Origin of the sequence: Flavobacterium ajazii (assembly GCF_010614725.1) — a bacterium.
Taxonomy (GTDB): domain Bacteria; phylum Bacteroidota; class Bacteroidia; order Flavobacteriales; family Flavobacteriaceae; genus Flavobacterium; species Flavobacterium ajazii.
In genome coordinates, this window is record NZ_JAAEHL010000004.1 from 115,343 (window position 1) to 173,013 (window position 57,671).

At 33.1% G+C, this 57,671-nt stretch carries 55 protein-coding genes and 1 tRNA gene (2 of these 56 running past the window's edge); 22 read left to right on the top strand and 34 right to left on the bottom strand.

Annotation, left to right across the window (positions count from 1 at the left end):
• Both groL and GWR14_RS08400 read left to right on the top strand, forming a co-directional pair.
• On the top strand, positions 1-735 hold the final stretch of the coding sequence (groL, locus tag GWR14_RS08395; protein ID WP_111365082.1) for a chaperonin GroEL. The gene continues 897 nt to the left of window position 1, outside the view; only the last 735 of its 1,632 coding nucleotides appear in the window; its start codon lies beyond the left edge, outside the window; the stop codon is at positions 733-735.
• 201 nt (positions 736-936) lie between these two features.
• Positions 937-3,309, top strand: coding sequence for a hypothetical protein (locus GWR14_RS08400; RefSeq protein WP_163408588.1), 2,373 nt, complete (start codon positions 937-939; stop codon positions 3,307-3,309).
• 29 nt (positions 3,310-3,338) lie between these two features.
• On the opposite strand, the gene GWR14_RS08405 is transcribed toward GWR14_RS08400, so the two are convergent.
• From GWR14_RS08405 to GWR14_RS08415, 3 genes are all read right to left on the bottom strand, one after another.
• Complete coding sequence (locus GWR14_RS08405) at positions 3,339-4,868, bottom strand: SulP family inorganic anion transporter (protein WP_163408589.1); 1,530 nt, start codon at positions 4,866-4,868, stop codon at positions 3,339-3,341.
• Positions 4,869-4,997: 129 nt separating this feature from the next.
• Complete coding sequence (locus GWR14_RS08410) at positions 4,998-5,210, bottom strand: hypothetical protein (protein WP_163408590.1); 213 nt, start codon at positions 5,208-5,210, stop codon at positions 4,998-5,000.
• A gap of 30 nt (positions 5,211-5,240) precedes the next feature.
• Complete coding sequence (locus tag GWR14_RS08415; RefSeq protein ID WP_163408591.1) at positions 5,241-6,233, bottom strand: hypothetical protein; 993 nt, start codon at positions 6,231-6,233, stop codon at positions 5,241-5,243.
• A 171-nt stretch (positions 6,234-6,404) separates the two neighbouring features.
• On the opposite strand from GWR14_RS08415, the gene GWR14_RS08420 reads away from it, so the two are divergent.
• The 6 genes from GWR14_RS08420 (at position 6,405) to GWR14_RS08445 (ending at position 12,167) form a co-directional block, all read left to right on the top strand.
• On the top strand, positions 6,405-7,403 hold the full coding sequence (locus GWR14_RS08420) for a sensor histidine kinase (protein ID WP_163408592.1): 999 nt from the start codon (positions 6,405-6,407) through the stop codon (positions 7,401-7,403).
• Entirely contained in the window at positions 7,376-8,086 is a 711-nt protein-coding gene (locus tag GWR14_RS08425) for a LytR/AlgR family response regulator transcription factor (protein WP_163408593.1), read from the top strand. The genes GWR14_RS08420 and GWR14_RS08425 overlap by 28 nt, the downstream gene beginning before the upstream one ends.
• Before the next feature lie 208 nt (positions 8,087-8,294).
• The gene (locus GWR14_RS08430) at positions 8,295-8,675 is read left to right on the top strand and encodes a hypothetical protein (RefSeq protein WP_163408594.1); all 381 of its coding nucleotides are present in this window, start codon (positions 8,295-8,297) and stop codon (positions 8,673-8,675) included.
• A gap of 2 nt (positions 8,676-8,677) precedes the next feature.
• Positions 8,678-9,940 carry a hypothetical protein gene (locus tag GWR14_RS08435; RefSeq protein WP_163408595.1) on the top strand — a complete coding sequence of 421 codons (1,263 nt, stop codon included), beginning with the start codon at positions 8,678-8,680 and terminating at the stop codon, positions 9,938-9,940.
• 215 nt (positions 9,941-10,155) lie between these two features.
• Entirely contained in the window at positions 10,156-10,791 is a 636-nt protein-coding gene (locus GWR14_RS08440) for a hypothetical protein (RefSeq protein ID WP_163408596.1), read from the top strand.
• A gap of 146 nt (positions 10,792-10,937) precedes the next feature.
• Positions 10,938-12,167 carry a TMEM143 family protein gene (locus GWR14_RS08445; protein ID WP_163408597.1) on the top strand — a complete coding sequence of 410 codons (1,230 nt, stop codon included), beginning with the start codon at positions 10,938-10,940 and terminating at the stop codon, positions 12,165-12,167.
• Between the two features lie 660 nt (positions 12,168-12,827).
• Here the strand turns inward: GWR14_RS08445 and GWR14_RS08450 are convergent.
• Positions 12,828-13,373, bottom strand: coding sequence for a DUF4494 domain-containing protein (locus GWR14_RS08450; RefSeq protein ID WP_163408598.1), 546 nt, complete (start codon positions 13,371-13,373; stop codon positions 12,828-12,830).
• Positions 13,374-13,541: 168 nt separating this feature from the next.
• Here GWR14_RS08450 and GWR14_RS08455 point away from each other — a divergent pair, with 168 nt between their 5' ends.
• A complete protein-coding gene (locus tag GWR14_RS08455; protein ID WP_163408599.1) occupies positions 13,542-14,006 on the top strand; it encodes an Mpo1 family 2-hydroxy fatty acid dioxygenase in 465 nt (154 codons plus the stop codon).
• 48 nt (positions 14,007-14,054) lie between these two features.
• Here the strand turns inward: GWR14_RS08455 and GWR14_RS08460 are convergent, their stop codons facing one another.
• Together GWR14_RS08460 and GWR14_RS08465 are read right to left on the bottom strand one after the other, a co-directional pair.
• Positions 14,055-14,894 (bottom strand): alpha/beta fold hydrolase, encoded by an 840-nt coding sequence (locus GWR14_RS08460; protein WP_163408600.1) that lies wholly within the window; start codon positions 14,892-14,894, stop codon positions 14,055-14,057.
• 280 nt (positions 14,895-15,174) lie between these two features.
• Positions 15,175-17,337, bottom strand: a complete 2,163-nt coding sequence (locus GWR14_RS08465; RefSeq protein WP_163408601.1) for a carboxypeptidase-like regulatory domain-containing protein — start codon at positions 17,335-17,337, stop codon at positions 15,175-15,177.
• Between the two features lie 496 nt (positions 17,338-17,833).
• Between GWR14_RS08465 and GWR14_RS08470 the strand changes: the two genes are divergently transcribed.
• Positions 17,834-18,385 carry a GNAT family N-acetyltransferase gene (locus GWR14_RS08470; RefSeq protein WP_163408602.1) on the top strand — a complete coding sequence of 184 codons (552 nt, stop codon included), beginning with the start codon at positions 17,834-17,836 and terminating at the stop codon, positions 18,383-18,385.
• Between the two features lie 255 nt (positions 18,386-18,640).
• Here GWR14_RS08470 and GWR14_RS08475 read toward each other — a convergent pair.
• The 15 genes from GWR14_RS08475 to mraZ all read right to left on the bottom strand — a co-directional run bounded on the left by GWR14_RS08475 (position 18,641) and on the right by mraZ (position 35,550).
• A tRNA-Arg gene (locus GWR14_RS08475) sits at positions 18,641-18,714 on the bottom strand.
• A 72-nt stretch (positions 18,715-18,786) separates the two neighbouring features.
• On the bottom strand, positions 18,787-19,236 hold the full coding sequence (locus tag GWR14_RS08480; RefSeq protein WP_163408603.1) for a GatB/YqeY domain-containing protein: 450 nt from the start codon (positions 19,234-19,236) through the stop codon (positions 18,787-18,789).
• Positions 19,237-19,434: 198 nt separating this feature from the next.
• Positions 19,435-21,411, bottom strand: coding sequence for a cell division protein FtsZ (gene ftsZ / locus GWR14_RS08485; RefSeq protein ID WP_163408604.1), 1,977 nt, complete (start codon positions 21,409-21,411; stop codon positions 19,435-19,437).
• A gap of 96 nt (positions 21,412-21,507) precedes the next feature.
• Positions 21,508-22,917 (bottom strand): cell division protein FtsA, encoded by a 1,410-nt coding sequence (gene ftsA / locus GWR14_RS08490; protein ID WP_163408605.1) that lies wholly within the window; start codon positions 22,915-22,917, stop codon positions 21,508-21,510.
• 6 nt (positions 22,918-22,923) lie between these two features.
• A complete protein-coding gene (locus GWR14_RS08495) occupies positions 22,924-23,646 on the bottom strand; it encodes a cell division protein FtsQ/DivIB (RefSeq protein WP_163408606.1) in 723 nt (240 codons plus the stop codon).
• On the bottom strand, positions 23,633-24,982 hold the full coding sequence (gene murC / locus GWR14_RS08500; RefSeq protein WP_163408607.1) for a UDP-N-acetylmuramate--L-alanine ligase: 1,350 nt from the start codon (positions 24,980-24,982) through the stop codon (positions 23,633-23,635). Before murC ends, GWR14_RS08495 begins: the two co-directional genes overlap by 14 nt.
• A 207-nt stretch (positions 24,983-25,189) precedes the next feature.
• Positions 25,190-26,275 (bottom strand): undecaprenyldiphospho-muramoylpentapeptide beta-N-acetylglucosaminyltransferase, encoded by a 1,086-nt coding sequence (gene murG / locus GWR14_RS08505; RefSeq protein ID WP_163408608.1) that lies wholly within the window; start codon positions 26,273-26,275, stop codon positions 25,190-25,192.
• 42 nt (positions 26,276-26,317) lie between these two features.
• Complete coding sequence (locus GWR14_RS08510) at positions 26,318-27,628, bottom strand: FtsW/RodA/SpoVE family cell cycle protein (RefSeq protein ID WP_163408609.1); 1,311 nt, start codon at positions 27,626-27,628, stop codon at positions 26,318-26,320.
• Between the two features lie 81 nt (positions 27,629-27,709).
• The gene (murD, locus tag GWR14_RS08515) at positions 27,710-29,041 is read right to left on the bottom strand and encodes a UDP-N-acetylmuramoyl-L-alanine--D-glutamate ligase (RefSeq protein ID WP_163408610.1); all 1,332 of its coding nucleotides are present in this window, start codon (positions 29,039-29,041) and stop codon (positions 27,710-27,712) included.
• A complete protein-coding gene (gene mraY / locus GWR14_RS08520) occupies positions 29,042-30,274 on the bottom strand; it encodes a phospho-N-acetylmuramoyl-pentapeptide-transferase (RefSeq protein ID WP_163408611.1) in 1,233 nt (410 codons plus the stop codon).
• Between the two features lie 99 nt (positions 30,275-30,373).
• Complete coding sequence (locus GWR14_RS08525; protein WP_163408612.1) at positions 30,374-31,837, bottom strand: UDP-N-acetylmuramoyl-L-alanyl-D-glutamate--2,6-diaminopimelate ligase; 1,464 nt, start codon at positions 31,835-31,837, stop codon at positions 30,374-30,376.
• Positions 31,834-33,843 carry a penicillin-binding protein gene (locus GWR14_RS08530; protein ID WP_163408613.1) on the bottom strand — a complete coding sequence of 670 codons (2,010 nt, stop codon included), beginning with the start codon at positions 33,841-33,843 and terminating at the stop codon, positions 31,834-31,836. The genes GWR14_RS08525 and GWR14_RS08530 overlap by 4 nt, the downstream gene beginning before the upstream one ends.
• A complete protein-coding gene (locus GWR14_RS08535; protein WP_163408614.1) occupies positions 33,834-34,181 on the bottom strand; it encodes an FtsL-like putative cell division protein in 348 nt (115 codons plus the stop codon). The genes GWR14_RS08530 and GWR14_RS08535 overlap by 10 nt, the downstream gene beginning before the upstream one ends.
• A 12-nt stretch (positions 34,182-34,193) precedes the next feature.
• Positions 34,194-35,102 (bottom strand): 16S rRNA (cytosine(1402)-N(4))-methyltransferase RsmH, encoded by a 909-nt coding sequence (gene rsmH / locus GWR14_RS08540; RefSeq protein WP_187356526.1) that lies wholly within the window; start codon positions 35,100-35,102, stop codon positions 34,194-34,196.
• Entirely contained in the window at positions 35,077-35,550 is a 474-nt protein-coding gene (mraZ, locus tag GWR14_RS08545) for a division/cell wall cluster transcriptional repressor MraZ (RefSeq protein ID WP_163408616.1), read from the bottom strand. Before mraZ ends, rsmH begins: the two co-directional genes overlap by 26 nt.
• 377 nt (positions 35,551-35,927) lie before the next feature.
• On the opposite strand from mraZ, the gene GWR14_RS08550 reads away from it, so the two are divergent.
• The 3 genes from GWR14_RS08550 to GWR14_RS08560 all read left to right on the top strand — a co-directional run bounded on the left by GWR14_RS08550 (position 35,928) and on the right by GWR14_RS08560 (position 38,184).
• The gene (locus GWR14_RS08550) at positions 35,928-36,692 is read left to right on the top strand and encodes an alpha/beta fold hydrolase (protein ID WP_163408617.1); all 765 of its coding nucleotides are present in this window, start codon (positions 35,928-35,930) and stop codon (positions 36,690-36,692) included.
• 41 nt (positions 36,693-36,733) lie between these two features.
• On the top strand, positions 36,734-37,354 hold the full coding sequence (yihA, locus tag GWR14_RS08555) for a ribosome biogenesis GTP-binding protein YihA/YsxC (protein ID WP_163408618.1): 621 nt from the start codon (positions 36,734-36,736) through the stop codon (positions 37,352-37,354).
• A gap of 197 nt (positions 37,355-37,551) precedes the next feature.
• The gene (locus tag GWR14_RS08560) at positions 37,552-38,184 is read left to right on the top strand and encodes a hypothetical protein (protein WP_163408619.1); all 633 of its coding nucleotides are present in this window, start codon (positions 37,552-37,554) and stop codon (positions 38,182-38,184) included.
• 41 nt (positions 38,185-38,225) lie between these two features.
• Here GWR14_RS08560 and gldC read toward each other — a convergent pair whose 3' ends face one another.
• Both gldC and gldB read right to left on the bottom strand, forming a co-directional pair.
• A complete protein-coding gene (gene gldC, locus GWR14_RS08565) occupies positions 38,226-38,561 on the bottom strand; it encodes a gliding motility protein GldC (protein ID WP_163408620.1) in 336 nt (111 codons plus the stop codon).
• Positions 38,561-39,517 carry a gliding motility lipoprotein GldB gene (gldB, locus tag GWR14_RS08570; RefSeq protein WP_163408621.1) on the bottom strand — a complete coding sequence of 319 codons (957 nt, stop codon included), beginning with the start codon at positions 39,515-39,517 and terminating at the stop codon, positions 38,561-38,563. Before gldB ends, gldC begins: the two co-directional genes overlap by 1 nt.
• Positions 39,518-39,617: 100 nt before the next feature.
• Here gldB and nadE point away from each other — a divergent pair, with 100 nt between their 5' ends.
• Together nadE and GWR14_RS08580 are read left to right on the top strand one after the other, a co-directional pair.
• Entirely contained in the window at positions 39,618-40,424 is an 807-nt protein-coding gene (gene nadE, locus GWR14_RS08575) for an NAD(+) synthase (RefSeq protein WP_163408622.1), read from the top strand.
• Between the two features lie 91 nt (positions 40,425-40,515).
• Positions 40,516-41,145, top strand: a complete 630-nt coding sequence (locus tag GWR14_RS08580) for a response regulator transcription factor (protein WP_163408623.1) — start codon at positions 40,516-40,518, stop codon at positions 41,143-41,145.
• A gap of 79 nt (positions 41,146-41,224) precedes the next feature.
• Here the strand turns inward: GWR14_RS08580 and dnaG are convergent, their stop codons facing one another.
• The 4 genes from dnaG to GWR14_RS08600 all read right to left on the bottom strand — a co-directional run bounded on the left by dnaG (position 41,225) and on the right by GWR14_RS08600 (position 45,834).
• Entirely contained in the window at positions 41,225-43,294 is a 2,070-nt protein-coding gene (gene dnaG / locus GWR14_RS08585) for a DNA primase (RefSeq protein WP_163408624.1), read from the bottom strand.
• A gap of 128 nt (positions 43,295-43,422) precedes the next feature.
• Entirely contained in the window at positions 43,423-44,472 is a 1,050-nt protein-coding gene (locus GWR14_RS08590) for a hypothetical protein (protein WP_163408625.1), read from the bottom strand.
• 98 nt (positions 44,473-44,570) lie between these two features.
• Complete coding sequence (locus tag GWR14_RS08595) at positions 44,571-45,287, bottom strand: hypothetical protein (RefSeq protein WP_163408626.1); 717 nt, start codon at positions 45,285-45,287, stop codon at positions 44,571-44,573.
• Positions 45,274-45,834 (bottom strand): RNA polymerase sigma factor, encoded by a 561-nt coding sequence (locus tag GWR14_RS08600; protein WP_163408627.1) that lies wholly within the window; start codon positions 45,832-45,834, stop codon positions 45,274-45,276. The genes GWR14_RS08595 and GWR14_RS08600 overlap by 14 nt, the downstream gene beginning before the upstream one ends.
• A gap of 174 nt (positions 45,835-46,008) precedes the next feature.
• Between GWR14_RS08600 and GWR14_RS08605 the strand changes: the two genes are divergently transcribed.
• Positions 46,009-46,683: a hypothetical protein gene (locus GWR14_RS08605; RefSeq protein ID WP_163408628.1), complete on the top strand. Its 675-nt coding sequence runs from the start codon at positions 46,009-46,011 to the stop codon at positions 46,681-46,683.
• A 2-nt stretch (positions 46,684-46,685) separates the two neighbouring features.
• On the opposite strand, the gene GWR14_RS08610 is transcribed toward GWR14_RS08605, so the two are convergent.
• The gene (locus tag GWR14_RS08610) at positions 46,686-47,663 is read right to left on the bottom strand and encodes a polyprenyl synthetase family protein (protein ID WP_163408629.1); all 978 of its coding nucleotides are present in this window, start codon (positions 47,661-47,663) and stop codon (positions 46,686-46,688) included.
• A 154-nt stretch (positions 47,664-47,817) separates the two neighbouring features.
• Between GWR14_RS08610 and GWR14_RS08615 the strand changes: the two genes are divergently transcribed.
• Positions 47,818-48,678 (top strand): hypothetical protein, encoded by an 861-nt coding sequence (locus tag GWR14_RS08615; RefSeq protein ID WP_163408630.1) that lies wholly within the window; start codon positions 47,818-47,820, stop codon positions 48,676-48,678.
• 81 nt (positions 48,679-48,759) lie between these two features.
• Here the strand turns inward: GWR14_RS08615 and rlmN are convergent, their stop codons facing one another.
• Positions 48,760-49,803: a 23S rRNA (adenine(2503)-C(2))-methyltransferase RlmN gene (rlmN, locus tag GWR14_RS08620; RefSeq protein WP_163408631.1), complete on the bottom strand. Its 1,044-nt coding sequence runs from the start codon at positions 49,801-49,803 to the stop codon at positions 48,760-48,762.
• 400 nt (positions 49,804-50,203) lie between these two features.
• Here rlmN and GWR14_RS08625 point away from each other — a divergent pair, with 400 nt between their 5' ends.
• The 5 genes from GWR14_RS08625 (at position 50,204) to GWR14_RS08645 (ending at position 53,461) form a co-directional block, all read left to right on the top strand.
• Complete coding sequence (locus GWR14_RS08625; protein ID WP_163408632.1) at positions 50,204-50,800, top strand: YceI family protein; 597 nt, start codon at positions 50,204-50,206, stop codon at positions 50,798-50,800.
• A gap of 300 nt (positions 50,801-51,100) precedes the next feature.
• Complete coding sequence (locus GWR14_RS08630; RefSeq protein ID WP_163408633.1) at positions 51,101-51,433, top strand: hypothetical protein; 333 nt, start codon at positions 51,101-51,103, stop codon at positions 51,431-51,433.
• A 106-nt stretch (positions 51,434-51,539) separates the two neighbouring features.
• The gene (locus tag GWR14_RS08635; protein WP_163408634.1) at positions 51,540-52,181 is read left to right on the top strand and encodes an O-methyltransferase; all 642 of its coding nucleotides are present in this window, start codon (positions 51,540-51,542) and stop codon (positions 52,179-52,181) included.
• A 78-nt stretch (positions 52,182-52,259) separates the two neighbouring features.
• Positions 52,260-52,982, top strand: a complete 723-nt coding sequence (locus tag GWR14_RS08640; protein ID WP_163408635.1) for a phytanoyl-CoA dioxygenase family protein — start codon at positions 52,260-52,262, stop codon at positions 52,980-52,982.
• A gap of 14 nt (positions 52,983-52,996) precedes the next feature.
• Entirely contained in the window at positions 52,997-53,461 is a 465-nt protein-coding gene (locus GWR14_RS08645) for a hypothetical protein (RefSeq protein ID WP_163408636.1), read from the top strand.
• A gap of 118 nt (positions 53,462-53,579) precedes the next feature.
• Here the strand turns inward: GWR14_RS08645 and GWR14_RS08650 are convergent, their stop codons facing one another.
• The 5 genes from GWR14_RS08650 to GWR14_RS08670 form a co-directional block, all read right to left on the bottom strand.
• Positions 53,580-54,143: a phosphatase PAP2 family protein gene (locus GWR14_RS08650; RefSeq protein ID WP_163408637.1), complete on the bottom strand. Its 564-nt coding sequence runs from the start codon at positions 54,141-54,143 to the stop codon at positions 53,580-53,582.
• A 1-nt stretch (position 54,144) separates the two neighbouring features.
• The gene (locus tag GWR14_RS08655) at positions 54,145-54,492 is read right to left on the bottom strand and encodes a Sec-independent protein translocase subunit TatA/TatB (protein ID WP_163408638.1); all 348 of its coding nucleotides are present in this window, start codon (positions 54,490-54,492) and stop codon (positions 54,145-54,147) included.
• A 102-nt stretch (positions 54,493-54,594) separates the two neighbouring features.
• Positions 54,595-56,838, bottom strand: a complete 2,244-nt coding sequence (locus tag GWR14_RS08660; RefSeq protein WP_163408639.1) for a M1 family metallopeptidase — start codon at positions 56,836-56,838, stop codon at positions 54,595-54,597.
• A gap of 66 nt (positions 56,839-56,904) precedes the next feature.
• Positions 56,905-57,411, bottom strand: coding sequence for a DUF6702 family protein (locus GWR14_RS08665; protein ID WP_163408640.1), 507 nt, complete (start codon positions 57,409-57,411; stop codon positions 56,905-56,907).
• A protein-coding gene (locus tag GWR14_RS08670) for a hypothetical protein (protein WP_163408641.1) crosses the window boundary here: on the bottom strand, positions 57,408-57,671 show its end. Its footprint extends 492 nt past the window's final position; only the last 264 of its 756 coding nucleotides appear in the window; its start codon lies off the right edge, out of view; it ends in the stop codon at positions 57,408-57,410. The genes GWR14_RS08665 and GWR14_RS08670 overlap by 4 nt, the downstream gene beginning before the upstream one ends.

Here is a 57,671-nt window from a genome sequence, read left to right on the forward strand (position 1 = left end):
GTAATCTCTGAAGAAAGAGGATATACGCTGGAAAATACAACTATCGAAATGTTAGGAAACGCAAAAAGAGTTTCTATCGATAAAGACAATACAACTATCGTAAGCGGAGCTGGTGAAGCTGATATCATCAAAAACCGCGTGAACCAAATTAAAGGTCAGATGGAAACTACTACATCTGATTACGATAAAGAAAAATTACAAGAGCGTTTGGCTAAATTAGCCGGAGGTGTTGCTGTTCTTTATGTTGGTGCTGCTTCTGAAGTTGAAATGAAAGAGAAAAAAGACAGAGTTGATGACGCTTTACACGCAACTCGCGCTGCTGTAGAAGAAGGAATCGTTGCCGGAGGTGGTGTTGCTTTGTTAAGAGCTAAACTTGCTTTGGCTGACTTAAAAGCTGACAATGCTGACGAAGCAACGGGAATCCAAATCGTTTCTCGTGCTGTTGAAGCTCCATTAAGAACTATCGTTGAAAACGCTGGTCTTGAAGGTTCTGTTGTTGTAGCTAAAGTTTCTGAAGGAAAAGGTGATTTTGGATACAACGCAAAAACTGACGAATATGTAGATATGCTTACTGCTGGAATTATCGATCCTAAGAAAGTAACTCGTGTTGCATTAGAAAATGCTGCATCTGTTTCCGGAATGATCTTAACTACAGAATGTGCATTAATCGATATTAAAGAAGAAAATGCCGGAGGCGGAATGCCAATGGGAGGCGGAATGCCTGGAATGATGTAAGAACTCATTCTCAACTATATATAAATCCGTTTACCAAAAGTAAACGGATTTTTTTTAGCTTTTATTTTTTCACACATCATTACAAAATTTTTGATGTTTTAAACAAAACATTAAGAATGCATTAACTACCACAGATTATTATTGCAATTAAATTTATGTCTGATTTATTCAACATATAATTTAGCTTAAACATTGCTTTGTATGAAACTAATTTCCAGATTTTTTAGTTTGTTATTCTGTTTACAATCCTTTTCTCAAACTACCAATAATTCGGAAAAAATAAAGGAATATATCAATACTTATTTTCATTACGACAGGGAAATTATCCATGTCCAATTCAATAAAAATATTTATATAAACAATGAAGATATCGTTTTTAAGGGATATGTATTCAGTAAAAATAATAACATTCCAAATAGTAACACTACAAACGTTGAATTGGTAATCTATGATGATCAGCAGCAAATAATTCAAAAACAGTTACTTTTTACAGAGCATGGCACTTTTAAGGGAGGAATTCATTTGAGTGAAAAATTTAAACCCGGCAAATATAACTTCCATTTTTATACCAATTGGATGAATAATTTCAAAGAAGATGATTCTTTTAATCAAACAGTTGAAATTATCAGCAAAAGCAATCCCTATCTTTTTGAAACCAATGAACCTAACTGGAAAACAGCTGAAATAAGTTTATTCCCAGAAGGTGGAAATATCATCAACGGCATCATTAATACGGTTGGAATTAAAATTAAAGATTGCAATAAAAAAGGCCTGGAAATAATGAACGGAGTCATATTGGATTCAAAATCAAATGAGGTTACACATTTTCATACCAACTCAATGGGAAATGGTGTTTTTTATTTAAAAGCTGATTTAACTGAAAAATATACCCTTAAAATAAACTCTGAGAAATTAAACATATCACAGCCATTGGGCAAAATTACTGAAACCGGGATTATTTTGAGTTACAATAACAATCTGACCAAAAACAATTTACTTGTTGTTCTTAAAACCAATGAAAAAGGTCTTCAGTTATATCAAAATAAAAAATTCATTCTGCTTATTGAACAAGATGGTAATTTTATGCAGCAGGAAATTACTTTCAACAATAATAAAACAGAACAGTCCTGTTTTTTTGATAAGAAATTTTTATCAAATGGAGTAAACATTATCAGGGTATTGGATGAAGATTTGAATGAAGTTACTGAGCGATTGGTGTATATTGAAAATAATATTGCTCCTACAACAACACTTGAAGCAAAAGCAACAGCGAATGACAGTATTATATTATCCGGAAAGACAGAAGTTAATAAGGGTCATTTAAGTATTAGCATACTCCCTGAAAAGAACGTTTGTGTAAATCAAAAAAAATCGATTTTAGGGACTTTTTATCTGAATGCTTATTTAGACAAACCTGAAACGAATACGTATCCTTATTATAACCCAAACAACAAGAATCGAAAACAAGATATTGAGCTCTTAATGCTTAATCAAAATAAGAGCAAATTTCTCTGGGAAAATATTAAATCTGATCCGCCAAAAATGAATTATCAATTTGAAAAAGGGATTACAGTAAGTGGTAAAGTAGAAAAGGAGCTAAAACCAAATTCGAAGAACAAAATTTCTCTTATATCCTTAAAAGATAATTTATTTGAAGAAGCAAATATAGATCTGCATAATGATTTTAAGTTTGAACATTTTTATGCGCAGGATTCTACCGTATTAGCTGTACAAATGGTAAATGAAAAAAACGCAGCAGTATTTACTAAGATAGAAGCCAGAGTTTCCAGAAATGAACCCCGATTTATTTTAGGACCTTCATTCGAAAATATTACTTGTCCTGTATTAAAAACCACTGACAATGTTTTTAATTTTTCTACCCCAAAACCAGAAGATAAAGTAATTGAACTGAAAGGAATAGCAATAAAAAACAATTTCAAAAAAGAAGTTTTAAATCACAAAAACAGCATGAGCGCTGTTGCTAAAGCCTTTAAAATTAAAGAAGGAGAATACAGAACAGTTTTGAGCTTTCTGACATCAAACGGATATAATACAGGTATCAATCAAAATGACAATAGTGTATATGTCCGCAACGGAAGAGGAACTTATCTGGGCGATTCGGCAAGTTCTCCATCGATATATATTGATGACATCTTAGTATTTGATTTTAATCAATTATTAAATCTTACTTTGGATCAGATTGATGAAATTTATATTGATCCATCAGGCAATTCGGATGTTTCCGCTTCTGGACATGGTACGATTAAAATTTACATGAAAAAAGGACAGAAAAATAATTATTTCAGAGCAAAGTTTACTACGTTCATAGTAACGAAAGGTTTCGCTCAAAACATTAAATACCAAAATAGTATATTTGAAAATCAGGAGGAGTTCGATTATTTTGGCACTTTAGACTGGTCTTCGGATATAGATTTAAAAGACGACCACAAGGACTATCAGATAAAATTTCCGAAAAACAATCAAAAAGAAATTCAGATTTTAATTGAAGGATTTTCAGAAGAAGGACAATTAATTTCAGAAGTTAGAAAAATTCATATCGGGGGAAATTCATAATTTCCTCATGATTGTTAGAACTTATTTTTTCATAAAACCACTTTGTATGTTGGATCTTCAATCACATTTACATTAATAACAGCATTAGCATTTTTTAGCAATTGTCTGCAGTCTTCGCTTAAGTATTTCAACTCAACCACTTTATTAACCTGATTGTATTTTTTTGTCAGATTATTTAAAACTTCGATTGCCGACATATCATAAACACGGCTTTCTTTAAAATCAATTATAATATGATTCGGATCGTTCTGAATATCAAATTTTTCAAGAAAAGTAGTCGTTGAGCCAAAAAATAACGGGCCGTAAATTTCATAATATTTTATTCCGTTTTCGTCGATATAATGCCTTGCACGAATTCTTTTGGCACTTTCCCATGCAAACACCAAAGCTGAAATAATTACACCAATTAAAACTGCCAAAGCCAGATTATGCAATACAATTGTAATTACAGCAACTAGAATTCCGACGAAAATATCGTGGCGTGGCATTTTATTAATAATTTTAAAACTTGCCCATTCAAAAGTTGTTACAGCCACCATCATCATCACCCCAACTAAAGCAGCCATTGGCAGTTTTCCAATTACAGGAGCTCCAAAAAGTATGATGATTAAAATAGTCAATGCACCAATAATCCCTGAAAGTCTGGCTCTGGAACCGGCACCAAGATTTACTAAAGTCTGCGCAATCATCGGACAGCCACCCATTCCGTAGAAAAAACCGTTTAAAATATTCGAACTTCCCTGTGCTATACATTCCCTGTTACTGTTTCCTCTCGTTCCGGTAATTTCGTCAACTAAATTCAGTGTTAATAAACCTTCTGTCAAACCAACAGCCGCAACAATTACCGAATACGGAAATATCAATTTTAAAGTCTCAAAAGAAAATGGAATATCTGGAATATGAAATGGAGGAAATCCACCCTGAACTGAAGCAATATCTTCTACTGTTTTAGTTTCGATATTAAAAATAATCACCAAAGCAAAAACTACCATAATAGCAACCAAAGAAGCCGGAACTGTTTTTGTGATTTTGGGAAAAATCAAAACAATCGCAATCGTCAAAGCGACTAAGCCTAACATAATATATAAAGGAGTTCCCTGAATCCATGAAACCTGGCCATTTATAACCGTTTTAAACTGCTCTAATTGCGACATAAAAATCACAACCGCTAATCCGTTTACGAAACCAAACATCACAGGTTGAGGGACTAAACGAATAAATTTCCCAAGTTTAAAAAGTCCGATGCAGATTTGAACTACACCCCCAAGTGCAACGGCTGCAAAAACATATTCTATTCCGTGCGACTTCATTAAGGCAATTAAAACAATAACGGTCGCTCCCGCTCCGCCTGAAATCATTCCCGGTCTTCCTCCAAAAATAGCCGTAACCAATCCGGCAATGAAAGCAGCATACAATCCAACCAATGGCGGAAACCCAGCCAAAATAGCAAATGACAAAGATTCAGGAATCATGGTCATCGCAACGGTTAAACCGGCTAAAATTTCGTTTCTATAATTTACTTTTTGAGTAAAATCGAAGAGTTGGAATGCTTTTTTCATAGGGCACAAATTTAAAAAAATAATGTGCATAAAATCAACTAAACCTTTCTCTGCAAAAAGGAAACTTATGTAGTTATAACTGCTCCAACAACAACATTATACAAGAAAAAATAAAACTGATCATATTTTTTATTCTAACGGAACACAAACGTATCCCAGATGATTCACATATTCCACAATATTTTCAGGTTTCAGTTCATCACCTTCAACCCTTAATATTTTATCACAGTCTTCTAAATCAAAATTGATTTTGTAAGCCGGAAACCGAGTCTGAATAACAGTCATTACATGATTTTTATCTGCCTCTTCCTGAACATTTGTTTTAAAAATTTCAACTTCCATAATCATTAATTTAAATTATAAAACTAAGAACTACTGTTTTTTATTAAAAAGGTTATATGAGATTCCAAATCTAAAATATCCCTGAGTATCTTCTTTCTGATCATAAACATATCTATTGGTTCGTTCACCTTTTTCGGTAATTCGGGTGGTCAACACATGATTTACACCACCTTTAACAAATGCAATTATTTTGGGTGAAAAACTATATTCATAGGTGATTCCGGTTTTTAGCTCTAGCTGATTAAGTTCATAAACGCCTCTTAAATTAGCAGCATTTAAATTGAGATAAAAGTTCTCCGAATTCAATTCTGTACCAAAAGAAATCCTTCCATTCTCGAGCAATTCTCGTCTAAACAAAATTCGCTGAGGCAGAATAAAATCCATATCCCACTTTGAATCTTTAAACTTATGGTTCATAGAAAAAAGGGGAATAATCGGAATTATCGATGAAGGATCCAATAATGCCAAAGCTCCTGCAGTAATAGTAGTAGAAGAAGTTCTTTTAAGCACAAAAACTACCGAAACAAAACCTTTTAAACGTTGAAAATCATCTTCGTTTCCATCAGCAATGGCCGTAGCATTATAAATAACCGGTTTGCTAAAAAGCGAAGACATATAGGTTGCATTTACTGCTCCGGCCCAATATTGAGTATTTTGATCGTCACGGGTATAAGTTTGATCTGTATTGTAATTGTAAATTCCTCCAAAATCATAACTTTCATATTTGTACCGCAATGAAGTCGTCAAAACAAACCTTTTGGATTTTGAAGCATAAAAAGGCAAATTAAACGCCGCTTTAAACCGACTATGATTTTCAATTCTTCCTCGTTCAAATCTATTTCCTAATAATTCAGAATTGTAATTTGACGGTCCTAATTGTTCATATTGTATATCAAAAGTTCTTGTACTTGGAAATTTATCAATTATAGCTTTACCAAACGTTTTCATACCAGGTTCTTTCTCCTGAGCTATTGTTTGCAAAGATGTAAATACAACGATTAACGAAATGATTTTTGATTTCATAAACTTTAAAATTGTTTTCTATGATGATTAAATCCGGATCAAAAATAATTTAGGCCTTCTGATTTTAATAACAATTTTATACCAGTGGCGTATGTTTTATACGAATGGCGTTCGTATAATTTATACATCATAAACAGCTATAAACTATACTATTATATTATTTTTGCCGTTATGACAATCGCAAAAATTTATCAAAACTTTTTTCTACGCAATCTTATCGTAAATACGCTTGTATATCTGGTTATTCTGGCTTGTGTTTATGATGAAATAAAACTTGACGGTCACGACTGGCCTTATATTCTCAGTAAAATTGCTATTGGTTATTTCCCAACTATTGTCTGGGTAACCTGTTTTAATCTTTTTATTATCAAACCTTTTTTATTCCGTAAAAAGTTCAGACTTTTTTTTACGCTTCTTGTCGTTTACTGGACTGGTTTTTACTATTGTATGGCCTGGTTTTTTCCAGAAGTTGGATTAGGCAATTTAAAAACCCTGCAAATATTGTCACTTATTATAAATGGTACTTTTTTCTATTTTGTACACATCTTTATTACCAAAAAAATTACGCAGACAGACAAAGACATCATGAATTTTAAGTCGGAACTTTTGTTTTTAAAACAGCAATTGAATCCACATTTTTTATTAAATGCCATGAATAATCTTTACGGAGAAGCATTGGCTGAACCTGACAAAGTTCCTGACCGGATACTGAACCTTTCGGATATGCTTCGTTATCAGATTGAAGCGACAAAAAAAGATTATGTTTTAATTGAAGAAGAAATAGCTTTTATTAAAAAATATATTGAATATTACACCTTTAGAAACGAAAGACTATCTGTAACCCAAAATATTGAAGGCATTTATGATCTGACCGAGATTCCGCCGTTATTCTTTTTACCACTGGTAGAAAACGCGGTGAAATTCTCTGCTGAAACCGCAAAACCGTTTATTAAACTGGATTTAAAAGTAAAATGCCGAAATTTGACTTTTATTTTAAAAAACAGTTATCTGGAATCAGGATCACGACTTTCGGGCACCGGCATTGGAATTGAAAATCTAAAAAGACGTTTGGAAGTCTATGGCTTAAAACACGATTTAAGCTGTAAAAAAGAAAATAATATGTTTGTTGTAAAATTAAGTATATGGCAATTACCTATCGCTGCCTCATAATTGATGATGAATCACCTGCGCATAAAGCACTGATCTCTCATATCTCAAAATTTGACGAACTGGAACATTCCGGAAGTGCCTTTAATGGCATGGAAGCCATAAAAATGCTTAACGAAAACCAATATGATATTATTTTTCTCGACATAAATATGCCTGTAATTTCAGGCGTCGAATTAATGGAACTCCAGCCCAATCGTCCGCTTACAATTGTAACGACAGCTTATTCTGATTTTGCGCTTTCAGCTTACCAGAATGATGCAATTGATTATCTGCTAAAACCTATTTCTCCTGAAAAATTTGCCAAAGCCATAGAAAAAGCTAAAACTTATTTTTCAGGAAATAGCCTTAAAAAAGGAATCGACACTAACACAAAAACATTCTCCTATCGTATAAACGGACAGATGACCAACATGCCAATCGAAGATATCATTTATATCGAAAGTCTGGGCAACTACATGAAACTCTTTAGCACCAAATTAAAATCTCCGATTATTATTTATGGCTCGCTTTCCAATATCTCCTTAGAAATTGACAATAATAATTTTATGCAGGTACATCGTTCTTATATTGTAAATCTCTCTAAGACTATTTCTGTTAACTTCAAAGCTTTAACGATGTCCAACGGAGATGTTATTCCTGTTGGCCGAAAATATAAGATTTTATTAGATGGTTTATCTATTTAATATTTGAGTTATTTTTGAAGTTCTCTTTTTAGTTGACTTATCTGTTTTTCTAATTCTTTTTACAAACAAAAAAGAATTAAAATCATTGATAAAAAACCAAATACAGCCCCCCTCTTTACAATAAGCATCAAAAAATAAACATTTATATTGATTTGAATATCGCAGTTTTAAACTTACTTTTACTACAAAATATTTAACTCAATTAACTATGGCTGCAAAAACTACACTTGATACACTTTATTTAATTAATGATTCCAATCGAATGGTTTCAATAGAAATAGTTATTGGAGATCAGGGACAAACCTCTACTTTGAGTATTTCTTTAGACAAAGAAGATCTTATTTCGAATCATGTTGGAAATTTGCCCAAAACAGCCATCAAAGAAAATAAATTACTACACGGGAAGAATCTTAAAATTCAGGCAACAATAACAGATACATCAAAAGAAACCAATGTAACTTCCTTAAACGTTAAACTATCAGGCGGCTTCTTAGTTAGAAACTATCCTTTATACAAAATGGTAGACCAGGAAGGAGAATCCGCAGATTATTATTGCAATATTGAGTTTATTAATCCTTCAAAATCGTAATCATGAAAATAGCTCTAAAAATTATTTTTGCTTTCGTTTTCCTTACCAGCTTTATGGTTGTAGCACAGCAAAAAGACAGTAGCGAGGAATTTGATTTATTAAAAGCTCCTATTTCTCCAGCTTCAAATTTGTTAGGCTTTTCACAAAGTGATATTGACAAACCTACAGATGTCTCTGCTTTTATGACATCTATCCAAACTGCAACAAATTCATTCTCACAATTACCATCAAATTATGCAATTGATATTGCTCCGTTTTGGCTGTTCAAAAAAAATAATCTGGGCGATATTACCACAAAAGGTCTTAGTAATTCTTATGGCGAAAAAGTTTTAAAACAAACTTTGGTGTTGTCTTTTGCGGTTAAAAATACAGACTCTGTTTCAAATAACTTTAATCCCACTAGCACATATGCTGCTACTGGCTTTAGATTTTCAATCTACAGAGGTAAATATGACAGCACAACTGTAAATCAATTAAAAAAAATTGCCGTATTACAACAGGAAAAATTAGCGTTAATGAAAAAAAATCAATTTCAGGTATATGATAACCTTCCACAGGAAATTGATAGTTTAAAAAAGCAAAGAAAAAATATCCTGAACGGATTTGACACTAATGATGAATCCCCAGACAATGTTTTACTTGGTGAATTATTATTAAAAAAAGCGAGTAAATTAGACTCCATTATCGCTTTAAAAATAGAAATCTTACTTGAAGGCAATAAAGACACAAAACAATTTGAAAAAATAGATGCCAAAATAAAACAACTGGCAAGCGAATTTCAGCTCGCCAGAGTAAATTTTACATGGGATATTGCCGGCGGAATCAGTGCCGAATTCAGGAATAAAAATTTTAATAACTCCAAAGTTTACAACTCAGGAATATGGACTACTTTTGGGTATACCTGGGAAAAATCAGGTTCTTTATTAGGGTTGATACGATATCTTTACAATCCAGATAAAGTTTTTGCATTAGACAATCAGGTTAACCAAATTGATAATCTTTCTACCCTTGATACAGGAATCAGATATATTATAGGAAAATCGCAATCTAAATTTAACTGCAGTATCGAAGCAATTTACCGGAGTGCATTGTCAAAAAACACTATCGATTCTTCCTGGAGGCTTATGGCAAATGCAGATTATGCGATATTAAAAAATCAGAAACTGACATTTTCCTTTGGACGTAATTACGATGGAACAACAACAAAAGATGGCAATTTAATAGCCGCTTTAGGACTTGTGGCAGGATTTGGCAATAAGCGATAAATAAAAAAATTTCAAAAAACAATCTGGAAAACCTTTTGAAAACAAAACTTCAAAAGGTTTTTTCAAGTAATAATAGAGATAAATTGCGAATTACTTATAGTTACTAAAAAAAATGAGGCCTTAAAACGCAACTAACAGCTGATTTTTATAGATTTGCAAAGCCCCTGAAATACCATAAAAAAACACTAGGGTAACAATTCCAAAACATAATTATAATGCGATCTATTATTTTAACATTTTTACTTTTAATCTCCGTCTGTTCTAATTCTTTCGCTCAGTTGAGTTCAGACAAAATATTCGAAAGTTTTAAACAGGGAGAACGCACAAACTGTTCTTCAATTGCTTTCATTAAGGCTGCTTTGAATATTTATGGATTAGACAATCTTTTTATAACTGAAAAAACAAACGATAGCCTCTATAAGATAACATTAAAAAACAATGCTTCTTTCAGTCTTACACAAGATGAATTAAATAAAGCCAAATTTTCTGCTGGTTTTGTTTTTATTAAAACTAACGAGGAAAGCGAAAAAATAAAAGATTACGCAGTTTTAGCATACGCTGTGATGGCAAAATACAAACAAATCATTGATAAGCACGATACTTTTATGAAAGCGTTAGATGATTTAGAAGATGGTGAAGTATATACTCCAACAATTTATAAATATTTGGGGTTCGAGAAAGGGAAACAAATTCTAACACTAAAACGATCATCAGGAAGCGAATTTTGTGGCGTTGTAGCATGGTCAAAAGTACACGCTGTCTTTGTATGTGAAGATTTTATGGACTATTATGGCAATAAAAAGAGTATTTGGCAAAAATACCCCGGTCGTTTTAGAGTGATCAAATCATAAACTTTTTTATAAATAATAACAAATACGCCCGTTCATTTTTAATAAATTTTAGAAACTTTTAATATAAGTACCACTCCAAAATCAAATTTGGGGTGGTATTTTTGCTTTAAGTAAAGATTTAAAAAATTAAAGTCCCTAAATTCAATATGACACGAGAACATTACATTCCCTTCAACAAGGAATTCTTACTCGAACAACAGCTTTCTACTTTCTCTAAAGACCCAAAAAAGGTTGATGACTTTAAAAAACTATTCGATATTATCGAACATTACTATCATTACCAGGCTTTTAATCTAAATCAAAAACTGAAACAAAATTACGCTTTGTTCGATCCTGATTTAAGTGAGAAAGAACGTGAAGGTTTTATTGGTAAAAGTGATTTTTCAGCTTTTAAAGAGTCATTACAAACCGTTTTAAAACTAGGAAATTATACCCGCATCGATCAGGAAACTTTAGATAAAGCCTTTACCGAATCTGATTTAATTGGCTTAAATCTTTCTATTGATTTTAATGCTTTTAAAGATTATGAATTGTATGTTCGTGGTCACCACAAGGCCAAAGAAAAAATTACAAAATATTTTTTCTGGAAAAAAGAAATAGAAATCGAATACTATGACCGCGTTATGATTTATCTGAATTATAGCGAAGCGGATTATCTTAAAGAAAAAAAGGTAAAATTAGGTAAACTACCTGTTGATCCGGGATCAATTGGCTTAAAAATCTTTAAACGAGTTCCCAAAAACGATCTTGAGACAATTTTTCCAAATGCAATTCCAAAAATGTCTTTAAAAGACAAAATGCTGCTTTGGATTCCGGGTATTTTTGGTGGAATTTCTCTCTTAAGTGCCAAAGTAATTCCGGCCCTAATCAACATGTACGAAGCTTATAAAACTGGTGAAGCTATTGACTTTTTAAACAGTAAAACTTCATTAAATCAGGGATTAATTGCTTTAGGCATTTTGGCAGCTTATTGTTTTCGCCAATACAACAATTTTGTAAACAAAAAGATCAGATATTCTAAAATGCTTTCGGATAGTTTATATTTTAAGAATTTGGGAAACAACAGTGGCGCATTTTATTCTCTACTGAATTCTTCTGAAGAAGAAGTTTTAAAAGAAACAATTCTTGCATATGCTTTTTTAAGCCGAAGTGAAAAAGCATTAACTTCTGAAGATCTGGACTTTCAAATCGAATCCTGGTTTAAAACTAAACTAAACACTGATTTAGATTTTGATGTTCACGATGCTTTATTAAAATTAAAAAATATAGGTCTTAGTATTGAAACAAATGGAAAATGGGAAGTTATCTCTTTAGAGAAAGCCCTTATTCAAATTGATGAATTATGGGACAATATTTTTGAGTATAATCAGAAATAATTTTATTCCGACATTATTAGAAAGACACAAAAACTTAATTGGTTTGTGTCTTTTTTTCGTTTCTATTGTCTTCAAATATTTAAGCATAAAAATTAAAAAAATATTTTTCTCCTGGCTCATTTTTTAACTTTCACGGTGAATAATCACTCTTTTAATCAGCTAAAAAAATCAAAATCGCATAATTTTATCGAAGTTTGATTTTCTCTTAAATTCAAAAACCTCCTAAAGCCTCTAAAACGTTGGGGTTTATTCATTTTAAAGTAAAATCTTTCGATTAACAAAAAAGCAATGCATTTAACCTGATTATTTTGCAGTTTATCGATTTTATTTGTAATATTGACCTGTTAAAAAGAATAATAAAAATCAGCATCTTACTTAATTATACTTAAACAATTTACCCGTTTCAGGTATTACGCAGAAAAATAACCATATTAATAGTTAAAATAGTTATTTTTCTTCAAATTAATTAACAAGTATTTATTCTTTTTGTTTTTTAAAACTAAAATTACACATGATGACAAAAAAATTACTGCTTGGAATATGGATTACTATACTATTAGGTGCTGCACTTCTATTCTTTTTAATGAATGAATTTTAAATAAAAAAGAGAACCTATTCAAGTCCTCTTTTCTGTATATTTTTTATTAAAACCATTATCTTTTATTCATTTTCAGCTTCAATAAAATCTTCTGCTGTTTCTCCTGCTGAAACTATTTCTGGTTTAGAACTTTTTAAGGCATTAAATCGTTCCATTTTCTCCAGTTCATCTTCTTCCCCGCTGAAATACGGAAAAACATCCATAATCGGTGATTCTGAAATTGCCGGAATAGTATAATCACCCATAGTATTTTTCATTGCGGTAACAGTGTTATCGTAAGCTTCTTTTACATCATTAGCCTGTACCAGTAAATACATATTTGTTTTGCGTTCTTTTCCGCTTTCTTCATCAAAAGCTATTAAGGATACCTTCGATTTAAACCAACGGTCAGCATTTTCAAACGGGTGGATTTCGGCAAAATTTGCTACTTTTATATTCGTAATCTTAAACTCTTCACTCACATAAGCCCCCATTTCCTCATTTATTCTCTTCTCTGCCTCTGTATATGATATTGCATCTATCAAATAAGGCTCTGTTGTAACTTTTTGTGATCCAATATCATCGGTTTTTCTATATTTTACCTTGCATTCGTACCAAATTGTGCTCATCTCTATTTTTATTTAAAAGGATGCCAAAGATAGATTTTAGCAGAAATAAAATCTATTATTCTCAAAATAGATATTCACAATTTTTGAATCATCCAAAATGACAATTGAAATTTATCCAAAGACTCATTTTTTTTTAATAGATTTGATAGAATCCTAAATACGAAAGAAATGAAAACTTTAGAACAATGGTTTGAAGAATACGCTGTTAGTCATCAAAACCCAAAGAACAAAGCAATACACTATGTATGTGTTCCGGCGATTTACTTTTCTATTGTGGGATTATTAATGAGTATTCCATCTCATTTTATCACCTCCAAATTAGAGCTTAATGCTCCAATATTAGAAAATTGGGCAACAATAGTTTTGCTTTTTGTGCTCATTTTCTATATCCGGTTATCAATTGCCATGGCTCTTAAAATTGCCATTTTTTCAGCAATTTGTCTGGTTGTAAGTTATTACATCGGACAGTTTTTTCCTTTATGGCTATTTTCGATTGGCGTTTTTATAATTGCCTGGATCGGACAATTTTACGGACATAATATTGAGGGCAAAAAACCTTCTTTCTTAAAAGACATCCAGTTTTTATTAATTGGTCCTGCCTGGGTTGCTGAAAATCTATTCTCCAGAAAATAGCCAAAGTATACTTTCCTCTAAATCTTATATACTACTAAAACTACATCGTCAATATGTGTGTTTTACAAAGTTTATAATAGATTTTGAAGTAAGTTCAGGATACTGATGCTGTGGCGCATGACCTGTCCCTCCATAAACAATCATTTGGGCATTGGTCATTTGATTGAAAACTGCATACCAGTTTTCTACAGCAAAACTCACATCGTGATCTCCACAAATAATTAAAATTGGTGTTTTTGTTTTTTTTATCTGCTCCCTAAAGTTCAGCACATCTTCTCTAAAGCCATCTCCGCCTTTAAAATAAATCTGAAAAGCCTCCATCGTTGATGGAATTTTTGAAACATCAATATGTTTATGAATCCGGTTATGAGAAGCTTTTGCTGCTTCAAGACTAAAAGCCGATTTTGGTTCAAAAAACAGAACAACTTCATCTTCAAAATCATTAATAGGCTTTAAGGCTGAGTCTAGAAAAACCTGCTCAAAAGGTACTTCATTTTTACCCGGCGGGTTTGTTCCTACCAATATCGAATGTGTCACTAAATTTGGATACAACAAGGTAGCTGCCTGTGCTACCAATCCTCCATAAGACCACCCTAAAACAATGATTGTGTCCAGTTGTAAAGCACTGGCAAGATCTTTTACATCCTGAGCCACGAGTGTAATCTCAGAAGACATATTACCGGTAGAAGAACCTATTCCCGAATAATCGAAAGTAATGACATTAAATTTTTTAGCCATCATTTTGATAAATAAAGGATCCCAGGTATCTAAAGTCCCTCTAAAACGGTTTATAAAAATTACAGCCCTGCCTTTTCCATAAGATCTATAAGCTATTTTTCTATCTCCTAAATCAGCAAAACTTGTTTTAGTTTCGTAAATTTTTTTCATAAAAATATAATTTAAAGATTAAACGTTTTTGGTCTTTAAAACCGTTTTGCTACAGCATATAAAATTATTCTGATAAAATCTAAACCTCGTTAAATATAATAAATTAATTCATTACCAAAACATTAAGTTTCTGTTTTGCAAACAGTTATTTCAAACCAACCCAAAAACGAGAAATCATTCAATAAAACTATACCCTAATAAAATATGGTTTATTATAAAAGCCTGTCTCAGTTACGAAACAGGCTCTTTTAATCACACAATCCAAGAAATATATTCTTAATTAATTCTGTTTAATAATCTTTCCAAAAACTTCTCTTTTATCAACCAAAACTTTCAAATAATATACTGCATTAGGAAGAAAAGCTAAATCTAGTTTGTATTCTTTTGATTTATCGGTCTTGTATAAAATTAATTTCCCAGTCGTATCAAACAAATACAATTCTTCTGCCTCTTTATTTAAAGTTACGGTTACAATATCTTTTGTTGGATTTGGATAATATTTAAAATCAATTGCATCTTTTTTCGTTAACTTTTCTTCTATTTCTGTGTTTTGAGAATATGAACTTTCTTTTGAATCGCAGGTATTAACAGAACAATTTTGAATAATTACTCTCAAAATTAAATCGTTTAACATTTCAACTTTATAATTTTCTGCAGATGGTTCAATATGATCGTTTCCAATACCGCTGTGATTGGTTATGAAAAGATAAGTTCCGTTTGTTTCTAATGCAATAGCACGCATCAAATACTCTGTACTTTTATCGATTCCACTTGCCGCAATTGGAATTATTCTTATTCCTTTTTCTGCTGCCTTTTTCGCCAGATTTTGCAGTTTTACTACATTCGCATCACTATAATGAGGCGGTGCATCTAATAAAAGAAATAAAAGTTTGCTTCGTGCATCATCATCCCAACTCATGTTCTCTATTGACGCCTCAAGAGCCTCAATTACAGCTTCGGGATAATCCCCGCCTCCATTAGCATTTTGCTTTTTTATAAACGAAATGACATTTTTAATATTTGTTGTAAAATCAAAATTCTTAACCAAATACTCATCTCCGGCATCTCTGTAAAAAACACTTCCCATAGACAAATCAGAACCTGGGAATTCTTTTTTTGTTCGTTCAATTACATCATATAATTCGGCTTGCAGATAACTTATTTCATCACCCATTGAGCCTGTAGCATCAATTACAAATGCAATGTTTATTTTATTCTGTTCAACACAATCCTGCTTATAAGTATAGGTATTTATTCCATCATGAAACTCTTTTGGTTTTGAAACTAAAACAAGTTTATCTACATCAATAATTTGAAGATTGTCCGAAGTTTTTTCGACTGATAAATCATTTGGCTGAAACCATAATTCAGCACGTCCGGTATTATCAGTTCTTGCTGTCCAGACAATTTCTTTCTCATACTTTAAATAAACCGTTTTATTGATTACTGGAAAACCTTTATCGTTTTTGAGACTTACTGAATATCTATACACCGGATTTAATTTCCAATGGTTTTTCCACTGGTTCAATTCTGTTTCTGTTAATCCTTTCCAATAGCTGTAATAACTAAAGTCATTAACTTCTCCTGCAGTTAACTGTCCTGCTTTAATTGAATTATTTTTTCCTGTTACAGCAATCTTTTTATCTGATATCGGAGCCGCCGCAACTTCTTCAGCAATGCTACTTACAGATCTCTCGACCTTTAATCCTGCTACTCTATCTTTTCTGGATCCAACAGCGGTAGTAACAACTGATTCAAGCATCACAACATCACTATATAATACTACATTCATTATTCTATTATCTACCTTTACTTCTACTGTTTTCATACCTATGTAACTGATTACTAAAACATCTCCTATTTTCGCATCGATACCATAGTAACCATCAAAATCAGTAGTTGCCGCAATCTTAGTTCCTTTAATAATAATAGTAGCACCTGGCAGTGGTCCGGATTCATCCGTAATTTGACCAATTACTGTTTTTTTCAAAGGATTTCCACGTAAAGAATGATCGGCAGTAATAATTCGGGATACTTTTTCCTTTTTGGTTCTATATTTTCTGTCCGATTTTCTTTTTTCCTTTTCCCATCTTCTATCTTCTTCCTCTCTTATTTTTTCCTGCTTCTTTCTAATAGTTTCCGCATCATCAAAATAGACTTTCAGGTTTTTAACATTGTCTACTACTGCTATTTTAACTGATTCTCCGGGATAGATAAATTTCAACTCATCTTTTTTATTGCCTTTGATTGTGAAACTTCCATCAACATTTGAAACTGTCACAAAATTATTTTGCTGATTTACTATTTCAACATCAGTCAAAGGTTTCTTGTTACCATCATAGATAATCCCGCTCACTATTTGAGCATTTACATTGAATGAAAATAAAATAAATAATACGGTTATTAATAAACCTGTTTTCGAAGGAGAGTATCTTTTTATCATAACTAAAAGGTGTTTATATAAACTAAGATGATAACTTTGAGTAAATGGTTGGGAAGCTAAGCAGATTTATTGAAAAAAAATAAGTTCTAAGCCATAACGAAGATTTATTGAAAACAAAAAAGCCTGCAAAATGTATATTTTGCAGGCTTTTTTATAATGACCGTAGTGGAACAGAATTCGAATCATTTATTAGAATCTAAATGAAGTCTAATTTTATGATTTGAAGTTGACTAAACTATTAATTAGTCTCACGTCCTCGCTAATCAAAAGCACCGAAATCAAACTCTAATTTATACGAAAAGTATTCAGTAAATTAAAAACCTTTTGATAGCATATAAGTTTATTATTATATATTTGATAATAATAACCCCTTACGTTTACGAGACATACCTACTAAATATTGGTCGATATGTCTTATGTTGTCAGTAATATTCACTAGTTAGTGGCAAGCAAAAGCCAAGATCCCAGATAAAAAATTAATCAAAAAAAGTACAGAATGGAATTGAATTTTAAAGATTTCCCTAAACTAATTACCGAAAGATTAATATTAAGAAATATTGAAAACACTGATGTTGTTTTAATTCATAAATTACATTCTGATGCAATTGTAAATGCTTTTGTTGGAAGAGAGAATTCATCAAACTTAAAAAAAGCAGAAGAATATATAATTAAAATGCAAAATTTAATTGCGAGAAATGAATGCATTTATTGGGTTATAACGGAAAAAGGAAATAACAATCTAATTGGTTCAATTTGTTTATGGAATTTTGATATCGAAAATGAAATTGTAGAAATAGGATATGAAATGTTGAGTGAATTTCAAGGTAAAGGAATAATGACGGAAGTAATCAAAAAAATAATAGAATATGCGTTTGAACAAATAGAAGCAAAAATAATAACTGCTTTTCCCTCTTCTGATAATATTAATTCTGTATCAATATTAAAAAAAATGAATTTTGTATTGGATAAGAAAAAATATAATAATACCCATCAGAATATAAAAAATCTGGTAACTTACACTTTAAGAAATAGTCCAATTAAAAACTAGAATTGCTAGGCATTAATAGCTACTACAACGAATTTGGGTAATTGGCTTGTAGGAAAAATGGCTTTTGTTTGACTGATTTAGATCTAAAGAATGTGACTAATTTAATAATGAAATTTACTATATAATTGATACAAAGAAGCCTTGGTGAGTTACTTGCAAATAGTGAGACTCTGCGAAAACAAAAATATCGAAAGTATTTTCGAACCATAAAAAAAGCCTGCAAAATAATACTTTACAGGCTTTAAAAATTTATAGTGACCCCGGAGGGGTTCGAACCCCCAACCCTCAGAGCCGAAATCTGATATTCTATCCAGTTGAACTACGAGGTCAAATATTTAATTTTCAATTTTTTAAATTCCTAATTCCAATACTAAACTTGGAATTTAAATATTGGAATTTCTTTACGAAAGTAATTTCTTTACTATTGTAGAAATGGTTTTTCCTTCAGCAGTTCCGCCTAACTGAGCAGATGCTAATCCCATAACTTTACCCATTGAAGCAATTCCGGAAGCTCCAGTTTCTGCAATGATTTTTGTAATTACAGCTTCTACTTCTGCTTCGCTTAACTGAGCTGGTAAGAACTTCTCGATTACAGCCACCTGAGCCAATTCTGGTTCAGCTAAATCAGGACGGTTTTGCTCTGTAAAGATTCTTGCGCTTTCTTTACGGGTTTTTACCAATCTTTGAAGCAATTTAATTTCCTCATCTTCAGTTAATTCTTCTTTAGCCCCTGATGATGTTGATGCCAATAATAATTCAGATTTTACTGCTCTTAATGCTTCTAAAGCTACTGTATCTTTTGCTTTCATGGCAGTTTTGATCTCGTCCATGATTTGTGCTTGTAAACTCATCTTTTATTTTTATTAAAATAAGTCAATGCCTATTTATGTATTGATATTATTCAGACTGTTTCGTTTTCTTTCAAAAAGAATATAATTAACTTCAAAACAATTAATCGAAGTCAAATTCTAAATTCTGTGCGAAGATAAAAAAAATAACCCGAAAATTAAATCCAATTTCGGGTTATCCAAATATTATGATTTTTAAAACTAATCTACATTATCGTGCAGAAATGAATTGTTTGATCGCAACTGTAAATCATTGTTACTGTCTGTACCAACTGAAATTCTTGAATTTGTATTATTTGATTGAGAATTCGATAAATCGATTCCTAATCTTTTGTAAGCCGGTTCTTTTTCCAATTCATCGATTCTGGAAACATTATTATGGAATTTATAATTAAACTCTTTTAGTTTCTTTCTTCTTTCTTCAGCTCTCAAACGCAATGTTTCTTCAATTGTCAATTCCATCGGAGAAACTTCTGAAGTTGTTGTGAAATCAGGCTGGCTTGCAAAATCTACTTTTTGTTTCAAAGTAATATTCAATTCCTCCGGAACTGTTTCTTCTACTATCTTTTCAACCGGTTTTGAAGCAACCAGATCATTTTCAACCTCCATATATTCTTCTAATGAATATTTGATGATTCCGTTCTCAGAAAGTTCTGTTACCGGTACAAATGAAACCGGTTCGTTTACTTTAATATTACGAGTATCATTTGTCAATTCGAATAAAATTTTATTATCCTCAACAACAGGTTCTTTTCTTACTTGCGGTTCAGCTTTGAAAAGAGGCAAATCAAATGAGAAAGTCGTTTGTTCTTCTTTTTCAAAAGTTTTTTGCTGAACTTGTCTTGTCTCCTCAAAAGATTGCGTTTGCGGAGCTGTAATGGTAAAATCGATATCTGTAATTGGCGAAACGATTTCAAAAGTCACATCAAGATTCTTGATAAACTCCGACATTACTACCAGCTCTTCCTGATTTATTGATGGCGCAGGCACATGAGCAACAGGAGCCTGAACAGGAGAAATCGTGTCATCCATCAAATCAAAAACAATTTTCTCTTCAGATTTTGCAGTAGGTGTTTCGGCATTTAAATCAAAAGAAGTAATTGGCTTATTGGTTAAATTATGAACACTTCTCTGCTCATCTTCTAATGTATGGATGATTTTTTTAGGCTCTGTATTAACAATCTCATTTTGCTGTTCAACATCAAAACCTGTAGCAATAATAGTTACCGCAATTGCTTCTCCGAGAGTTTCATCTTCACCAACCCCCATGATAATATTGGCATTATAACCTGCTTCTGCCTGAATATGATCATTGATTTCTCCAATTTCATCAAGTGTTATTTCATCAGATCCAGAAACGATAAGCAACAATACGTTTTTGGCTCCTGTAATTTTATTATCATTTAATAACGGGGAATCCAATGCAGATACAATAGCATCTTTTGCTCTGTTTGCACCTTCAGATACTGCAGACCCCATAATCGCTGTTCCGCTATTTGCTAAAACAGTTTTAGCATCACGTAAATCGATATTTTGGGTGTAGTGATGCGTAATTACCTCCGCAATACCTCTTGAGGCAGTTGCCAAAACTTCATCCGCTTTAGAGAATCCAGCTTTAAAACCAAGATTTCCGTAAACCTCCCTTAATTTATTATTATTGATTACAATCAAAGAATCAACCTGCTTACGTAATTTTTCAATTCCTAAAAGCGCTTGTTCCTGACGTACTTTCCCTTCAAACTGAAATGGAATTGTTACAATCCCTACTGTTAAAATTTCTCTTTCTTTAGCTAATTGTGCAATAACCGGAGCCGCACCAGTTCCTGTTCCTCCACCCATACCAGCTGTGATAAATACCATCTTAGTACCACGATCCAGCATTTTTTCGATATCAGCGATACTCTCGATAGCAGACTGCTGTCCTATATCAGGATTTGCACCTGCCCCAAGCCCTTCTGTTAAATTCACACCTAACTGAATCTTATTTGGTACAGCGCTATTTTGCAACGCCTGCGAATCTGTATTACAAACGATAAAATCTACGCCTTTAATACCTTGTTTAAACATGTGGTTGATAGCATTACTACCACCTCCACCTACACCTATCACTTTTATTACATTTGACTGGTTTTTTGGTAAATCAAATGAAATGCTTCCAAATTCTGAGTTGCTCATCATCTTTTTGGTTTTTAATTCTTATTTAGTACATTTTTTACTTCTTGACTTGGGGCAAAAAGTAATTCCTTTTCTCTTTTATCTCTATTCGGCTTATATTTATTCAGCGTTGTCTAAAAAATCTTTGATTTTATCGACGTATCTGTCAAAAAATGATCTCCTAATTTTGGTTTCTGTAGATTCAGCTTCAACCTTATTGATTCTGGTATCCCTAGACTCTTCAACAGTTTCTACTCTTTCAACGTAGTTTTCCTCCACTTCGTATCGCTGCTGAACAGGTTGTGGTACATTTCTGTAAACCACTTTTGGCTGTTCATTTACAACTTCCATTCTCACAGCACTCTGAGTACTGTTTTCGATACTGTTCATTACTAAACCTACAGCTGTTGCAAACAATGGACTCGAAATTTCTTCACTGGAATTTCCTGCTAAATGTTCATTAGGATATCCAATTCTCGTATCCATACCAGTAATATACTCAACTAACTGCTTAATATGCTTTAATTGTGCGCCGCCACCAGTAAGAACGATTCCTGCAATTAACTTTTTACGAGGATCTTCGTGCCCATAAGCTTTGATTTCTGCAAAAACCTGTTCTACGATTTCCACAACTCTTGCATGGATAATTTTAGATAAGTTTTTAAGCGAAATTTCTTTCGGCTCTCTTCCTCTCAAACCAGGAATAGAAACTATTTCGTTATCCTTATTTTCACCCGGCCAGGCTGAACCGAATTTTATTTTTAAAAGCTCAGCCTGTTTTTCGATAATCGAACAGCCTTCTTTAATATCATCTGTAATTACATTTCCACCAAAAGGAATTACTGCCGTATGACGAATAATTCCATCTTTAAAAATGGCTAGATCTGTTGTTCCACCACCAATATCGATAAGCGCAACTCCAGCTTCTTTTTCTTCCTGACTTAAAACTGCATCTGCAGATGCTAATGGTTCTAATGTCAATCCTGAAAGTTCTATTCCTGAACTCTGAATACATCTTCCAACGTTTCTGATTGAAGAAGCCTGTCCCACCACAACGTGAAAACTGGATTCTAATCTTCCGCCATACATTCCTATTGGCTCTTTAATCTCAGATTGTCCATCGATTTTAAATTCCTGAGGCAAAACGTGAATAATTTCTTCTCCCGGCAACATTGCCAGTTTATTTACCTGATCAATTAAAAGCTGAATATCTTTTTCTCCAATTACTTCCTCCGGATTATTACGGCTGATATAATCTGTATGCTGAATACTTCTGATGTGCTGCCCAGCGATACCGACAACCACATCTTTGATTTTGTAACCTGAATTATTTTCGGCTTCAAGAATAGCCTGCTGAATTGACTGTATAGTTTGCGTAATATTATTTACCACTCCTCTCGCAACCCCCAGACTTTTGGATTTACCAATACCCAAAATTTCCAACTTGCCATACTCATTCTTTTTGCCTATCATGGCAACTATTTTTGTCGTTCCAATATCTAGACCTACTGCAATGTTATCTTTTTCCATTTTCTATTATTTTGTGCAAACTACTTGTTCCGTAAACCTAAGGTCAATTTTTTTGTATTTGTATAACGAACTATCTAAAACTGCTTTTTGAAAAAAGGCTTTATAGTTTCTAAATTTTTTATCAACATTCATCGTTCTGCCAAAATCTATGAAGTAATCATAGTTTCGGTTAAACATTTTTAGGCTGCCATTAGGCATAATTTCTATAGCAATGATGTTTTTTTTCAAAAACGCATCGTCGTAAATTGTGCGAAATAAAGCAGCTAAATCTTCGTTATTTTTTTTATTAATTGCCCCTGAAACAAGAGGAACTCTCGCAGTGAAATTGTCTGACAAAGGCATTTTATTTCCTTCGTAATCAATATAAAAAGAAGAAGCACCATCATAAACTCGCGCTATTGGTGTCTTCTGTTTTACTACTGCTTTTAGAACACCATCTATACTTACAAAAACATCTGACTGTTCAATCATGTCTTGTTCGTTGATAGTTTTCTCTATTTTATTCAAATCTACTTCATCTTTTCTAATACTGGAAGCATCTCTTTTATTTTCTATCAACAATTTATTAACCGTTTCCGGCTTTACGAAAAGCGTATTTTCTCCTACAAAAACAACCATTGATTTTTTCAGTTTTCTATCTCCGTTTCGATGCTGGGCAAACGAATACAAAAAAAGAACAAGCCCTAAAATGAATACTAATCTAATATTTATCCAATTAAATATTTTCATTTAAAATCTCTTTGATTGATGGCACCATTTCTCCAATATCACCAGCTCCTATTGTTACAATTATTGGCGTATCACTGGCTTTGATTTCCGTCAATAAATTTTCTTTTGCAACAATTTTTTTATTCGGATTAGTCATTTTACCCAATAACCATTCAGAAGTCACTCCCTCCATCGGAAGTTCTCTTGCCGGATAAATATCCATTAAAAACACTTCATCAAACTGTGATAAACTTTCCGCAAATCCGTCAACAAAATCTTTTGTTCTACTAAATAGATGCGGCTGGAAAATCGCAAGTACCTTTCTGTTTGGATACAACTCTCTAACCGCCTGATGCACCGCATTGATTTCTGTTGGATGATGTGCATAATCATCTATATAAACTAATTTTTCAGTCTTTATCTGATAGGAAAAACGTCTTCTGATTCCATTAAAAGAAGCTAATGCTTTCGCAATAGCCACTGTTGGTGTTCCAAAAGTTTTCGACATTGCAATAGCCATCAAAGCATTCATTAAATTATGCTTGCCCGGCAATCCAAAACGCAAATCTTTCATTATCTCTGATGGCGACTGTACATCAAACACATAGCTACCATCTTCAATTCTAATATTATACGCCTTATACACTGCATCTTCGTTGATTCCACATTGCACACCATCAAGAGGCAACTCTTTTGTAATAAACAATTTATCACTGTCTTCTACTTTTGAAGCAAATTCTACAAATGAAGCTTCAATCGCATCACTGGTTCCATAGATATCCAAGTGATCAGCATCCATAGAGGTCACACAGGCAATATCCGGGTGCAAATGTAAAAACGAACGGTCAAATTCATCAGCTTCTACAACTGTTACAGTTTTTCCGTTACCTATCAAATTAGAATTATAATTCTCTACTATCCCTCCTACAAATGCTGTAACATCTGCTCCGCTTTCATATAAAATATGCCCTAAAATACTGGAAGTCGTTGTTTTCCCGTGTGTTCCTGCAACAGCAAAACTAAAAGTATCTTTGGTAATGATTCCCAAAACCTCGGCACGCTTTTTAATTTCATAATTTCTTTCTATGAAATAATTCCATTCTGAATGTGATTTTGGTACTGCTGGCGTAAAAATTACCAGTGTATTTTCAACATAATAATCTTTTGGAATTAAACCAATATTATCTTCAAAATGAATATCAATTCCACTTTCTATTAATTCATTTGTCAGCATTGAAGGCGTCTTATCATATCCTGAAACCTGCTTTCCAATATATTTGAAATAACGGGCCAAAGCACTCATTCCGATGCCACCTATACCAATAAAATAAACGTTTTGTATCTGATTTAAATTCATTTTAATTTTTGCTTTAAGCATTATGCTTTAGACTTTAAGCCTCTAAACTTTCTTCTTTAATTTTATTTTAAAACTCTTTTACTGCTTTTATTTTTATAAAAAACAGTAATTAAGCCTTTGTATTTTTCTCGTTCTTATGTGAGCAAATTGTCTAAAATAACACTCCATTAATCCCTGAATGTTTCATAATTTTTAGAAAAAGTTATATTATAACAACTTTTTAATTTGTTCTACAATTACTTTTGTCGCGTCTGGTTTTGCCAGTTTTTTAATGTTCGCACTCAATTGTTGTTGCTTTCCCTCATCTTTCAGCAGCGCTTCAAAAACGATATTAAACTGGCTTTCCAATTCAGATTCTTTCAATAAAATTGCCCCTTTGGCCTCTACAATAGCCTGCGCATTTTTAGTCTGGTGATCCTCAGCTACATTAGGAGACGGAATAAAAATTACCGGTTTCCCTACAATGCATAATTCTGAAACTGATGATGCACCTGCTCTTGAAATAATTACATCTGCCGCTGCATAAACAAAATCCATTCTTTCAATAAAATCAACCACTTTTACATTTGGCTGATTGCATTTTTTATAATCTTCAAAATATAATTTTCCACATTGCCAAATAATCTGCACATCCTGAGAAAGAAGATTATCTAATTCTTTTTCAATTAACTGGTTGACTCTTCTTGCACCTAAACTTCCTCCCAGAACCAATAAAATTTTCTTATTTGAGTCTAAACCATAAAAAGCAATAGCTTCGTTGCGTTTTGTATCAATATCAATTAAATCCTGACGAACCGGATTTCCAGTCAAAACGATTTTCTCTTTTGGAAAAAATCTTTCTAAATTCTCATAAGCAACACAAATTGCATTAGCTTTTTTACTCAATAATTTATTTGTTATTCCTGGAAATGAATTTTGTTCCTGAATAACTGTCGGAATTCCTGCTGATCCTGCCGTCTGTAATAAAGGTCCACTTGCAAAGCCACCTGTTCCTATTACTACATTTGGTTTAAATTGCCTGATAATTTTCTTTGACTCCAACAGACTCGAAGCTAATTTTAAAGGAAACATCATATTTTGCAAAGTCAGTTTTCGCTGTAAACCAGCAATCCAAAGACCTTTAATTTCGTAACCTGCCTGAGGCACTTTTTGCATTTCCATTTTATCTTTGGCTCCCACAAAAAGAAATTCAGCATCAGGGAATTGTAATTTTAATTCGTTTGCAATCGCAATTGCAGGATAAATATGTCCTCCTGTCCCTCCTCCACTTAGTATGAATTTATACTTTGCCATTTTATTTTAGCTTATAGTATTAAAAACTATTCTTTTCTCAATTTATTTGTTCAACACTGCATTCATCGGATTTTTGGAATTATCCTGAATTGAATACATTCCTTCTTCTTCATATATTTCATCTGCCGATAAATCTTCTTCAGCAAGTTCTTTATCAATTAATCTTTGAAGTGCTTCTTTACGTCTCTCTTTTTCTTCCTTTTCTTCAGCTATTTCTTCTTCTTTTTTTGTTACGCTGATAATAATTCCAAGTCCTAGACATGTCATCCATATTGAACTTCCTCCTGAACTTATCAACGGTAATGTCTGGCCTGTTACCGGTAACAATTCAACTGCAACAGCCATATTGATCATCGCCTGAAATATCATCGGAAATCCTAATCCGACGACTACTAATTTGCCAAATAATGTAGTAGCTTTGTGTGATGCTATTACAAATCGGAACAGCAATAATAAATACAAAATCAATATTGCAACTCCCCCTACTAGTCCATATTCTTCAACAATAATCGCATAGATGAAATCAGAAGATGATTGTGGCAGAAAGTTTTTCTGAACACTTTTTCCTGGCCCTAAACCACCTAATTTTCCGGATGCAATTGCAATTTTTGCTTTCTCAATCTGATAATCATCTTCATCGGGCTTATCGGTTGTAAAATTCATAATACGGCTTTCCCAGGTTGAAACCCTGCTAAAGAACCTTGAATCTGGAAAAGCTTTTGCTACCAAAAGGAAAAATGCCAACATAGCAATTCCTGAACCTATTATAATTCCAATATGCTTTAAAGGATATTTCCCAATGAATGTCTGAGTCAATATCATTGCAAAAATCAATGCAGTGGTCGAAAAATTTGCCGGAAGAATAAGTGCCAATGTAATAAACACCGGAATCCAAAGCTGTATAAGTGACACTTGAAATGGTTCATTTTCTTCTTTGGTTTTTGACAAATAACGTGCTACAAATACAAAGAGAACAATAGACGCCAAAGTTGAAGTCTGAAATGTAATTCCAATGAATGGTACCTGAATCCAACGGCTTGCATTTGCTCCTGCAATAACTGTCCCTTTGAGCAATGTATAAAGCAGTAAAATCCAAACAACCGGAAGCGCTATTTTAGAAATAGCCCTAAAATAATGATAAGGCACTCTATGAACCCAATAAATAATCATAAAACCGATACAAATATGAGCCAGATGCTTGATCAAATACCCAAGTGTATTCCCTGTACCATGTCCAATATAAGCCAGATTACTACTCGCACTAAAAACAGGCATAAACGAAAACAACGCTAATAAAGCCACGAATGACCATATAACCCTATCTCCTTTTAATTTATTAACCAGCTCTTTCATAAATCTTACTTTTTTTATTTCAGGTCCTTTTGTTTCAGGTTTCAAATTTTACAACCTGAAACCTAAACTTGAAATTATTTTTTACAAGTTGTGTACCGCTTGTTTAAATTGTTTTCCTCTGTCTTCGTAGTTTTCAAATAAATCGAAACTAGCGCACGCTGGAGACAACAAAACAGCATCACCTTTTTCTGTTAATCTCTGAGCAGTTTTCACTGCATCATTCATGTTATTTACTTCAACCATAATATCAACAACATTACCAAATGCCTCAATGATTTTATGATTATCGATTCCTAGACAAATAATTGCCTTTACTTTTTCACGCACCAAAGGCATCAATTCGTTGTAATCATTTCCTTTATCAACCCCTCCGACAATCCACACAGTCGGAACGTTCATACTATCCAAAGCAAAGAAAGCCGCATTTACATTTGTTGCTTTAGAATCGTTGATGTATTGTACATTCTGAATTTTAAGTACTTTTTCTAAACGGTGTTCAACACCTTGAAAATTCGATAAACTTTCGCGAATTGTTGCATTTCTAATTTGCATCAATTTTGCTACAGAGCTTGCTGCCATTGCGTTTTTCATATTATGTTTTCCTTCTAACGTAATGTGTTCTGTTTCCATTGTAAACTCTTCCTGGTTGATCTTTATTTCCATTTTGTTGTTATTTATAGAAGCCCCTTCATCGAATGTTTTGCTCAATGAAAAAGGAATTAATTGTGCTTTCGTTTTATTATTCTTTAACCATTCTGTACTCGCCTCATCATCTGCATCATAAATGAGATAATCACTTTCGGTCTGGTTCATCGTTATTCTAAACTTTGAATTGATATAATTTTCATATTTATACTCGTACCGGTCTAAATGATCCGGGCTAATATTCGTAATGATGGCAATATCTGGCCTGTACTCTATGATTCCATCCAACTGAAAACTACTTAACTCAAGAACGTATGCGTCAAATTTATTTTCGGCTACCTGCCAGGCAAAACTCTTTCCGATATTACCTCCCAAACCTACGTTCAGACCAGCTGATTTTAGTAAATGGTATGTCAGCATTGTCGTGGTTGTTTTACCATTACTTCCGGTAATCCCTATAGTCATAGCCTCCGTAAAAGGTTTTGCAAACTCAATTTCAGAAATCACTTTAATTCCGGCTGCAAAAAGTTTTTTAACAATCGGAGACTTCTCAGGAATTCCGGGGCTTTTCATCACTACATCAGCATTCAGAATCAAATCTTCTGTGTGTCGTTCTTCTTCCCAGGCAATTTTATTAATGATAAGAACTTCTTTGTAACTCTCTTTTATCTTTCCAAAATCAGACACAAAAACATCGTATCCTTTTTTCTTTCCCAGGATAGCGGTACCTACACCGCTTTCTCCTCCTCCTAAAACCACTAGTCTCATCTATCTCAACTTTAAAGTAACGATTGATAAAATAGCTAACATGATGGCCACAATCCAAAATCGGGTTACAATTTTACTTTCATGATAACCCTTTTTCTGATAATGATGATGCAAAGGAGACATCAGAAAAATTCTTCTGCCTTCTCCAAAACGTTTCTTTGTATATTTAAAATAACTCACCTGAATAATAACTGATGCGCTTTCTGCAAGGAAAATTCCACAAAACAAAACAATCAATATTTCTTTACGAACAGCAATTGCCAAAACAGCTATAATTCCTCCGATCGTCAAACTTCCTGTATCTCCCATAAATACTGATGCAGGAAATGAGTTGTACCAAAGAAAACCTATTAAAGCCCCAACGAATGCAGAAATAAAGACAGTCATTTCACCCGAATTGGGGATATACATAATATTAAGATAATTAGAGAAAATAATATTACCGGAAACAAACGTAAATATTCCGAGCGCAAGTACAGAAATTGCCGAGGTCCCGGCAGCGAGACCATCAATTCCGTCTGTTAAATTGGCACCATTTGAAACCGCTGTAATAATAAAAATTACTACAGGAATAAATACCAACCATGCCCATTTTTCATATCCATCCCCCATAAACGATAATACTTCAGCATAATCGAATTCGTTGTTTTTTATAAAAGGAATTGTTGTTGCTGTAGATTTTTCCTCAACCGGTGCAGGTAAAACAACTGTTGTATTGGTACTAGTTTTAAAAACATCTGTTTTTCCTGTATCTGTTCTTACTGTTACGGCAGGATTAAAATAAAGAACTGTGCCTACAATTATTCCCAGACCAACCTGTCCTATAACTTTAAAAATTCCTTTTAGCCCTTGTTTATCTTTTTTGAATATTTTAATATAATCATCAATAAAGCCAATTGTACCCATCCAAAGTGTTGTAACAATAAGCAATACGATGTAAATATTATGTAAGCGCGCAAATAACAAAACCGGAATTAAGGTTGCAAAAATGATAATCAGTCCTCCCATTGTTGGAGTACCAGCTTTTTCATTTTGACCTGCAAGTCCAAGCTCTCTCACTGTTTCTCCTACCTGCTGACGGCGCAGGAAATTAATTACCCTTTTACCATAAATCGTTGATAAAAGCAGCGAAAGCATTAAAGCTAAACCTGATCTGAAGGTAATGTACTGAAAAACTCCTGTTCCTGGTACATCTAATGTTTTGTCTAAATATTCAAATAAGTAGTATAGCATATTTTTAATTTTTTAAATCCTAATTCAAATTAAATCCCAATTTTTAAATACCAAATTCCAACGTCAAATTGGATTTTGGTATTTGGAATTTTCATTTTATCATTTTCTTAGTTGTTCTAATATTTCTTTTACCGTTTCCATATCATCAAAATGATGACGAACACCATTTATTTCCTGATATGTTTCATGTCCCTTCCCTGCAATTAAAATAATATCATTTGACTGAGCGAACTGGCAAGCCGTTTTTATAGCCTGTTTTCTGTCTGTGATTCTCAGGATTTTTCTATAATTATGAGCTTCAACACCTTCTTCCATTTCATCTAAAATCGCTTCAGGATCTTCGTTTCTTGGATTATCAGAAGTTAAAATTGCTTTATCACTAAGATCTGTAGCAATTTTAGCCATAATTGGTCTTTTTCCCTTATCCCTGTTTCCTCCACAACCTACAACTGTAATCAACTGTTCGTTTTTAGTACGAATACCATCGATTGTTTTCAAAACATTTTCCAAAGCATCAGGTGTATGAGCATAATCTACTATTGCTGTAACATTCCCTTCTGAAACAATATATTGAAAACGTCCTGAAACACTCTCTAAATCAGACAACAAACGCAACGCTTCAAGACTATCCATGCCCAGCTCGATTGCGGTTCCATAAATAGCTAATATATTGTAGGCATTAAAAGTCCCTATTAATTTTACCCAAACTTCATTATCGTTTACTTTCAATAATAATCCGGATAGTTGACTTTCTAAAATCTGTGCTTTAAAATCTGCATATGTTTTTAAGGCGTATGTAAATTTTCTTGCGACAGTATTCTGAAGCATAACCGTTCCGTTTTTATCATCAATGTTGGATAATGCAAAAGCTGTTTTAGGCAATGAATCGAAGAACGATTTTTTTACATCTCTGTATTCTGCAAAAGTTGGGTGATAATCTAAATGATCGTGTGAAAGGTTTGTGAAAATTCCTCCCACAAAATGAAGCGCTTCTGTTCTTTTTTGATGAATTCCGTGCGAACTTACTTCCATAAAACAGTGTGTTACACCCGCTTCAATCATTTCATTTAAATAATGATTAATTGTAATTGAATCCGGAGTAGTATGTGTCGCTTTATATTCTGTATCATCAACCATAATTTTTACAGTTGACAATAAACCAACTTTGAAATCGGCTTTTTTAAATAACTGAAACAATAGCGATGCAATAGTCGTTTTTCCGTTTGTACCCGTTACACCAACTAATTTTAACTTTTCGGAAGGATTATCAAAGTAATTTGCAGCCATAAAAGCTAAAGCCGTATTGGTGTCTTTTACTTGTATGTATGTAATTCCTTTTTCAATATTTTCCGGCAATCTATCGCAAATAATTGCTATTGCCCCTAACTGAATTGCTTTTTCGATATAATCATGCCCATCAGAAAGAGTTCCTCGAATAGCTATAAAAACATCATTTTCTTCAATTTTTCTTGAATCAAAATCTATTTTATGAATAGCAATATCTGTTGAACCTGTTACAGATTCAATAGCTACTTTATATAATATGTCTTTTAGTATTTTCACGATAATTCTAATACTATAGTTGTGTTTTTATTAATATTCTGACCAGCCTGAATCGATTGATTCTTCACTTTTCCTACTCCGTTTACTCTTACTTTCAAACCTAAATTCTCCAGTAAAGCAACCGCATCCATTCCCGGCATTCCTTTTAAATTCGGAATCAGTTTTGGCTTTTTATTTGATTCTGTATTAAACTTATTATAACTATATTCCTGTTTTGGAATTGTAGAATCCAATCGTTTAATCTTATTCGTTGATGGAGCATCTGTAAATATTTTTTGGGCAATTCTTTTAAAAACCGGTCCAGCAACATCTGCCCCGTAATAATTATTTTTAGATGTATTTGGTTTATGAACCACTACAATACAGGAATACTTTGGATGATCAGCCGGAAAATATCCCACAAAAGAAGATGCATAATACAATGCTGACTTACCATCTTTCCCTCCATAATTCATCTGAGCTGTTCCTGTTTTTCCTGCCATCGAAAAATCTTTCGAGTACAATTTAGAAGCTGTTCCTTTTTTAACCACATTTAACAAAACAGCTTTTAACTTTTTTATTGTTTCAGGAGAACAAACCTTTGGATTAATTACTTCCGTATCAAATTTCTTTATTGTTTTATTCCATTCTTTAATTTCAGATACAAACTGCGGTCTTACCATTACGCCATTATTTGCAACCGAATTATAAAACGCTAATGTCTGCATCGGAGTAACTGAAACTGAGTATCCAAAAGCCATCCACGGAAGTGAAATTCCTGACCAGCTTTTATCTCCGGGATGTGGAATAATCGGTCTTCCTTCTCCTTTAAAGTGCAATCCTAAAGGTTTATCCAAACCAAAATTTCTGATATGATCTACAAATTTTGACGGATTGCTTTTATAATTATCGTAAACCGCCTGAACCATTACTGTATTTGACGAAAGTTCAAATCCACGAGCTAACGAAATCTTTCCATAACCACCGGTATGCGAATCACGTACAGATCTTCCGTAATATTTAACTACACCGCCATGACTATCATAAACTGCACTTGTATCAACAACTTTATCTTCTAAAATTGCCATTAAATCAACCAATTTAAAAGTAGACCCCGGCTCGTGAGACTCTGCTACAGCATAATTTGTAGTTTCAATATACGATCCATCTTCTTGTCTACCTAAATTTGAAATTGCTTTTACATAACCCGTCTCTGTTTCCATTACTACAACACAACCGTGATCTGCTTCGTAATCCTGAAGCTGTTTCAATAAGGCGTGATGCGCAATATCCTGAATAAATACATCTATAGTCGAAATTACATCATAACCATCGATAGGATCAACTTCGTTTACATCACGGATTGGCTTCCACTGTCCTTTGGCTATTTTCTGTTTTAAAATTTTACCGTCTTTTCCGTTCAGGTAACTTTTAAAAGCCCATTCGATTCCTTTTCCAACTTCTACACCTGTAGCAGGATCAATTCTATCGTAACCAATTGTTCTTTCTGCAATTTTACCAATCGGATGTTTTCTGACAGTTTCCTGCTCAATGATTATTCCTCCTTTGAAAGCTCCCAAATTAAACAATGGAAAACTTTTAATTCGCACATATTCGGTGTAACTTAAATTTTTAGCAATTAAGTAATAACGATTTTTATTATTCCTTGCTTTCCTTAATTCATTCTGATAATAACCACTTGGTCTTCCAAGAATCACGGATAACGAATCTGAAAGCGGTTTTATATATTTTTCGAAATTTTCTTCTTTTGGTGCTTTAGAATCAAATCTGATTTCATAATTAGGTATCGATGTTGCCAGCAAACTTCCGTCTGCTGAATAAATATTTCCTTTATTAGCAGGAATCACAAAATTCCTAACCGTACGCTGTTTCGCCAGTTTCCTGTAATGATCTCCCTGCACCCACTGAATATTGGTCAATTTAACAACAATAGCAATTGCCATCAAAAAGATGAAAACTGCTACGAGGTAAATTCTGTAGGATATATGTTTATCGTCTACTGCCATATTCTTTGAAAGAAACTTTTTTCTTCTTCTTTTTTAACTTCTATTTTTACCGGAGGAACTGTCGACGGAAAAATTTGTTTTTCTAACATTTTATCCGAGATGGTTGACTCCATTTTTAATTTCATCAATTCTGAACGTCGGTCTACAAATTCAGATCGCAATTCTTTTACTTCATTGCTTAGTTTTGCAATTTCAAAAACCTTTTGTTCGTATCGCTGCGTATTTGCAATCATTATTATAGCAAGCAGAATGATAAAAACAATGAATCTCCAGTTTTTTACCGCATCATCATTGATCAGAAATCTTGCTTTTAATATCCCAAACACACCACTTTTCATTATACCTATATATTATATCTTTTCGGCAATTCTTAATTTAGCACTTCTTGCCCTGTTGTTTTCTTTAATTTCAGCATCATCAGGCACAATCAATTTTCCGACAGTTTTAAACGGAACTGAAAAATTTCCGTAAAAATCACGCTCTGGCTCACCTTCAAACATTCCGTTTTTCATGAATCTTTTTACCAGCCTGTCTTCTAACGAATGATATGAAATCACAGAAAACCTTCCTCCCGGTTTTAGGATCTCTAATGACTGCTCAATAAACTCTTTTAAAACATCCATTTCCTGATTTACTTCAATTCGGATTGCCTGATAAATCTGAGCTAATATTTTGTTTCGGACTTTTTCCGGCAAATATTTCTTTAAAACTTCCTTTAACTCATCTGTTGTTTTGATTGGATAATCTCTTCTTGCCTCTACAATTGTTCTTGCTAAAACCGGTGCGTTTTTCAACTCCCCATAATCAAAAAAAACACGACGTAAATCCTGTTCTTCATATTCATTAACCACCCGATAAGCATTTAAATCATTTTTCTGACTCATCCGCATATCCAATTCAGCATCAAATCTGGTAGAGAAACCTCTTTCCGGAACATCAAACTGATGTGATGAAACTCCTAAATCAGCCAGGATTCCGTCTACGCTTTTTACACCGTGAAAACGTAAAAATCTTTTTATAAACCTAAAGTTTTCATTAATTAAGGTAAATCTTTCATCCGGCAAGGCATTTGCCAATGCATCTTCATCCTGATCAAATGCAAATAGTTTTCCGTTTGGCCCCAGTCTCCTCAAAATTTCTTTCGAATGACCACCACCACCAAACGTCACATCTACATATATACCATCTGGCTTAATATTCAAACCATCAACTGTAGGATGCAGCAAAACCGGATTATGATATTCCATTATCGTCGTCATTAATATTTCCCATTACTTCTTCGGCTAAATCTGCAAAATCCATATCTTCGCCGCTTATTGATTTTTCATATAACTCCTTATCCCAAATCTCTACAATATTAACTGCAGATGAAAAAACCACGTCTTTCGAAATATTCGAAAAAACAACCAAATCTTTTGGAACCAGTAACCTGCCCAGTGCATCAATCTCTACGATTTTAACCCCTGCAGTAAATCTTCTGATAAAATCATTGTTCTTTTTTACAAATCGATTCAGTTTATTAATTTTTTGCATCATCAGATCCCACTCTTCCATTGGATACAATTCTAAACACGGCTGAAAAACAGAGCGCTTCAAAACAAATCCGTTTTGAAGTGAAGAAGTCAGTTGCTTTTTCAAAGGAGCAGGTATCATAAGCCTTCCTTTAGCATCGACTTTACACTCATATGTTCCTACGATAGTGTTCAAGAAAAATGCATTAACATGTTATAGGACAAAAATATAAAAAATATTACCACATTTTACCACTATATACCACTTTGTTGATAAGTTTACCCACTTCTCTACCACTATAACTAATCAATAAAAAATCAATACTTTAGATATTAATCAGTTTCTAAACTAATTCTGCCGTTAATTATAAAAAATACATAGTCTTTCTCTTAAAAAAATAATTATAACTCAACGATTTTAACAGTGAAAAAACCATGCAAAATCTTATTAAAACCTGATTTTTAATCACTTATAAGTTCTACTAAAATAATGTAGTTAAAAAAACGCGGCAAAAATTCATTTTTGTTTATTAAACCCTATATTTGTCGAAATTGAAATTGGCATTAAATTAAATGGACAAAAACTACAAAAAAGAAGGCAAATACAGCTATTTTGAAGCTGGCGAAGGAACTCCAATCGTAATTTTACACGGGTTAATGGGAGGTCTTAGTAACTTTGATGGTGTAGCGCAATATTTCCCAACGAAAGGATACAAAGTTGTCATCCCGGATTTGCCAATATACACACAAAGCATCTTAAAAACGAATGTAAAAAGCTTCGCTAAATACGTAAAAGACTTTATTAATTTTAAAGGATTTGACAAAGTAATTTTGTTAGGAAATTCATTAGGAGGACATATTGCCCTTTATCATACCAAATTATATCCTGAAAAAGTAGCCGGACTTGTAATAACAGGAAGTTCCGGACTTTACGAAAGCGCTATGGGTGACAGCTATCCAAGAAGAGGTGATTACGAATACATCAAAAAGAAAGCTGAAGATGTATTTTACGATCCTAAAATTGCAACCCCTGAGCTTATCGATGAAGTATATGCAACTGCCAATGACCGTATTAAATTAATAAAAACCTTAACGATTGCCAAAAGTGCTATTCGTCATAATATGGCTAAAGATTTACCAAAAATGACAGTTGAAACCTGTATCATTTGGGGTAAAAATGACTCTGTAACTCCTCCAAATGTTGCTGAGGAATTTGACAAATTACTGCCTAATTCAACTTTGTACTGGATCGACAAATGCGGACATGCAGCTATGATGGAGCATCCTCAGGAATTCAACGAAGTTCTTGAAAAATGGCTTACTGAAAAAAACTTATAGTACTGTTTTTTTGATTTTAAGAAGATTTTAAAATAAAACACATGAAAATCACTTCTGCCGAATTCATTGTCAGCAATTCTGATGCTTCAAAATGCCCGGCTGATTTTTTGCCGGAATATGCTTTTATTGGCCGATCAAATGTGGGAAAATCCTCTTTGATTAATATGCTAACCAATCATAAAAATTTAGCAAAAACTTCAGGAAAACCTGGAAAAACACAATTAATAAATCACTTTAAAATTAATAATAATTGGTTTTTGGTCGATTTGCCAGGTTATGGATATGCTAAAGTGTCTAAAAAAACCAAATCTGTTTTTCAACAGTTTATTACAGATTATTTTGAAAACAGAGAACAGCTTGTATGTGCTTTTGTTTTAATCGACATTCGCCACGAAGCACAAAATATTGACATTGAATTCATGTCTTATATGGGTGAAAGCGAAATTCCGTTTTGCATTATTTTTACCAAAGCAGATAAAATCAGTAAAACAAAAGTTGATTCGCATATTGCGGCTTATAAAAAACAAATGTATGCAAACAACTGGGCTGAAATGCCTCATTATTTTGTAACCTCATCTACAGAATCAATTGGAAAAGAAGAACTTTTGTCTTACATCGACGAAGTAAATCAGGAGGTTTTTAAAAACAACTCAGGATTTTAAATTCCAATTTTAAAAATCCAAATTCCTAAAAAAGAAGATTTAGTATATAACAAATCCCAAACTCTATATTTAAAATGGAATTTGGGGTTTACTATTTTTGAGAATTCTTTGAATCTGTTTTTTTTTATTTTAAAGAATAACCTTAAGGCATTATCTTTTTTTAAATTATATTTGACCCAAATTAATTTCATTATTTTATGAAGAAAACTCTTTGCTTTTTACTTCTGGTACTCTTATCCTCCTGCAACGTCACGCACTACTTTTTACACAGTACAGACAAAGCGAATAGTTTGGACTTCACCAAAGGTATCTGGCTTGTCGGCGATATTGAAGTTGATCAAAATACAAAAACAAAATTAACCCGTTTTGTTATGGCTGATTTTTCAAAATACTTAGGAAGAAGAGTAAAATATTCTATGTCTGAACGAAAAGACTTAGGAACAAAAACAGTCCCTTTAAAATTAGACAAATCAGCAATTTTGGAACTAAAAAAAGGAGCTGATGCAGATTATTATGTAAATATAAAATGTAAAAACGCCAAAAATGACTTTAGTAGTTTTGAATTTCAAAATCATTTTTACTACAAAAAACAAATGGCATATGCAGAAGTCATTTTAGAAGTATACGATTTGAATAGCGGCGAAATAATTTACTCTCAGGCATCCGGAGGATGTCTCGAAGAAAAACTCAGCATTACAAACCAGCCAACATCAGTAGTAATAATTGGCTCCTACAGAAAAATCATAAATGATATTAAAAAGAATTCGATAAAGCCTAAAAATCACTTACCGACATATCAGGAGAAAAAAAATCTCAGATCCCGATTATAAACATTAGGATTTGAGATTTTTTATTATTGGAATTCTGTATTTTACTTGGTCAGTTCCAGTTTTTCTGCAAAATAATCACAGAAATCTTTCATCGTATCAGCCATTTTTTCATCATCCGTAGCACGCTTAAACGTGTCTGACATTGCTACTAAAGTCTGATGAAAGAAAATCTTCATTTCGTCAACTGGCATATCTTTTGTCCAAAGATCAATACGCATTGTTTCTTTGGCTTTACTGTCCCAGATTGATAACATGATAGCTTTTGCCTCTTCAGCTTCTACTCCTCCGTCCTGAGCCGTCCATGTTAATTTTTCCGGAACACGGTTCCCATCTAATTCTATATTGAATTTAATTTCTGAATTTATTGTATCTGACATTATTTCTTAGGTTTGTATTTAGATTTTTCAAAAATTTCTTTTGCACTTGTTTTTAATAATTCCGGCAAAGTTACGCTATTATTTTTCATATACGAACGTACCATCTGCCATCCAATCCAGGATCCTACCCTTCCCGGAGAATCGTTATCGATTTCCAGATAAAACTTAGAAAATGGGGCCGGTGCAATAAATCGTGTAGTCAGCTTAGGATCATCGCTATACAACAATTCTTTTTCAATAAAATAACGCCACATATATCCTTCATTTTCTTCGCACCATTTTATTTGTTCCGGTGTGTAGCCAATTTTTTCGGCGTCTGTAAATTCAGGCAAAAGCAAATCCTTAGCATACAATTGTTTCCCCTCGAAAATCATTTGTGAAATTAGATTTTTATCATCATAAGCAGGAATATTTCTGTATGTAAAACTCGAAACGACATCCGGCATAATCTGTCTCTCTTCAAAATTCTGTTTCAGATAATTTGGAAACTGGTAGAATTTATGTTCCTTCCCAAGATACAATTCCAATGCTACAATAACAAGACTATCAGCATAAATCGCTTTGGTATTATAATCCATCTCACCAATTACGGTAATGACTTTTGGAATTTTGGTCTTTGGGAAATAATATTTCACATGCTGAAAAAGCGTATTAAACTCTTGTCGGACAGGTTCAAAATTTGAATATTTTTTTTGCACTTCTGTATAAACCTCTCTCCAGATCGGTTCCTGCATTTTTTGAAGCCAGACAGCATCATCGTTCCCTACAGGGAAAAAGAAAGGATATTGCTTTTTAATTTTAGTCAAATCTTCCGGTTTCGCTTCAAAAAAGACCTTATCAAAACGTTCTACCTTAATATCAACAGGAATTTCTTCAACAGCTTTTTCTACTTTAGTTTTTTGATCACATGATAAAAAAAACAGGCACAGAACCACTACAAAGCGATATATTTTCATTTTATTTTAATTAGATTTGTGTTGCTTATTTAAGTAAACATATACTTAAAAAAAAATTTGTGCAAATATACAATCCCTACATCTTAAAACCTGAAATATTATGGCTAAAAAAAGCACTATACAGACAGAAAAAGTAAATACTCACATTGTAGAGTGGCTGAAAAATTACGCTAACAACGCAAAAGTAAACGGTTTCGTTGTCGGAATCTCGGGTGGAGTCGATTCTGCCGTTACTTCTACTTTATGCGCACAGACCGGATTACAAGTTTTATGTGTTGAAATGCCGATTCATCAGGCAGAAAGCCAGGTATCAAGAGGAAAAGAACATATCGAACAATTAAAAAAGCGTTTTCCGAATGTTTCTAGCGTGATTACTGATCTGACTTCCACTTTTGAGTCTTTTAAAACTGCTGTTCCGAAAACCGATGATGAAACAAAAGTAAATCTTTCGCTTGCCAATACACGTGCCCGAATCCGAATGACTTCTTTATATTATCTAGCTGGAATTCATGGACTTTTGGTTGCCGGAACCGGTAATAAAGTAGAAGATTTTGGCGTTGGCTTTTATACTAAATATGGAGACGGAGGTGTTGACCTGAGTCCAATTGCCGATTTAATGAAGTCTGATGTGTATGCTCTTGGCGAATATTTAACAATTCCCAATTCAATTTTAACAGCTGCACCAACTGATGGTTTATTTGGTGATAACAGAACAGATGAAGACCAATTAGGAGCGAGTTATGACGAGCTGGAATGGGCGATGATAGCCGATGAGGCAGGAAACACGGCAGCAGATTACAACGGAAGAGAAAAAACTGTTTTTGAAATTTATAAACGTTTAAACCTTAACAATAAACATAAAATGGAAGAAATTCCTGTATGTTTAATACCAAAAACGTTAAAATAAAACTTTTAACACTTGTGTGATATTAATTACAGAATTTATTTATTAATTTTACTGCTCCAAAAACAAATAACAATTCTAAAAAGGTAAAATTATGATTAAAGTATGTCTAGCAGACAACCACCCTGTGACTCACTTTGGCGTTAAGTCATATTTTAAAGACCACGACCAAATTTCAATTGTTGCAAACGTAGGTAATTTCTCAATGGTGAGAGACATTCTTCAAACGAAAGAAATCGACATTCTAATATTAGATTTAGAATTAGAAGGTCTTTCTAGTATTTTTGAAGTAAAGTCGATCCTGAAAAATTTCCCAAAAACAAAAATTGTAATTTTTAGTGATCTTGCGGAGCAAATGTATGCGCCTAACGCAATTAAAGCTGGTGTTTCCGGGTATGTGCACAAAACAGAAAAGCTTGAAACACTAGGTGTTTCTATTATTAAGGTACACGAAGGAAAAGTTATCATTAACGAAACTGTACGCAAAAACATGGCCCTTATTGCTAAACAAAGCAAAAGCGAACGATTGTACAGAAAACTTTCTAACCGTGAAATTGAAGTTTTACGTTACCTAAGTGACGGGAAGAAAAACAATGAAATTTCTAAAATTTTAAGCCTGAACGAAAAAACAATTAGTACTTATAAACTAAGACTATTGACTAAATTAAACGTGACTAATTTAGTTGACTTGGTTAATAAAGCTAAGACTTTAGAAATTATCTAATTAATGGCATACCGATTCTCTTAGGTGAATCAACCCATAAAAAAAGCTCTATATTTTCGATATAGAGCTTTTTGATTTATTAGTGATAAGGCACTACTACCCGCCCTAATTTCTTCGAAAAATTATTCAGCAATTTAGAATAATCAATTACCATAGACAATACTTCCGAATTATCTTCCTTAGGATCATTTAAAAGCGAGTTTTTTAATTCTGCTATAATCCCCGAAACCAAATACCATCGCATTGAGAAAATAGTTTCAGAAACATTTTGTTCAATCGTTTCGCTTTTATGTTTTGGAAAAATATTTTGCCCTTCCCAATTATGAATAGTCAGCCTTTCATCTTCCATCAAAATATTTGTTACTTCCTGAGCAAATTCAGGCTGTAAATGCATCAAATATTTATCTAGACTAAAAGCATCATTTTGGTTATAAAAATCAATAATATTATTGTAAATATCCTGAAATAAAGTATTCGACAATTCTACCTCATCTTCCTGCAAACTCAAATATATTTTCTCAAAAACTTTATATTTCCTTTTTTCAGAAACTTCTTTTACATTTCCTTCTTCATCCGCCTTTAGAAAAACATCTTCGAAATCTTCTACCACACTTCCATATAAAAGAAGAATTTCAATAATCTTCCTTTCAAAGCCATATAAAATATCTACTTTTTGAACCTGTTCTCCTGCATATCCCGGATCTTCCGGATAATCATAGCCTTCCGGCGGACCTGTTCTTGGATCTTCCGGATCTCCTCCAGAAAATGTACCGGCTTTTGGAGGCTGATTTCTAAAAACTTCAAACGGCTTTTGTTCCTGCTTTTGTTTTTTGTTTGTTTCTGCAATATCTTTCTGAATCAACTGCGCCAGCGTACTTGTCAAAACCTGTTCGGAAATATCCATTATTCGGGCACATTCCTGAATATATACTTCGCGCTGAATACGATCCGGTATTTTAGAAATACTGGCAACCATATCACGAATCAGATCGGCTTTTTTTATCGGATCGTTTTTAGCTTCGCCCATCAAAATCGAAGCCTTAAACTGAATAAAATCTTTGCTGTTATTTTCTAAATAAGCAACCAAATCGTCATGCGAATTTTTTCTTGCGAAACTATCCGGATCTTCACCATCAGGAAAAGCACAAACCCTTACATTCATTCCTTCTTCCAGAATCAAATCGATTCCGCGAATAGAAGCGCGAAGACCTGCAGCATCACCATCAAAAAGTACCGTAATATTTTTAGTCAGACGATTAACCAAACGAATTTGGTCTGGCGTTAAAGCTGTTCCGGATGAAGCCACAACATTTTCGATTCCGGCCTGGTTGAATTGTATCACATCGGTATAACCTTCAACCAAATAACAGTTATTTTGCTTTGCAATTGATTGTTTAGCTTGAAAAATTCCGTAAAGCACTTTACTTTTATGGTAAATATCACTTTCTGGCGAATTTAGGTATTTTGCAGCTTTTTTATCATTGGTTAAAATACGCCCTCCAAAACCCAAAACACGCCCTGACATGCTTTGAATCGGAAACATCACACGACCTTTAAAGCGGTCAAAAGGACGATCTTCTCTTGCGATAGTTAAACCGGTACTTTCTAAAAATTCTAACTTATACCCTTTTCCTAAAGCTTCTTTTGTCAAAGCATCCCAGGTTTCCGGTGAATATCCTAAATTGAATTTTTTGATGGTTTCGTTAGTGAATCCTCTCTCTTTAAAATAAGACAGACCAATTGCCTTTCCTTCTTCAGAATTTAAAAGCGTATCATGAAAATATTTTGCTGCGAATTCAGAAACGAGATACATACTTTCGCGAATATCAGTATTTGCTTTTTCAGCATCCGTTTGTTCAGTCTCTTCAATCTGAATATTGTATTTTTTGGCTAAATATCGAATAGCTTCCGGATAGGTAAACTGTGAATGTTCCATTAAAAATTTAACAGAATTTCCTCCCTTTCCGGTACTAAAATCTTTCCAGATTCCTTTTGCAGGCGAAACCATGAATGATGGTGAACGTTCATCTGAGAAAGGACTCAATCCTTTAAAATTACTTCCTGCTCTCTTTAAATTCACAAAATCGCCGATAACCTCCTCTACACGAGCAGTTTCAAAAACAGTATCAATTGTATTTTGTGAGATCAAAATGTAAAATATTTTTTAAAAATAAGAGCCTGTAAAAGTACACAAATCCTTCTTTAATTTTACTGATTTAACACAAAAAAAGCACCTCTCTCGAAGTGCTTCTTCTGCTAATTAACCAAATTGTATTCTTAATTAAAATCGAAACGAAGTCCTAATGAAATATTATTTTCTTTAATTAAATTATCCTGAAACAACGGGTTCAAATCATACTTCATATATAAACTCAATTCTCTGTAACCAATATAAGAACTTAATCCATAAATAAAGTTATTTACATTGTACTCCCCTTTTATTGTTGATTTGTATTTCAGATCATCTTCTTCAAATTTTAAAATTTGTTTCGATTTTACATTAATCCCGGCATAACCTCCAACTCCAAAACGGAAACTTTTATGGGTTCTGAAATACGTTTTTCCATTGCTTTCTTTTGGTTTTGTAAAATCAAATTCTAAATGTACAGGTAAAACTAAATATACATTTCTAAAACGTGATTCAGTTAAATTTACCGGATTAACAACTAAATCAGTCTGGTTTCCGTTTACCACAAAACTACGGTTATCTGTTGGGCGAATATTATTGTACATTAATGACAATCCGTATTTGGCATGCAGTAAATTATCATTTTTCATTAATCGGGAATTATAGGTAAAACCCCATTCGTAAAAATGCGATCCCATAAACTTGTAATTTGAATCCTGAAGTTCACCGTCGACCATCATATTATTAAGTCCCATTGCAAAAACAAATTGAGAAGTAGTTCTTTTTTCTCCGCGAATAGAATCTCTGCTTTTTTTATTATGCCAGTCGTTTTTATCCCAATAAATAACTATTCTGCCTTTCTTTGTAGAATCCTGTTCTTTCAGCTTCCCGTCTACTTTTTGCTGAACCAGATCGTTGAGTTCATTTTGGGCAAGGGTAACTTTTTCTTCGATTATTACAGCTCTAGCCTCTGCCAGTTCTTTTTTGCGTTTATCAGCCTGCTCCCCGGTAATTACACCATTTGAAAGCTGTACATTTATTTCTTCAACTTCTTTTTTAAGCGTTTCTTTTTCTTCTTTAGTAATCTTTTCTATTTTGTCGGCGATTTTTTTTGCTTTCGCCTCAAATGTTTCCTGTCCGAGTACCTTACTGACAAATAAAAAAATTAAAATAACGAGGTAAATGGTAAAATTTTTCATGATTGATTTTTTTAAAAAATTTGATTGATGATGATTATTTATTGCTATTGAATTTGTTATTGTTATTGAACTTGACATTGAAATTTGCAATTGAAAATTTATTCCTGCTGGTTTCTGCTGGCCACAGCAACTTTTACGGTCTGATAATTTTTATTGACTTTTGAAATTACTTTTTCCCTAAACGAAAGTTCTAATTCGCCATCGACCTGATTGAGTAAATCATTGGCATTGACTTTGATTTTTGACTTTGACTTAGCCGAATTTTCTGCGATAACTTTATTTTCTGCTGTTTCTAATAACTTATCGACATTTGAATTTTTAGCACTTTCGGTAATTACAGTTTGATTGTTGATTGATTGTTTTTCCTGATTGTTTTTGATGATGACTGAAGACTCCGCTATTTGATTTGATTCATTTTGTATGATTTTATTTGAAATTTGATTACGTTTTTTTTGTTCTTTATCTAAACTTTCCTGAGAAGGATTTTCTGCGACAGCAATTTCTGTTGTTGTTGAATTTGTATTATTTAAAACTGGTCTTTCCACCGAATCTTTTTTAGTATTTTCTTCAATAACAACATCTTTTGGCTTTTCAACTGTATTTTTATTTTGATTAAAAAAGAAAGTTCCAGCCAACAAAAATCCAACAACACTCGCTGCGATATAAAGCCATTTGCTTTTTGACTTTTTCTCGGGCTTCTTCTCTTCTGCTACACTCAACATGGCGTCTAATCGATCCCAGGCTTTGCTGCTTGGTTCAATAGTGCGCTGATTTAGTTTTTCACGGAAATCCTTTTCAAAATTATTCGGTTCCATTTTCTTGTTTTTTTAAAATAGTAATTTGTGTTTGCAGCATTTTCCTTGCGTGCGATAATTGCGATTTTGATGTTCCTTCATTAATTCCTAACATCTTTGCAATTTCATTGTGCTTGTAACCTTCGATAGCATATAAATTGAAAACCATTTTGTATCCGTCGGGCAAAGCATCAATTAAATACTGAATCTGTTCTACTGTAAACTGACTGTCGATTTCGTTGAAACTTTCTTCTGTGAAAAATTCATCCTCAGCAAATTTTACTTTTTTCTGAACTCTTAAATACGAAATACATTCATTAACCATAATCCGGCGGATCCAGCCTTCAAAACTTCCTTTGTGTTCAAAGTTTTTCAGATTCGTAAATACTTTCATAAAAGCCGTTATCATTACATCTTCTGCCAATTGAATGTCTTTTATATATTGTCGACATACGCTTAACATCTTCGAAGAATATTTACCATAAATCTGTTGCTGCGCTTGTCGGTTATTTTCGACAGCCAACTTTATGATTTTGGTTTCTTCCTGATGTAACTGAATAATTTTCATTAATAAGCTTTTCGGTTTTTGGTTTTAGAAACAGACTTCTATTAGCATAGACGCATAGAGTTTTAAAATGGTTGCATGAGGGTGGAAAAATTTCAATAAAAAAATCAAAATTTAAATATTACTTTAGCATAGATAAACATCTCCAAACAAAACATTTAGAAACAATATTTTTTTATGTTAAACAAATATAATTTTATCTTTTTTGTTTTTCTAAGCATAAATTTTGCTAATTCTCAAGTAAACCCAAATGAGGTTTTTATAAGAGGATATACAAGAAATGATGGTACAGTAGTCGCGCCACATTATAGAACAGCACCAAATAATACAAATACTGATAATTTTTCTACTATTCCCAATATTAATCCTCATACGTTAGAGCCCGGATATATATTACCCGATTCTAAATCAATTAATATCGAAACACAAATATATATTCCAGAATACACAAATTATTATCCAGATCGAAATGAGGTAAAAACATATGGTTCTTATGAAATAGAAAGATTATTGGATAAAATATATAATGAACAATATAATTATGGTTATCAAAAACATTCAAATGAAATAATTGACAATTACAAACAATCTCATTACAACTATGATATAAATTACAAGGAACTTGATTCTATTTCGACAATAGATTCAAGTGTAGCTGTCGTTGATTCAAGTATATTAACTAATACATTAAATTACGAAAATCCGAAAGTTGAAGTGAATAATAATTCGAATGGAAATAAAACAAATGAAGTAGCTAATAATACTTCAAATAATGAAACTGATATGAATATTTTTACCCAAATCTTTCCATTCTTTTTTATTATATTAATTCTAAGAAAAATATTTAGATAAAACTATTTCTTTCTTTCAATAACGTAATTCACCATCAAAATAAGTGCATCTTTGAACTCAGAATCGGGGTAATTTTCTAAAAGAGAAAGCGCTTCCTGCTGGAATTCGACCATTTTGTTTTCGGCGTAAGCCAAACCATTATTATTTTTTACAAAGGCAATAACTTCTTTTACGCGTTTTTTGTCTTTGTTGTGGTTTTTGATGGAGTTTATTAACCACTTTTTTTCTTGCGGAGTACAAGTATTTAAAACATGAATTAAAGGCAAAGTCATTTTTTGCTCTTTAATATCGATTCCGGTTGGTTTACCGATGGCTTCTTCGCTGTAATCAAATAAATCATCTTTGATTTGAAATGCCATTCCGATTAATTCACCAAACTTGCGCATGTTTTCTACCTGAATCTCATCTTCGATTACGGCTTTCGCCCCAAGCGCACAACAAGCAGCAATAAGCGTTGCAGTTTTCTTTCGGATGATTTCGTAGTAAACATCTTCGGTAATATCAAGTCGGCGGGCTTTTTCGATCTGAAGTAATTCCCCTTCGCTCATTTCGCGAACGGCTACAGAAATGATTCGGAGTAAATCAAAATCACCATTATCGATAGAAAGCAGTAATCCTTTTGAAAGTAAATAATCCCCAACCAGAACAGCTATTTTATTTTTCCATAATGCATTTATGGAGAAAAATCCTCGGCGGCGATTACTGTCGTCAACCACGTCGTCATGAACTAAAGTTGCCGTATGAATCAGCTCAATTACCGAAGCACCACGATAGGTTCTTTCGTTTACAATACCCCCTGAAACCATTTTTGCAGTCAGAAAAACAAACATCGGACGCATTTGTTTTCCTTTTCGGTTTACAATATAATAGGTAATCCTATTAAGCAACGCAACCTTTGAAGTCATTGATTCATGGAACTTTTTTTCGAAAAGTTCCATTTCGTTAAAAATGGGCTGTTTTATTTGAGAAGTAATATTCATTTCGTTTTCAAATATACTATTTTAAATAAAAAAACGTTGTTTATTTTGGGTTAGTATATTAATATTTTATGTACTAATTCAAAAACATACCAAAAAAAATCTAATACCTAATTTGAATTCATTAGTTAAAAAAGTAAAATTTAAATTATTTATTATGAAAACAAAATTTTTATTAATTGGAACATGTATCATTTTGGCTTTTTTTGTGAGCTGCAGCTCTGATGAAAAAACAAATGACGGAACAACTAAAGCAATTTCTAACGACGAAATTATTACCAATTCTAAAATCGATGCCTCAATCGAAGACGTTACCAATATTGCTGATGATCAATTTACCGCACAACAAAACATCAATAACAAACCAGACGGAACTATTAAAAACTACCTGCCAAGCTGCGCGACTATCACAACAGTCTTAACCAATAATACGTGGACCAAAACAGTTGATTTTGGCGTTGAAGGCTGTACGCTTGAAAACGGGAATACTGTAAAAGGGAAAATGGTTATTTCATTTTCTAATGATTTTTCGGCTTCAACACAAACTATCAGTTACACCTTTGAAGGGTTTTATCATAATGGTAAAAAGCTTCAGGGAAGTAAAAGCATTGTCCGCACTAAAAAAGCTACTGCACTGCAATCTGAAGTACATCCGGTTTTAACCGCATCAATTGATCTGACTATTACTTTTGATGACGGAGGCGTTTATAGCCGAAAAGGTACTTTGATCAAAGAAACTATTGCAGGTTATGACACCTGGTACAATTGGGAAGACAACGTGAATGTAGTTACAGGAAGCGGAACAACGACTTTCCCAAATGGCGATACTTTTTCTGCAGAAATAACAACTCCTCTGGAATTTTATGCTAGCTGCAGAAAACCTTTTGCTTTAAAAGGAATTCTGTCTATAACAAAAAACGGTGCAAATGCAATTGTTGATTACGGAAACGGAGATTGTAACACTCTTGTAAACGTAACAAAAGATGGAGTTACAACTGAAATAGATTTGAAAAAATAACCTTTTTTGCCCAAAAAGAAAAGCATTAAAAACAAGTACAAATCTTGTTCTTAATGCTTTTTTTATTTTTTAGATAAATGATTAAGCTTCTTTATTGGCCAATTGTCCACAGGCTGCATCAATATCTTTTCCGCGGCTGCGACGCACTTTTACCACTACTCCAATATTTTCCAATGCTTTTATGTAAGCCATAATTGACTCTTCTGAAGCCTGCTGAAACTCACCATCATCAATCGGGTTGTATTCAATTAAATTTACTTTGCAGGGAACATATTTGCAAAATTTAACCAAAGCATCAACTGAGGCTTTATTATCGTTAATTCCTTTCCAGACAACATATTCGTACGAAACTTTACTTTTGGTTTTTCTATACCAATATTCTAAAGCTTCACGCAAATCTTTCAATGGGAAATTTTGACTAAAAGGCATTATTCGGGCACGGATTTCATCAATTGCAGAGTGTAAAGAAACCGCTAATTTGAATTTCACCTCATCGTCAGCCATTTTTTTGATCATTTTCGGAATTCCCGAAGTTGAAACCATAATACGTTTTGGCGACATTCCTAAACCTTCAGTAGACGTAATCATATCAATAGCTTTAATGACATTGTTATAATTCATTAAAGGTTCTCCCATTCCCATAAAAACAATATTCGAAAGCGGATGATTGTGATACAGACGGCTTTCTTTATCAATTGCCACAACCTGATCGTAAATTTCACCCGGCTCCAGATTTCGCATACGCTTTAATCTTGCTGTTGCGCAAAAATTGCAATCCAGACTGCAGCCTACCTGACTTGAAACACAAGCTGTCGTTCTGGTTTCAGTAGGAATTAAAACCGATTCTACAACTAAACCATCATGCAGACGAACGGCATTTTTTACAGTTCCGTCACTGCTTCGCTGCATCGTATCAACCTTAATATGATTGATTACAAAGTTATTTTCAAGCATTGCCCTTGTAGGTTTCGCTACATTGGTCATATCATCAAAACTATGTGCTCCCTTGCTCCATAACCATTCATAAACCTGATTTCCACGGAAAGCTTTGTCGTTATTTGCGACAAAAAACTCTCGTAACTGATCTTTTGATAAGGCTCTTATGTCTTTTTTCTCGATTTGCATGGTGCAAATTTAATCACTTTTGTTCTTTTTTAATGCTTTTCAGAATCAATCTTGCCGGGAAAGCCGAATTTTTAAAGTTATTTTAGGAAAATCTCAATTATTTCATCCTAATCAATCCTGATAAAAACATTCTCATATAGCAATTACCACAAAATAATCAAAAAACTGACAATCAATACAGTATAAGCCAAAAATGTTTTATAAAAGATTATTTCATCAATACAAAGATTGCGCATACTCCTATTATAGCTCTTTAAAACAATTTTGACTATGATTTTTATCATTAAATCTACTATGTATTCACAATAAATTTGATACAAGAATTAAGGGGATGACAAACACTTTCGATTATAAATCATCTATCCTTAAATTAAATGATTAACGAAATAAATCAATAAAAATGAAAACTCTCAAATCTATTTTTTTAACAGTTATCTGTTTAGGAATTACAATTTACACCAATGCTCAAAAAAATTATACAGTAAATACGAAGTCTAAATTTGAAGTTGCAGGAACTTCTACAGTTCACGATTGGGTAATGAAATCTACAGATGGAACCGGCAATGCCAATTTAACTGTTAAGGATTCAAAACTAACCAACATAAACAGCCTTACAGTTGTATTACCGGCAGAAAGCCTTAAAAGCGGCAAATCAAGTATGGACGATGTTGCTTACGAAGCTTTGGATACAAAAACACACAAAAACATTAAATATGTTTTAAAATCTGCTGATAAAGTAAACGAAACAATCTGGAATCTAACCGGAATCTATACTATTTCTGGCGTCAGTAAAGAATACAGAACACAGGTTAGTGTAACTACTGTTAACGGAAATTTTGTTTTGAAAGGCTCTAACCAGATTACTTTTGCTGATTTTGGAATATCACCTCCAACAGCAGCACTTGGAGTGGTAAGAACCGGAAAAGATCTGACTATTCTTTTTAATATCACTTTAAATGATTACACTCAAAGTGAAAATGTTTTAGTTATTAAATAACCCCTATCGAAATAAACATAATTTACTACTTTTAAAAATGAACGGAGTCGAAGGCTTTTTATCCAAAAGAGCTTTGGCTCCGTTCTACTTTTCAGCTCTTTTGAATTACATCCAACTGATTAAAATATTTTTCTAAAAAAATTTTAGAAGCACACCTAAAAAACATTTTTTGGCACGGGAATTGTCTAGCTCTCAAAAGGAAAATAATCTTACAAAGAGCGCTTAATTTTAAAATTTGTATTTTTATTTTTTCAGCTTTATAACCTTTATATTTTATCAATTTTAAAAAATTAATTAATCATGAAAAAACAAATTTTAAGTTTAGCAGTTATCGCTTTGTTAGCATTCGGTGTTCAATCTTGCGGAGATAAAAAAGAAACAAAGCCTGAAGAAGAATTAACGCTTGGAAACAAGGTAGACTCCCTGACAACGGATATTGAAGAAGTAAAAGACAGTGCAGTTAGCAAAACTGAAAATGCTGCTGAAGACGTTAAGGAAGCTACTAAAAAAGCCGCTGAAGATGTAAAAGACGCTACTAAAAAAGGAGCTGAAAAAGTAGAAGCTGCTGCTAAAGCTGCTAAAGACGGAACGGTACAAACTGCTAAAAACGTAAATGAAGCGTTGAAAAAATAATTTCATCAGAATCAACTTAAAGCCATCCCTGTACGGATGGTTTTTTTATGCCCAAAAGTGAGCTTATATTTTGTATTTTTACAGCCAAATCTGAATACACTACAACATGCATTTTATTTCACAAGAACTTGAAGATTATATCGAACAACATTCTGAAAATGAACCGGAATTGTTAGCAAAACTGAATAAAGAAACGTACCAGAAAATCCTTTTGCCAAGAATGTTAAGCGGGCATTTTCAGGGTCGTGTTTTAAGTATGCTGTCTAAATTAATCCGCCCTGTGAATATTTTGGAAATTGGAACTTACACTGGTTACGCTGCTTTGTGTTTGTGTGAAGGAATGCAGGAAAACGGACAGCTTCATACCATTGACATCAAAGAAGAGCTGGTTGATTTTCAGCGTAAGTATTTTGATGCATCTCCATGGGGAGCACAAATTTTTCAGCATTTAGGTGAAGCAATCGATATTATTCCTACTCTGGATGTGAAGTTTGATTTCGTTTTTATTGATGCCGATAAAGAAAACTACATTAATTACTGGGAAATGATTGTACCGAAAATGAATAAAGGCGGAATCATTTTGTCTGACAATGTTTTGTGGAGCGGAAAAATCCTGGAACCGGTACACCCGAATGATGTGAGTACCAAAATACTTTTAGAATACAATTTACTTTTAAAAAATGATCCAAGAGTAGAGACGGTTTTATTGCCAATTCGCGATGGATTGACGGTAAGCAGGGTTTTATAATTTTAAGCTACTAAGGCCCTGAGAAGCTAAGTTTCTAAGATTTTTTTTCTAATAAAACTTGTAACTACAAAATTTAAGATGAAGAATTCAAGCCAAATAGATACTGAAGGTTTTACAATTATTGATAATGTTTATAACGAAGATGAGATTCAAAAATTAATATCTTTAATTGAAGACACAACCGAAAACAATCCCGAAAATGTTACTTTCAGAAAATCTCAGGATTTATTTGCTATAAGACAATTTCATAAAGAAGTACCTGAAACTTTACCTTTTATATTCAATCAGAAGTTACAGGATATTATAGAAACTGCTTTTGGAAAAGGCTATTTTATAACCAAATCCATTTATTTTGACAAACCTGAAAAGTCGAACTGGTTTGTAGCCTATCATCAGGATCTGACTATTTCTGTCAATAAAAAAATTGAGATTGCGAATTTTGAAAACTGGACTGTAAAACAAAATCAGTTTGCGGTTCAGCCTCCTGCAGCAATTCTCGAAAACAATTTCACTATAAGGATTCATATTGATAAAACCACAAAAGATAATGGCGCTTTGAAAGTGATCAATAACTCACACTCCAAAGGAATTTTGAGAATTGAAAAACTTGATTTCGAAAATGAAAAGGAAACTATCTGCGAAGTTGAAAAAGGCGGCATCATGATTATGAAACCTTTACTGTTTCATGCTTCAAACAAAACTACAAATAACGAACGAAGAAGAGTTATTCATATTGAGTTCAGCAAAGAGGAACTTCCGGAGGGATTGGAATGGAGCGAAAAAACAGTTGTCTTGAACTAATATTTTCTTTGAAAATGAATTGGATAATAAGAAATACTGAAAAATTATGTTGTCATACAAACTTAAATGATCTTTTAAATTCATCATGGATAAACATTTCAGATTTTAATTGGATAATGTCTGACTTAGACATTGTAAATTTTTCAAAACAGCAATTACCAATTGGTCTGGAAGATGACTATTCAATAATAACCTTTGAAACTTTAGAAAAAATAATTAAAACAGATTCTCAAATCATATGGGGTGTAATATCTGCTGTTAAAAAACGAGAAAAACCAATATTTGATATTAAAAATCCTCCATTTGCAGAAGGAAATGATGATGTCTGGATTAATGATAAATTTCAGGTAGAAAACCCATCCTGCGAAATTACTGCTTGGGATAGTTCTTTTACAATTATAAAATTTAAAGACGAAGAATTATCTAAAAAATTTAAGGCTTATTTTGATGAAGCGATAGAATTAGAAAATTTTGGCTAAAAATATTTTTATAAATTTCTTTTGAAAACGAATGCCCTAGCCCGGATGGAAGTGGCATCCTTTTGTGCCGGGGTTCGGCGCAAAAGATATAGCGTACAGCCGGAATAGCTCCTGAAATTTATCCGGGAAAATATTTTGGCTTTAAATTTTGATAGACTTTAAACATCAAAAATCCGAAAAGTGCTCCGAAAAAATATCCTGTTAGAATGTCTCCAGGATAATGTAAACCTAAATAGATTCTGCTATAAGCGAAAATTAACGGCCATAAAAAGATAAATCCAAGGTATTTGAAATGACGCTTTAGAACCAGAAATAAAAACATAGCTACAGCCATGGTATTAGCAGCATGACCGGAGAAAAAACTATAAGATTTACGGGATTGAACTACTCTGATTATTGTATTGATTTCAGGATTATTACAAGGTCGTAAACGCTGAAAAGTACTTTTGAAAAGATTGGTTGTCTGATCTGTAAAAGCAATTAAAACAGCTATAAAAAGTAATAAATACAAGGTCTGTTTTCCGCCTATTTTTTTATAAATAAGATAAAACATCAATAAAAAAACCGGAGTCCAGTTTAACTGGCTCGTGATAATCAGCCAAAATTTATCGTATGTTTCGGATCCTAAACTGTTAAGATACACAAGTAAACTGGTATCTAATTCCTGTATTTTTTCTAGCATATTATCTTTGGCGTTTTATAGGTCCCGAGATTGAATCGATATCTTCTTTTACTTTGTCAATTTCAGTTGCTGTATCTCCTAAAAAGCTTCCTGAATCACCCAGCAGATTAGTTTTTGCATCATTAATCTGAGCATTAATATTGCCTGTTATATCAGTTAAAGACTTTGTATCAAGACCATTTTCCTCTGCTCCTTTTTGGATTTCGCTTTTAATATCGTTCGTTGCATTTTTTAACTGCGCCATCGCTTTACCCATTGTGCGGGCAATTTCAGGCACTTTGTCTGAACCAAAAAGCATTAGTACTATAAACAGTATAAAAACTAATTCTCCTCCTCCTATACCAAACATAACTTCTATTTTTGTGTGCGACAAATATATTAAATTTTGAAGCGGTGTGTTCTAAAAATTAACTTAAAAAAAGGCTCTTTTCAGAGCCTTTCTAATTAATAATTAATCAAATTTTGATTTTTCTTCGGTTTTTGGCCATGAATTATTGGTTACATCAATATCCGCAGTTAATAATTTTGGATCTATCTGAATACTTTTGATTCGTTTTTCAGTTGCATACACTTTTTTAGCTGACTCATTACCTTTTCTCCAGATTTGTGCCGGATACTGATAGCTGTTTTTTGAACCGTCTTCATAAGTGATTTCAACCAGAATAGGCATAATCATTCCGCCCGGTTTATTGAATTCTACTTCGTAGAAATATTTAGGTGATTTGATACTTGCTTTTTCCTCTGCAGTAAAAGTCTGATCTACATATTCTGCTAACGGCTTGAAATCTTCTACTTTCAGAGCCTTTTTCTTAGAGGCATCCACTTCAGCATTATCACCGGAAACTAAATAAACAAAAGGACCTTTTTCGTAACCGAATCTTCCTTTTCTAACTTTTAAATCTTTTAAATCTGCAGTAGGAGTTTCAGAAACGTAATATTGTTTTACATCTTTAATTCCGATATCTACAAAGTCAGTTGAATAAAACCATCCTCTCCAAAACCAGTCCAAATCAACTGCAGAAGCATCTTCCATAGTTCTGAAAAAATCTTCAGGCGTTGGATGTTTGAACTTCCATCTGTTGGCATAAGTTTTAAAAGCATAATCAAACAATTCTCTTCCCATAACTACTTCTCTCAAAATATTAAGTCCTGTAGCAGGTTTTCCGTAAGCATTATTTCCGAATTGATGAATAGTCTCAGAATTTGACATAATAGGTTCCAAAAACTTCTGATCTCCGCTCATGTACGGAACGATATTTCTTGCAGGTCCTCGTCTTGAAGGGAATTTAGGATCTAATTCCTGTTCTGCCAGATACTCCAAAAATGAGTTTAAACCTTCGTCCATCCAGGTCCATTGACGCTCATCGGAATTTACGATCATCGGAAAGAAAGTATGGCCAACTTCGTGGATTACAACACCGATCATTCCGTTTTTAACTTCTCTGCTGGTTACTCCATTTTCGTCTGGACGACCAAAATTCCAGCAAATCATTGGATATTCCATACCCTGATCTTCAGCAGAAACTGATACTGCTTTTGGATATGGATAATCAAAAGTATGAGAGGAATAACTTTTTAAAGTATGTGCAACCACCATTGTAGAAGTTTCTCCCCAAAGTGGATTGGCTTCTTTTGGATAAACCGATTCTGCCATAACAGTTCGGTTTCCAATTTTTACAGCCATTGCATCGTAAATGAATTTTCTCGAAGAAGCAATTCCAAAATCACGTACGTTTTTTGCACTGAATTTCCATGTTTTTTTCTTTTCAGAAAAACCTTTTTCAGCCGCTTCAGCTTCAGCCTGCGTAACAATCACAACCGGTTTGTCAAATGATTTTTGAGCCTGTTCGTAACGTTTTACCTGTTCTGGCGTAAATACTTCTGCCCTGTTTGTCAATTCTCCTGTAGCATCGATAACATGATCGGCTGGAACTGTAACATTTACATCAAAATTTCCAAAAGGAAGTGCAAACTCTCCACTTCCCCAGAACTGCATATTTTGCCAGCCTTCTACATCATTATAAACTGCCATTCTAGGATAAAACTGGGCAATTACATATAATTTATTACCGTCTTTTTCAAATAATTCATAACCGGAACGTCCGCCTTCTTTTCTGTAATTATTGATGTTATACCACCATTTTATAGAAAACGAAATCTTTTCACCAGGTTTTAAAGGCGAAGCCAGATTAATGCGCATCATGGTTTCGTTAATCATATAAGACATTGGGTTTCCTTTAGCATCTTTTACATATTCGATATTAAAACCACGTTCTAAATCTTTCTTCAGATATTTATCTGAAAACCCTGCCAGAGGAAATACCTGATTGATTTTTTCGCCTTCAGCTAAACTGGATTGCGTATTGGCTCTTGCCTGATTCTGATCAAGCTGAATCCACAAATATTCCAAACTATCCGGCGAATTGTTTGAATAGGTAATCGTTTCAGATCCGCTTAATTTTGAATTTTTATCATCTAATTCGATATCAATCTTATAATCTGCCTGTTGCTGGTAATAAGCCGGTCCCGGAGCTCCTGATGCCGTTCGAAACATATTTGGCGTAGCCATCAAATCGTACATCTGGCTAAACTTGTTTGTATCATACTTTCCCTGTTGTTTTGGGGCAACAACTGTATTTTTTTCCTGAGCCACCAACATGGCTGGAAAAAGCAATAATAATGAAAGTCTTCTCATAAATATTTTTTGGAATTTTTTGAAGCTGTGAAAATAGCAATTAAAACAACAATTTTACCTTGTTCATTAATACTTTAACACTTCTTTCCTTGAAGATTCTGTAAAAAGAACACTTCTTTTAGTTCCAAATGCTGAAATATGTGTAATATTTTGCTGCTCAGCATTCCAGTCTGTCAAAACAGCATTGAAAATTTCTAAAGTTTTAAATTTTTCGACGCCTGTAATTCGGGAATAACACACCAAAACATCCTCAGCTTCTAGTTCTTTGGATAAAAAAGCAATTGACTTTAGCTGACCGTTAATTTTGATAGTAAAATTTTCTGAAAGGTATTTTTTTAGCAAATCAATATCGGCCTGAGTTTCTTTGTCGGTTCCGATGAATGTTTTTTTATGGTATTTTTTTTCGATCCCCTTGTTCAGATCATCAACAAAGATTCGTGAAGTAATCTGAATCATTTTTTTTTCAGCTGCATAGTTCACCTGAAAAATTCCCATATAAAATTTATGGAACGCAAAAGACGAAAGGGATAAAAATAATATTCCGATCAAGAAATAAAGTGTATTGTTTTTCATTTCTGATTCATCTCAGTCTTTTTGAATTCTTTGTTTTTATTGATCATGAAGTCCATCAATTCAAACTTTTGGTCTGTTTTTAAATGTCTTTTAGATTCAGAATCATTAGAACAATACATTAAAAACAAGTCTATTTCATCTTCTTTCAATCCTAAAGTTTTGGTAAAAAAATCAGGTGTAAAATTATCTTTTGAATACTCTACAAAAGCAATATCACTTACAACCTCTTCTTCAACCTCTTTATCTTTACGGAGAAGCTT

Excerpts from the sequence above, each read along its gene's own strand:
- GWR14_RS08400 (WP_163408588.1), top strand. The coding sequence starts at position 937 with ATGAAACTAATTTCCAGATTTTTTAGTTTGTTATTCTGTTTACAATCC.
- GWR14_RS08405 (WP_163408589.1), bottom strand. The coding sequence starts at position 4,868 with ATGAAAAAAGCATTCCAACTCTTCGATTTTACTCAAAAAGTAAATTAT.
- GWR14_RS08410 (WP_163408590.1), bottom strand. The coding sequence starts at position 5,210 with ATGGAAGTTGAAATTTTTAAAACAAATGTTCAGGAAGAGGCAGATAAA.
- GWR14_RS08415 (WP_163408591.1), bottom strand. The coding sequence starts at position 6,233 with ATGAAATCAAAAATCATTTCGTTAATCGTTGTATTTACATCTTTGCAA.
- GWR14_RS08420 (WP_163408592.1), top strand. The coding sequence starts at position 6,405 with ATGACAATCGCAAAAATTTATCAAAACTTTTTTCTACGCAATCTTATC.
- GWR14_RS08425 (WP_163408593.1), top strand. The coding sequence starts at position 7,376 with ATGGCAATTACCTATCGCTGCCTCATAATTGATGATGAATCACCTGCG.
- GWR14_RS08430 (WP_163408594.1), top strand. The coding sequence starts at position 8,295 with ATGGCTGCAAAAACTACACTTGATACACTTTATTTAATTAATGATTCC.
- GWR14_RS08435 (WP_163408595.1), top strand. The coding sequence starts at position 8,678 with ATGAAAATAGCTCTAAAAATTATTTTTGCTTTCGTTTTCCTTACCAGC.
- GWR14_RS08440 (WP_163408596.1), top strand. The coding sequence starts at position 10,156 with ATGCGATCTATTATTTTAACATTTTTACTTTTAATCTCCGTCTGTTCT.
- GWR14_RS08445 (WP_163408597.1), top strand. The coding sequence starts at position 10,938 with ATGACACGAGAACATTACATTCCCTTCAACAAGGAATTCTTACTCGAA.
- GWR14_RS08450 (WP_163408598.1), bottom strand. The coding sequence starts at position 13,373 with ATGAGCACAATTTGGTACGAATGCAAGGTAAAATATAGAAAAACCGAT.
- GWR14_RS08455 (WP_163408599.1), top strand. The coding sequence starts at position 13,542 with ATGAAAACTTTAGAACAATGGTTTGAAGAATACGCTGTTAGTCATCAA.
- GWR14_RS08460 (WP_163408600.1), bottom strand. The coding sequence starts at position 14,894 with ATGAAAAAAATTTACGAAACTAAAACAAGTTTTGCTGATTTAGGAGAT.
- GWR14_RS08465 (WP_163408601.1), bottom strand. The coding sequence starts at position 17,337 with ATGATAAAAAGATACTCTCCTTCGAAAACAGGTTTATTAATAACCGTA.
- GWR14_RS08470 (WP_163408602.1), top strand. The coding sequence starts at position 17,834 with ATGGAATTGAATTTTAAAGATTTCCCTAAACTAATTACCGAAAGATTA.
- GWR14_RS08480 (WP_163408603.1), bottom strand. The coding sequence starts at position 19,236 with ATGAGTTTACAAGCACAAATCATGGACGAGATCAAAACTGCCATGAAA.
- ftsZ (WP_163408604.1), bottom strand. The coding sequence starts at position 21,411 with ATGATGAGCAACTCAGAATTTGGAAGCATTTCATTTGATTTACCAAAA.
- ftsA (WP_163408605.1), bottom strand. The coding sequence starts at position 22,917 with ATGGAAAAAGATAACATTGCAGTAGGTCTAGATATTGGAACGACAAAA.
- GWR14_RS08495 (WP_163408606.1), bottom strand. The coding sequence starts at position 23,646 with ATGAAAATATTTAATTGGATAAATATTAGATTAGTATTCATTTTAGGG.
- murC (WP_163408607.1), bottom strand. The coding sequence starts at position 24,982 with ATGAATTTAAATCAGATACAAAACGTTTATTTTATTGGTATAGGTGGC.
- murG (WP_163408608.1), bottom strand. The coding sequence starts at position 26,275 with ATGGCAAAGTATAAATTCATACTAAGTGGAGGAGGGACAGGAGGACAT.
- GWR14_RS08510 (WP_163408609.1), bottom strand. The coding sequence starts at position 27,628 with ATGAAAGAGCTGGTTAATAAATTAAAAGGAGATAGGGTTATATGGTCA.
- murD (WP_163408610.1), bottom strand. The coding sequence starts at position 29,041 with ATGAGACTAGTGGTTTTAGGAGGAGGAGAAAGCGGTGTAGGTACCGCT.
- mraY (WP_163408611.1), bottom strand. The coding sequence starts at position 30,274 with ATGCTATACTACTTATTTGAATATTTAGACAAAACATTAGATGTACCA.
- GWR14_RS08530 (WP_163408613.1), bottom strand. The coding sequence starts at position 33,843 with ATGGCAGTAGACGATAAACATATATCCTACAGAATTTACCTCGTAGCA.
- GWR14_RS08535 (WP_163408614.1), bottom strand. The coding sequence starts at position 34,181 with ATGAAAAGTGGTGTGTTTGGGATATTAAAAGCAAGATTTCTGATCAAT.
- rsmH (WP_187356526.1), bottom strand. The coding sequence starts at position 35,102 with ATGACGACGATAATGGAATATCATAATCCGGTTTTGCTGCATCCTACA.
- GWR14_RS08550 (WP_163408617.1), top strand. The coding sequence starts at position 35,928 with ATGGACAAAAACTACAAAAAAGAAGGCAAATACAGCTATTTTGAAGCT.
- yihA (WP_163408618.1), top strand. The coding sequence starts at position 36,734 with ATGAAAATCACTTCTGCCGAATTCATTGTCAGCAATTCTGATGCTTCA.
- GWR14_RS08560 (WP_163408619.1), top strand. The coding sequence starts at position 37,552 with ATGAAGAAAACTCTTTGCTTTTTACTTCTGGTACTCTTATCCTCCTGC.
- gldC (WP_163408620.1), bottom strand. The coding sequence starts at position 38,561 with ATGTCAGATACAATAAATTCAGAAATTAAATTCAATATAGAATTAGAT.
- gldB (WP_163408621.1), bottom strand. The coding sequence starts at position 39,517 with ATGAAAATATATCGCTTTGTAGTGGTTCTGTGCCTGTTTTTTTTATCA.
- nadE (WP_163408622.1), top strand. The coding sequence starts at position 39,618 with ATGGCTAAAAAAAGCACTATACAGACAGAAAAAGTAAATACTCACATT.
- GWR14_RS08580 (WP_163408623.1), top strand. The coding sequence starts at position 40,516 with ATGATTAAAGTATGTCTAGCAGACAACCACCCTGTGACTCACTTTGGC.
- GWR14_RS08590 (WP_163408625.1), bottom strand. The coding sequence starts at position 44,472 with ATGAAAAATTTTACCATTTACCTCGTTATTTTAATTTTTTTATTTGTC.
- GWR14_RS08595 (WP_163408626.1), bottom strand. The coding sequence starts at position 45,287 with ATGGAACCGAATAATTTTGAAAAGGATTTCCGTGAAAAACTAAATCAG.
- GWR14_RS08600 (WP_163408627.1), bottom strand. The coding sequence starts at position 45,834 with ATGAAAATTATTCAGTTACATCAGGAAGAAACCAAAATCATAAAGTTG.
- GWR14_RS08605 (WP_163408628.1), top strand. The coding sequence starts at position 46,009 with ATGTTAAACAAATATAATTTTATCTTTTTTGTTTTTCTAAGCATAAAT.
- GWR14_RS08610 (WP_163408629.1), bottom strand. The coding sequence starts at position 47,663 with ATGAATATTACTTCTCAAATAAAACAGCCCATTTTTAACGAAATGGAA.
- GWR14_RS08615 (WP_163408630.1), top strand. The coding sequence starts at position 47,818 with ATGAAAACAAAATTTTTATTAATTGGAACATGTATCATTTTGGCTTTT.
- rlmN (WP_163408631.1), bottom strand. The coding sequence starts at position 49,803 with ATGCAAATCGAGAAAAAAGACATAAGAGCCTTATCAAAAGATCAGTTA.
- GWR14_RS08625 (WP_163408632.1), top strand. The coding sequence starts at position 50,204 with ATGAAAACTCTCAAATCTATTTTTTTAACAGTTATCTGTTTAGGAATT.
- GWR14_RS08630 (WP_163408633.1), top strand. The coding sequence starts at position 51,101 with ATGAAAAAACAAATTTTAAGTTTAGCAGTTATCGCTTTGTTAGCATTC.
- GWR14_RS08635 (WP_163408634.1), top strand. The coding sequence starts at position 51,540 with ATGCATTTTATTTCACAAGAACTTGAAGATTATATCGAACAACATTCT.
- GWR14_RS08640 (WP_163408635.1), top strand. The coding sequence starts at position 52,260 with ATGAAGAATTCAAGCCAAATAGATACTGAAGGTTTTACAATTATTGAT.
- GWR14_RS08645 (WP_163408636.1), top strand. The coding sequence starts at position 52,997 with ATGAATTGGATAATAAGAAATACTGAAAAATTATGTTGTCATACAAAC.
- GWR14_RS08650 (WP_163408637.1), bottom strand. The coding sequence starts at position 54,143 with ATGCTAGAAAAAATACAGGAATTAGATACCAGTTTACTTGTGTATCTT.
- GWR14_RS08655 (WP_163408638.1), bottom strand. The coding sequence starts at position 54,492 with ATGTTTGGTATAGGAGGAGGAGAATTAGTTTTTATACTGTTTATAGTA.
- GWR14_RS08660 (WP_163408639.1), bottom strand. The coding sequence starts at position 56,838 with ATGAGAAGACTTTCATTATTATTGCTTTTTCCAGCCATGTTGGTGGCT.
- GWR14_RS08665 (WP_163408640.1), bottom strand. The coding sequence starts at position 57,411 with ATGAAAAACAATACACTTTATTTCTTGATCGGAATATTATTTTTATCC.